Origin of the sequence: Pantoea sp. GM01 (genome assembly GCF_000282675.1) — a bacterium.
In the GTDB taxonomy this organism is placed as follows: Bacteria; Pseudomonadota; Gammaproteobacteria; order Enterobacterales; family Enterobacteriaceae; genus Pantoea; species Pantoea nemavictus.
This window is the reverse complement of record NZ_AKIU01000084.1, coordinates 57,672-109,263: the sequence shown is the minus strand read 5'-3', so window position 1 is coordinate 109,263 and position 51,592 is coordinate 57,672. Positions and strand designations below refer to the sequence as shown.

50 protein-coding genes, 3 tRNA genes, 1 other RNA gene and 1 pseudogene (1 of these 55 running past the window's edge) are annotated in these 51,592 nt (G+C 53.6%); 31 read left to right on the top strand and 24 right to left on the bottom strand.

Annotated features, from left to right (window positions below; translation table 11 throughout):
* The 6 genes and pseudogenes from PMI17_RS21580 to PMI17_RS21555 all read left to right on the top strand — a co-directional run.
* A pseudogene (locus PMI17_RS21580) lies at positions 1 to 267 on the top strand (electron transport complex subunit RsxC); the annotation flags it as partial.
* Positions 268 to 1,326, top strand: a complete 1,059-nt coding sequence (gene rsxD / locus PMI17_RS21575) for an electron transport complex subunit RsxD (protein ID WP_007892807.1) — start codon at positions 268 to 270, stop codon at positions 1,324 to 1,326.
* Positions 1,327 to 1,328: 2 nt separating this feature from the next.
* Positions 1,329 to 1,964: an electron transport complex subunit RsxG gene (gene rsxG / locus PMI17_RS21570; protein WP_007892806.1), complete on the top strand. Its 636-nt coding sequence runs from the start codon at positions 1,329 to 1,331 to the stop codon at positions 1,962 to 1,964.
* Complete coding sequence (locus tag PMI17_RS21565) at positions 1,957 to 2,658, top strand: electron transport complex subunit E (protein WP_007892805.1); 702 nt, start codon at positions 1,957 to 1,959, stop codon at positions 2,656 to 2,658. The genes rsxG and PMI17_RS21565 overlap by 8 nt, the downstream gene beginning before the upstream one ends.
* Entirely contained in the window at positions 2,655 to 3,290 is a 636-nt protein-coding gene (gene nth / locus PMI17_RS21560; RefSeq protein WP_007892804.1) for an endonuclease III, read from the top strand. Before PMI17_RS21565 ends, nth begins: the two co-directional genes overlap by 4 nt.
* Positions 3,291 to 3,414: 124 nt before the next feature.
* Positions 3,415 to 4,251, top strand: a complete 837-nt coding sequence (locus tag PMI17_RS21555; RefSeq protein ID WP_007892803.1) for a zinc-dependent alcohol dehydrogenase family protein — start codon at positions 3,415 to 3,417, stop codon at positions 4,249 to 4,251.
* A 61-nt stretch (positions 4,252 to 4,312) separates the two neighbouring features.
* Here PMI17_RS21555 and PMI17_RS21550 read toward each other — a convergent pair whose 3' ends face one another.
* Positions 4,313 to 5,002, bottom strand: coding sequence for a CTP synthase (locus PMI17_RS21550; protein ID WP_007892801.1), 690 nt, complete (start codon positions 5,000 to 5,002; stop codon positions 4,313 to 4,315).
* 652 nt (positions 5,003 to 5,654) lie between these two features.
* On the opposite strand from PMI17_RS21550, the gene dtpA reads away from it, so the two are divergent.
* From dtpA to gstA, 3 genes are all read left to right on the top strand, one after another.
* On the top strand, positions 5,655 to 7,160 hold the full coding sequence (gene dtpA, locus PMI17_RS21545; protein ID WP_007892800.1) for a dipeptide/tripeptide permease DtpA: 1,506 nt from the start codon (positions 5,655 to 5,657) through the stop codon (positions 7,158 to 7,160).
* Between the two features lie 149 nt (positions 7,161 to 7,309).
* Entirely contained in the window at positions 7,310 to 8,218 is a 909-nt protein-coding gene (locus PMI17_RS21540) for a LysR family transcriptional regulator (protein ID WP_007892799.1), read from the top strand.
* A gap of 73 nt (positions 8,219 to 8,291) precedes the next feature.
* A complete protein-coding gene (gstA, locus tag PMI17_RS21535) occupies positions 8,292 to 8,897 on the top strand; it encodes a glutathione transferase GstA (protein ID WP_193372791.1) in 606 nt (201 codons plus the stop codon).
* Between the two features lie 38 nt (positions 8,898 to 8,935).
* Here the strand turns inward: gstA and pdxY are convergent, their stop codons facing one another.
* From pdxY to anmK, 5 genes are all read right to left on the bottom strand, one after another.
* Positions 8,936 to 9,796 (bottom strand): pyridoxal kinase PdxY, encoded by an 861-nt coding sequence (gene pdxY / locus PMI17_RS21530; RefSeq protein ID WP_007892795.1) that lies wholly within the window; start codon positions 9,794 to 9,796, stop codon positions 8,936 to 8,938.
* Positions 9,797 to 9,849: 53 nt separating this feature from the next.
* Positions 9,850 to 11,124 (bottom strand): tyrosine--tRNA ligase, encoded by a 1,275-nt coding sequence (gene tyrS, locus PMI17_RS21525; RefSeq protein ID WP_007892793.1) that lies wholly within the window; start codon positions 11,122 to 11,124, stop codon positions 9,850 to 9,852.
* A 139-nt stretch (positions 11,125 to 11,263) separates the two neighbouring features.
* Positions 11,264 to 11,920, bottom strand: coding sequence for a pyridoxamine 5'-phosphate oxidase (gene pdxH / locus PMI17_RS21520; RefSeq protein ID WP_007892792.1), 657 nt, complete (start codon positions 11,918 to 11,920; stop codon positions 11,264 to 11,266).
* Positions 11,921 to 11,942: 22 nt separating this feature from the next.
* Positions 11,943 to 12,272, bottom strand: coding sequence for an MliC family protein (locus PMI17_RS21515; protein WP_007892790.1), 330 nt, complete (start codon positions 12,270 to 12,272; stop codon positions 11,943 to 11,945).
* A gap of 9 nt (positions 12,273 to 12,281) precedes the next feature.
* The gene (gene anmK, locus PMI17_RS21510; RefSeq protein ID WP_007892787.1) at positions 12,282 to 13,403 is read right to left on the bottom strand and encodes an anhydro-N-acetylmuramic acid kinase; all 1,122 of its coding nucleotides are present in this window, start codon (positions 13,401 to 13,403) and stop codon (positions 12,282 to 12,284) included.
* Positions 13,404 to 13,678: 275 nt separating this feature from the next.
* Here anmK and slyB point away from each other — a divergent pair, with 275 nt between their 5' ends.
* Complete coding sequence (gene slyB / locus PMI17_RS21505) at positions 13,679 to 14,146, top strand: outer membrane lipoprotein SlyB (RefSeq protein ID WP_007892784.1); 468 nt, start codon at positions 13,679 to 13,681, stop codon at positions 14,144 to 14,146.
* Between the two features lie 41 nt (positions 14,147 to 14,187).
* On the opposite strand, the gene slyA is transcribed toward slyB, so the two are convergent.
* Positions 14,188 to 14,625 (bottom strand): transcriptional regulator SlyA, encoded by a 438-nt coding sequence (gene slyA / locus PMI17_RS21500; RefSeq protein ID WP_007892783.1) that lies wholly within the window; start codon positions 14,623 to 14,625, stop codon positions 14,188 to 14,190.
* A 151-nt stretch (positions 14,626 to 14,776) separates the two neighbouring features.
* On the opposite strand from slyA, the gene PMI17_RS21495 reads away from it, so the two are divergent.
* The 3 genes from PMI17_RS21495 to PMI17_RS21485 are packed head-to-tail and all read left to right on the top strand — an operon-like array spanning position 14,777 to position 17,885.
* Positions 14,777 to 15,013: a DUF1656 domain-containing protein gene (locus PMI17_RS21495; RefSeq protein WP_007892782.1), complete on the top strand. Its 237-nt coding sequence runs from the start codon at positions 14,777 to 14,779 to the stop codon at positions 15,011 to 15,013.
* A 6-nt stretch (positions 15,014 to 15,019) separates the two neighbouring features.
* Positions 15,020 to 15,877, top strand: a complete 858-nt coding sequence (locus tag PMI17_RS21490; RefSeq protein WP_007892781.1) for an HlyD family secretion protein — start codon at positions 15,020 to 15,022, stop codon at positions 15,875 to 15,877.
* Between the two features lie 7 nt (positions 15,878 to 15,884).
* On the top strand, positions 15,885 to 17,885 hold the full coding sequence (locus tag PMI17_RS21485; RefSeq protein ID WP_007892780.1) for an FUSC family protein: 2,001 nt from the start codon (positions 15,885 to 15,887) through the stop codon (positions 17,883 to 17,885).
* Here PMI17_RS21485 and PMI17_RS21480 read toward each other — a convergent pair whose 3' ends face one another.
* From PMI17_RS21480 to PMI17_RS21465, 4 genes are all read right to left on the bottom strand, one after another.
* Positions 17,886 to 18,353: a hypothetical protein gene (locus PMI17_RS21480; RefSeq protein ID WP_007892778.1), complete on the bottom strand. Its 468-nt coding sequence runs from the start codon at positions 18,351 to 18,353 to the stop codon at positions 17,886 to 17,888. It abuts the gene before it with no gap.
* 133 nt (positions 18,354 to 18,486) lie between these two features.
* On the bottom strand, positions 18,487 to 19,005 hold the full coding sequence (gene sodC / locus PMI17_RS21475; protein ID WP_007892777.1) for a superoxide dismutase family protein: 519 nt from the start codon (positions 19,003 to 19,005) through the stop codon (positions 18,487 to 18,489).
* An 80-nt stretch (positions 19,006 to 19,085) separates the two neighbouring features.
* Positions 19,086 to 19,982, bottom strand: coding sequence for an aldo/keto reductase family oxidoreductase (locus PMI17_RS21470; protein ID WP_007892776.1), 897 nt, complete (start codon positions 19,980 to 19,982; stop codon positions 19,086 to 19,088).
* Between the two features lie 72 nt (positions 19,983 to 20,054).
* Positions 20,055 to 20,294, bottom strand: coding sequence for a DUF1289 domain-containing protein (locus PMI17_RS21465; protein WP_036621998.1), 240 nt, complete (start codon positions 20,292 to 20,294; stop codon positions 20,055 to 20,057).
* Positions 20,295 to 20,523: 229 nt separating this feature from the next.
* Here PMI17_RS21465 and eptA point away from each other — a divergent pair, with 229 nt between their 5' ends.
* The 5 genes from eptA (at position 20,524) to rnt (ending at position 25,231) form a co-directional block, all read left to right on the top strand.
* On the top strand, positions 20,524 to 22,173 hold the full coding sequence (eptA, locus tag PMI17_RS21460) for a phosphoethanolamine transferase EptA (RefSeq protein ID WP_007892775.1): 1,650 nt from the start codon (positions 20,524 to 20,526) through the stop codon (positions 22,171 to 22,173).
* Between the two features lie 27 nt (positions 22,174 to 22,200).
* Complete coding sequence (locus PMI17_RS21455; protein ID WP_007892773.1) at positions 22,201 to 22,797, top strand: TetR/AcrR family transcriptional regulator; 597 nt, start codon at positions 22,201 to 22,203, stop codon at positions 22,795 to 22,797.
* Between the two features lie 50 nt (positions 22,798 to 22,847).
* Positions 22,848 to 23,945, top strand: coding sequence for an alkene reductase (locus PMI17_RS21450; protein WP_007892769.1), 1,098 nt, complete (start codon positions 22,848 to 22,850; stop codon positions 23,943 to 23,945).
* A 101-nt stretch (positions 23,946 to 24,046) separates the two neighbouring features.
* The gene (gloA, locus tag PMI17_RS21445) at positions 24,047 to 24,454 is read left to right on the top strand and encodes a lactoylglutathione lyase (protein WP_007892766.1); all 408 of its coding nucleotides are present in this window, start codon (positions 24,047 to 24,049) and stop codon (positions 24,452 to 24,454) included.
* Between the two features lie 108 nt (positions 24,455 to 24,562).
* Positions 24,563 to 25,231, top strand: a complete 669-nt coding sequence (rnt, locus tag PMI17_RS21440) for a ribonuclease T (RefSeq protein WP_007892764.1) — start codon at positions 24,563 to 24,565, stop codon at positions 25,229 to 25,231.
* 37 nt (positions 25,232 to 25,268) lie between these two features.
* On the opposite strand, the gene PMI17_RS21435 is transcribed toward rnt, so the two are convergent.
* Positions 25,269 to 25,604 (bottom strand): Grx4 family monothiol glutaredoxin, encoded by a 336-nt coding sequence (locus PMI17_RS21435; RefSeq protein ID WP_175501675.1) that lies wholly within the window; start codon positions 25,602 to 25,604, stop codon positions 25,269 to 25,271.
* A gap of 364 nt (positions 25,605 to 25,968) precedes the next feature.
* Between PMI17_RS21435 and PMI17_RS21430 the strand changes: the two genes are divergently transcribed.
* Positions 25,969 to 26,760 (top strand): C40 family peptidase, encoded by a 792-nt coding sequence (locus tag PMI17_RS21430; protein ID WP_007892758.1) that lies wholly within the window; start codon positions 25,969 to 25,971, stop codon positions 26,758 to 26,760.
* A 56-nt stretch (positions 26,761 to 26,816) separates the two neighbouring features.
* Here PMI17_RS21430 and PMI17_RS25435 read toward each other — a convergent pair whose 3' ends face one another.
* A complete protein-coding gene (locus tag PMI17_RS25435; protein ID WP_007892756.1) occupies positions 26,817 to 26,906 on the bottom strand; it encodes a YnhF family membrane protein in 90 nt (29 codons plus the stop codon).
* Positions 26,907 to 27,179: 273 nt separating this feature from the next.
* Between PMI17_RS25435 and purR the strand changes: the two genes are divergently transcribed.
* A complete protein-coding gene (gene purR, locus PMI17_RS21425; RefSeq protein WP_007892755.1) occupies positions 27,180 to 28,205 on the top strand; it encodes an HTH-type transcriptional repressor PurR in 1,026 nt (341 codons plus the stop codon).
* On the opposite strand, the gene punR is transcribed toward purR, so the two are convergent.
* Positions 28,202 to 29,113 carry a DNA-binding transcriptional activator PunR gene (gene punR, locus PMI17_RS21420; RefSeq protein WP_007892754.1) on the bottom strand — a complete coding sequence of 304 codons (912 nt, stop codon included), beginning with the start codon at positions 29,111 to 29,113 and terminating at the stop codon, positions 28,202 to 28,204. The genes purR and punR overlap by 4 nt on opposite strands.
* 110 nt (positions 29,114 to 29,223) lie before the next feature.
* Here punR and punC point away from each other — a divergent pair, with 110 nt between their 5' ends.
* Together punC and cfa are read left to right on the top strand one after the other, a co-directional pair.
* The gene (gene punC, locus PMI17_RS21415) at positions 29,224 to 30,426 is read left to right on the top strand and encodes a purine nucleoside transporter PunC (protein ID WP_007892753.1); all 1,203 of its coding nucleotides are present in this window, start codon (positions 29,224 to 29,226) and stop codon (positions 30,424 to 30,426) included.
* A gap of 302 nt (positions 30,427 to 30,728) precedes the next feature.
* Positions 30,729 to 31,877 carry a cyclopropane fatty acyl phospholipid synthase gene (gene cfa, locus PMI17_RS21410; protein ID WP_007892752.1) on the top strand — a complete coding sequence of 383 codons (1,149 nt, stop codon included), beginning with the start codon at positions 30,729 to 30,731 and terminating at the stop codon, positions 31,875 to 31,877.
* 51 nt (positions 31,878 to 31,928) lie between these two features.
* Here the strand turns inward: cfa and PMI17_RS21405 are convergent, their stop codons facing one another.
* Entirely contained in the window at positions 31,929 to 32,573 is a 645-nt protein-coding gene (locus PMI17_RS21405) for a riboflavin synthase (protein WP_007892747.1), read from the bottom strand.
* Positions 32,574 to 32,770: 197 nt separating this feature from the next.
* Here PMI17_RS21405 and PMI17_RS21400 point away from each other — a divergent pair, with 197 nt between their 5' ends.
* From PMI17_RS21400 to PMI17_RS21375, 6 genes are all read left to right on the top strand, one after another.
* Positions 32,771 to 34,144 (top strand): MATE family efflux transporter, encoded by a 1,374-nt coding sequence (locus PMI17_RS21400; RefSeq protein ID WP_007892739.1) that lies wholly within the window; start codon positions 32,771 to 32,773, stop codon positions 34,142 to 34,144.
* Positions 34,145 to 34,296: 152 nt separating this feature from the next.
* A tRNA-Val gene (locus PMI17_RS21395) sits at positions 34,297 to 34,373 on the top strand.
* 3 nt (positions 34,374 to 34,376) lie between these two features.
* Positions 34,377 to 34,453 (top strand) — tRNA-Val (locus PMI17_RS21390).
* Positions 34,454 to 34,472: 19 nt separating this feature from the next.
* Positions 34,473 to 34,549, top strand: a tRNA-Val gene (locus PMI17_RS21385).
* A gap of 341 nt (positions 34,550 to 34,890) precedes the next feature.
* Positions 34,891 to 36,303 (top strand): pyruvate kinase PykF, encoded by a 1,413-nt coding sequence (pykF, locus tag PMI17_RS21380; protein WP_007892737.1) that lies wholly within the window; start codon positions 34,891 to 34,893, stop codon positions 36,301 to 36,303.
* A gap of 305 nt (positions 36,304 to 36,608) precedes the next feature.
* Positions 36,609 to 36,845: a major outer membrane lipoprotein gene (locus tag PMI17_RS21375; RefSeq protein WP_007892735.1), complete on the top strand. Its 237-nt coding sequence runs from the start codon at positions 36,609 to 36,611 to the stop codon at positions 36,843 to 36,845.
* Positions 36,846 to 36,920: 75 nt separating this feature from the next.
* On the opposite strand, the gene PMI17_RS21370 is transcribed toward PMI17_RS21375, so the two are convergent.
* From PMI17_RS21370 to sufA, 7 genes are all read right to left on the bottom strand, one after another.
* A complete protein-coding gene (locus tag PMI17_RS21370; RefSeq protein WP_007892734.1) occupies positions 36,921 to 37,940 on the bottom strand; it encodes a L,D-transpeptidase family protein in 1,020 nt (339 codons plus the stop codon).
* Between the two features lie 61 nt (positions 37,941 to 38,001).
* Positions 38,002 to 38,418, bottom strand: a complete 417-nt coding sequence (gene sufE / locus PMI17_RS21365; protein ID WP_007892732.1) for a cysteine desulfuration protein SufE — start codon at positions 38,416 to 38,418, stop codon at positions 38,002 to 38,004.
* A gap of 20 nt (positions 38,419 to 38,438) precedes the next feature.
* Positions 38,439 to 39,662 (bottom strand): cysteine desulfurase SufS, encoded by a 1,224-nt coding sequence (gene sufS, locus PMI17_RS21360; protein ID WP_007892727.1) that lies wholly within the window; start codon positions 39,660 to 39,662, stop codon positions 38,439 to 38,441.
* Positions 39,659 to 40,936, bottom strand: coding sequence for a Fe-S cluster assembly protein SufD (gene sufD, locus PMI17_RS21355; RefSeq protein WP_007892724.1), 1,278 nt, complete (start codon positions 40,934 to 40,936; stop codon positions 39,659 to 39,661). The genes sufS and sufD overlap by 4 nt, the downstream gene beginning before the upstream one ends.
* A complete protein-coding gene (gene sufC, locus PMI17_RS21350; RefSeq protein WP_007892722.1) occupies positions 40,911 to 41,657 on the bottom strand; it encodes a Fe-S cluster assembly ATPase SufC in 747 nt (248 codons plus the stop codon). Before sufC ends, sufD begins: the two co-directional genes overlap by 26 nt.
* Before the next feature lie 34 nt (positions 41,658 to 41,691).
* Positions 41,692 to 43,185 carry a Fe-S cluster assembly protein SufB gene (sufB, locus tag PMI17_RS21345; protein WP_007892719.1) on the bottom strand — a complete coding sequence of 498 codons (1,494 nt, stop codon included), beginning with the start codon at positions 43,183 to 43,185 and terminating at the stop codon, positions 41,692 to 41,694.
* A 7-nt stretch (positions 43,186 to 43,192) separates the two neighbouring features.
* On the bottom strand, positions 43,193 to 43,567 hold the full coding sequence (sufA, locus tag PMI17_RS21340) for a Fe-S cluster assembly scaffold SufA (protein WP_007892717.1): 375 nt from the start codon (positions 43,565 to 43,567) through the stop codon (positions 43,193 to 43,195).
* Between the two features lie 389 nt (positions 43,568 to 43,956).
* Between sufA and PMI17_RS21335 the strand changes: the two genes are divergently transcribed.
* A complete protein-coding gene (locus PMI17_RS21335) occupies positions 43,957 to 44,361 on the top strand; it encodes a hypothetical protein (protein WP_007892715.1) in 405 nt (134 codons plus the stop codon).
* Positions 44,362 to 44,391: 30 nt separating this feature from the next.
* Here PMI17_RS21335 and PMI17_RS21330 read toward each other — a convergent pair whose 3' ends face one another.
* Complete coding sequence (locus PMI17_RS21330) at positions 44,392 to 47,445, bottom strand: FAD-binding and (Fe-S)-binding domain-containing protein (RefSeq protein WP_007892713.1); 3,054 nt, start codon at positions 47,443 to 47,445, stop codon at positions 44,392 to 44,394.
* A 205-nt stretch (positions 47,446 to 47,650) separates the two neighbouring features.
* Here PMI17_RS21330 and ydiK point away from each other — a divergent pair, with 205 nt between their 5' ends.
* Both ydiK and rprA read left to right on the top strand, forming a co-directional pair.
* Entirely contained in the window at positions 47,651 to 48,763 is a 1,113-nt protein-coding gene (ydiK, locus tag PMI17_RS21325; protein WP_007892711.1) for an AI-2E family transporter YdiK, read from the top strand.
* A 329-nt stretch (positions 48,764 to 49,092) separates the two neighbouring features.
* Positions 49,093 to 49,200, top strand: an RNA gene (rprA, locus tag PMI17_RS25005) — antisense sRNA RprA.
* A 100-nt stretch (positions 49,201 to 49,300) separates the two neighbouring features.
* Here rprA and ppsA read toward each other — a convergent pair.
* Positions 49,301 to 51,592, bottom strand: the 3' portion of a protein-coding gene (gene ppsA / locus PMI17_RS21320) for a phosphoenolpyruvate synthase (RefSeq protein WP_007892710.1). It continues 96 nt past the right edge of the window; the window shows 2,292 of its 2,388 coding nt (coding positions 97-2,388); the start codon falls outside the window, past its right edge; the stop codon is at positions 49,301 to 49,303.

The following is a 51,592-nucleotide window of genomic DNA, read 5'->3' as shown; positions in this document are numbered from 1 at the left end:
GCTGACACAGCGCCGGCTGAGCCCGAAGCCGCTGCGCCTGCCGCTGAGGTTGATCCGCGTAAAGCCGCCGTTGAAGCAGCGATTGCGCGTGCAAAAGCGAAAAAAGCCGCCGCTGCCGCCGCGCAGCAGACTGAAACATCTTCTCCTGAAGTGGAGGCTGCTGCCTCTCCTGACTCCGCCGACCCACGCAAAGCGGCAATTGCCGCTGCGGTCGCCCGTGCCAAAGCGCGTAAAGCGCAGCAGCAGCCTTCGACGACTGAGGAATAAATGGCTTTTCGTATTGCAAGTTCTCCCTATACCCACAACCGCCGCAGCACCGGCAATATCATGCTGTTGGTGGTGCTGGCGGCGTTGCCGGGCATGGCCGCACAGTGGTATTTCTTTGGCGTCGGCTTTCTGATTCAGGTGTTGCTGGCAACGGCGACCGCATGGGCAACCGAAGGCGCAATACTGCGCCTGCGCAAAACGCCGGTGGTGCCGACGCTGTCTGATAATTCCGCCCTGCTCACCGCGCTGCTGCTCGGCATTAGTCTGCCGCCGCTCGCGCCCTGGTGGTTGGTGGTGTTGGGGACGATTTTCGCCATCGTGATTGCCAAGCAGCTGTACGGCGGTTTGGGGCAAAATCCGTTCAACCCGGCGATGGTGGGCTATGTGGTGCTGCTGATCTCCTTCCCGGTACAAATGACCAGTTGGCTGCCGCCTGATAGCTTGCAGGCGATTAAACCCGGCTTGATGGATTCGCTCAGCATGATCTTCACCCACCACACGCTGGCGGGTGAAACCATGCAGCAGCTGCAGCTTGGCGTAGATGGCGTCAGCCAGGCGACGCCGCTGGATACGTTTAAAACCGGGCTGCGCGCCGGACACAGCGCTGAGCAGCTGTTAGCCGAACCGATTTACACCGGCGTGTTAGCCGGCCTTGGCTGGCAATGGGTTAACCTCGGTTATCTGCTGGGCGGCGTAGTGCTGCTGGCGAAAAATGCCATTCGCTGGCACATCCCGGTCAGTTTCCTCGTCTCGCTGGCATTCTGCGCCACGCTAGGCTGGCTGTTCTCGCCGGAGTCGCTGAATTCACCACTGATTCACCTGTTTTCCGGCGCCACCATGCTCGGTGCGTTCTTTATTGCCACCGATCCGGTAACCGCCTCGACCACCAATCGTGGACGTCTGATTTACGGCGCGCTGATTGGTTTACTGGTATGGCTGATTCGCAGTTTTGGCGGCTATCCGGATGGCGTCGCCTTCGCGGTGCTGCTGGCCAATATTTGCGTACCGCTGATTGATTACTACACTCAGCCGCGCGTTTACGGCCATCGCAAGGATTGAAGATGATCGATGCTATTCGTAAAAATGCGGTAACGCTGGCAGCCTTCGCGGTGATCACCACCGGGGTAACGGCGGTGGTCAACTATGTCACCAAGCCGACGGTGGAGCATCAAACTGCGCTGCAACAGAAAAATCTGTTGGATCAGGTGGTGCCAACCGATCTGTACGACAATCACATTCAGCAGGAGTGTTTTCTGGTAACGGATGCTGCTGCGCTGGGGAATGACCGGCCACATCATCTCTATTTAGCGCGCAAAGGCGATCAGCCCGTCGCTGCAGCGCTTGAGACCACCGCGCCAGACGGCTATTCTGGTGCGATTCAGATGTTAGTCGGGGCCGATTTCCACGGTAAAGTGCTGGGCGTGCGTGTGGTTGAGCATCATGAAACGCCAGGCCTCGGCGATAAAATCGAACTGCGTATTTCAGACTGGATCAACAGCTTTAATGGCAAAGTGATCCATGGCGCTGATGACAAAAATTTTGCGGTGAAAAAAGACGGCGGTGAATTCGACCAATTTACCGGCGCAACCATTACGCCGCGCGCCGTGGTTAATGCCACTAAGCGTACCACGCTGCTAATTGAAACACTGCCCGCGAAGCTCGCTTCGCTGCCTGAATGTGGAGATGCAAATGAGTGAAGCGAAGAATTTACTGGTCGGCGGCCTGTGGAAAAATAACTCCGCGCTGGTCCAGCTGCTTGGCCTGTGTCCGCTGCTGGCGGTCACCTCTACCGCCACTAACGCCCTCGGTTTAGGCCTGGCGACCACGCTGGTGCTCACCATCACCAACAGCTCGATTTCCGCCTCGCGCCGTTGGGTGCCCGCGGAAATCCGTATCCCGATTTACGTGATGATCATCGCCTCAGTGGTGAGCTGTGTGCAAATGCTGATCAACGCCTATGCCTATGGGTTGTACCAGTCACTCGGCATCTTTATTCCGCTGATCGTCACCAACTGCATCGTGGTGGGTCGCGCTGAGGCAGTCGCCTCAAAGAGCAGCATTCCGCTCTCCGCGCTGGATGGTTTTGCCATCGGCATGGGCGCGACCTGCGCGATGGTAACGCTGGGTTCGATTCGCGAACTGATTGGCAGCGGCACGCTGTTCAACGGCGCAGATCAGCTGCTTGGCCCTTGGGCCAAAGCGCTGCGCATTGAAGTGGTGCACTTTGATTCGCCCATGCTGCTGGCGATGTTGCCACCGGGCGCCTTTATTGGTCTCGGCATGCTGCTGGCGGCCAAATACCTGATTGACCAGAAGATGAAACAGCGCGCCGCTACTCGCGCCGCCGCTCCTGAAGCCGAGCCGCAAGGCGCAACCGGGAAAGCGGTGTGAATAAAGAGAAACGCGCGCAGATCCTTACGCGCCTGCGTGATGAAAATCCGCATCCCACTACGGAATTACACTTCAGCTCGCCGTTTGAGTTGCTGATTGCGGTGTTGCTATCGGCTCAGGCGACAGACGTTAGCGTTAATAAAGCCACCGCGAAGCTCTATCCGGTGGCAAACACGCCGGCAACGATACTGGCGCTGGGCGTTGATGGCGTAAAGGAGTACATCAAAACCATCGGCCTGTTTAATAGCAAAGCCGAAAACGTCATCAAGACCTGCCGCATCCTGTTGGAACAGCACGGTGGCGAAGTGCCGGAAGATCGTGCGGCACTGGAAGCGCTGCCTGGCGTGGGCCGCAAAACCGCTAACGTGGTGCTGAACACCGCTTTCGGCTGGCCGACTATCGCCGTCGACACCCATATTTTCCGCGTCAGTAATCGCACCCGTTTTGCGCCAGGTAAAAATGTGGAAGAAGTGGAAGATAAGCTACTGAAAGTGGTGCCCTCGGCGTTCAAGGTCGATTGCCATCACTGGCTGATTCTGCATGGCCGTTACACCTGCGTGGCGCGCAAGCCGCGCTGCGGCTCCTGCCTGATTGAAGATTTGTGTGAGTTCGACGCCAAAACCGAACTCTGACTCACTGCCGATAACCACGGGCAATCTTGCGCTGGTTTATCGGCAGTTTGGCGATCCCGCTCGCGTCCTCACCCTTGAATCCGCCCCTTTATCGCCTCGCGCTGCGGGTCTGCTGCGCGTCGCGATGCAATTTGCTCCCATCAATGCGTCCGACCTGATTCCGGTTACCGGTGCTTATCGCCATCGCGTTATACCGCCGCAGGTCGCCGGGTATGAAGGCGTGGGCACAGTCATTGAGGCGCCCGCCGCTTTCACCTCTTTACTCGGCCAGCGCGTGCTGCCGCTGCGTAGCACCGGCACCTGGCAACGTTATATTGATTGTGACCCACACATGGCCGTGCCGGTACCTTGTGACATCGACAGTGCGCTGGCTGCGCGTGCCTATATCAATCCGCTGGCGGCGCTGTTGATGCTGCAGCAATGGCCGCCTACAGCTAAACGCGTGCTGATCACCGCGGGCGGTTCCGCCTGTGCTTTATTACTTGCGCAGTGGGCCCGCCAATGGGGCGCGGCCGCTATCACCGTGGTCCACCGTGCGCCGCAACATGCTTCGCTTTTGCAGGCGTTAGGTATCACATCACTGCGCGAAACCCAGCGTGAAGCGATCGCCGCCGTCGCACAGCAGTGCGATGTGGTGTTTGATGCAGTAGGTGGCGAGATCGGTCAGTTGATTTGGCACGCCCTGCCCGCCGAGGCACAATTTGTTGCCTACGGCGTGCTGAGCGGCAAGCCGGTGCGGGTGAATGCGCCCCGCCCGGCGCTGCACTGGTTCCACGTGCGGCATACGCTTGAAGGATTAGCGCAGCAGGATTGGCAACAGTTGTTTTGCACGCTTTGGCCACTGTTACGCACCAGTCATTGCGGTGAGGTAGCGATTTTCCCGCTGGTGCAGTGGCGCGAGGCAATCCACAGCTATCACCAATCGGGGCGGGATCGTAAGCCGTTGCTGCAGCTCTTGTAATAACGGTCGCCATGAATGGCGACTCTACGGGTGTTTTCCGCGATTGTCGTCAGGTGCAGGTTTAGCCTGCGGCCGCCTGCAGCCAGGCAACCACCAGCGGTGATAACCGATTTTGCAGCGCCGCGCGCTCAGACTGGAACAGCGTCGCGACAAAGAACGGATGATCGATCAGTTCAATGCCGCGCACGTCGCCCGCCAAATCCCATGAAGTGATGCGCAAATTTTGCGTTGCCAGCGCCTCACTGAATTCGGCATTGACGCCAAAATTACAGTGGTAACCTTCATCACTCTGCAAGGCACCGTAAGCCTGGGCGATACGCGATCCCGGCGCAAAGGTGACGGTTCCGCGCTGTTCTACCAGCGAACAGGCCAGCGGCGCAATCACCCAACGACCGCCAGGATCGGTTTCGGCATGGGTGGCATCTTCCCAGCCCAAGACATTGCGCGCGTATTCAACGATGGCGTACTGAAATCCGCCGCACGAGCCCAAAAACGGCTTAGCGCTTTCACGTGCCCAGCGCAACGCAGCAAACACGCCTTCATCATTCAAATAAGGGCTGCCCGGCACCAGCCAGATCGCCTGGTAATCGGCGAGATTGTGCTGATCGAGCTCAGGCGTGGCAATCCAGTCGGCGCTGACATCAAGGGAGAGGGTTTTTGCAGCGAGTTCTACGGCAGGAGGAATCGCCTGATGCGCTACGGCACTGGCACGATAATCGCCAATCAGGGCGACACGAATCGACTTCGTCATGACTACGTCCTTTCAGGGAAAAAGCGAGGTTACAGCAAAGCGGCCGAGCTGTCTAAGGGCCAAAAATGGCGATTTATGCTGACGGCGTTGCTGACGATTGCACTTGTTACTGCTTTTTTATCTGGCAAAACGCAGCATCAATCGCGCGATTATTCGTCACTTGTCAGCCAGGCAAACGTTTACTTCTTTTACCCTTTTAATTAATTCGCGGTTTTGTGCGCAGGATCAACAAATTAGCGTTCTGGAATCTTTTGACTGCTTATTACGCTCACCAATCAAGCTATTATGCTTACATTGTGAACAGAGATAATAATATTATCTGTATAAATCATAACCTTCAGCGATATATTCTAATAAAGCCTGCCTGAGCAGTTTATATCAGGAAAATGATCTTCCAGATCTGCATTTAGCATCTTTATCCTGATATAATGCCACGCAGCAAGATTTAACACTGATTTACAACTTTGTATAACGGCATTAACCCTACCTATGACAAGTATTTCAGCGTGCAAAAAATGCTTGCCCTGATGGCGTGATTCAGCCAAATTAGTCGCCGTTTTTCCTTTCTAATAACAATGTTGCGCGGGATTACCCAGCCCGACGCAGACTTAATTCCTGTCACAAAACAGGCTATGTTAAAACTGAGGTACAAGTGTCAACTGCAAACAAACACACTGACGGGGCGCCAAGCCTCAACGCTTTTAAGCAACCGAAAGCGTTCTATCTGATCTTCTCCATCGAGCTATGGGAACGTTTTGGTTACTACGGTCTGCAAGCCATCATGGCCGTTTACCTGGTTAAACAGCTGGGAATGTCCGAAGCGGATTCCATTACGCTGTTCACCTCGTTTAGCGCCCTGGTTTATGGTTTAGTCGCTATCGGCGGCTGGCTTGGCGATAAAGTACTGGGTACCAAACGCGTGATTGTCCTTGGGGTGATTGTGCTGGCGCTGGGTTACGCGCTGATTGCCTTCTCTGGCCACGACACTTCAATGGTCTATATCGGCATGGCGACCATCGCCGTCGGTAGCGGCTTATTTAAAGCCAACCCCTCTTCCCTGCTTTCGACCTGCTATGAGAAAGATGACGCGCGCCTCGACGGTGCCTTCACCATGTTCTACATGTCGATCAATATTGGTTCGCTGTTCTCAATGATGCTGACACCGTGGCTGGCTGCGAAATATGGCTGGGGCGCGGCGTTCTCGCTGTCGGTGGTGGGCCTGGTCATCACGCTACTGAACTTCATGTTCTGCCAGCGTCTGGTGAAAAACTACGGCTCCAAGCCGGATTTCGCCCCGCTGCAGGTCGGCAAACTGCTGATGACGCTGGTTGGCGTGGTGGCGCTGGTGGCGCTGGCGGCGTGGTTGCTGCATCACCAAAGCATCGCGCGTATGACGTTGGGTGTGATCGCGGCAGGTATTGTGTTGATCTTTGCTAAAGAAGCCTTCGCATTGAAGGGCGCAGCGCGCCGTAAGATGATTGTTGCCTTCCTGCTGATGGTCGAAGCGATTGTGTTCTTCGTGCTCTACATGCAGATGCCGACGTCACTTAACTTCTTCGCTATTCGTAACGTTGAGCACGCGATTCTGGGCATCACCTTTGAGCCGGAGCAGTTCCAGGCGTTGAACCCGTTCTGGATTATGCTGGCGAGCCCGATTCTGGCCGCGGTGTATAACAAACTCGGCGACAAAATGCCGATGCCGCACAAATTTGCCTTTGGTATGGTGCTGTGTTCTGCAGCCTTCCTGGTGCTGCCGTTTGGTGCCAAATTTGCCAACGAAGCCGGCATCGTTTCGGTTAACTGGCTGATCCTTAGCTATGCGCTGCAGAGTATCGGCGAGCTGATGATCTCTGGTTTGGGTCTGGCGATGGTTGCCCAGCTGGTTCCGCAGCGCTTGATGGGCTTCATCATGGGATCATGGTTCCTGACCACCGCCGGTGCGGCAATGATTGCCGGTAAAGTGGCGAATCTGATGGCCGTACCCAGCGATGTTACCGATCCGCACGCTTCACTGGCAGTGTACAGCCAGGTGTTCCAGCAGATTGGTATCGCAACAGGCGTGATTGCGCTGGTGATGTTGTTCACTGCCCCACTGCTGAACCGCATGACGCAGGATGATACGCAGACTGAACTGAAACGCGCGAACGCGAATCAGTAAATGAATAGCCGGGCGAGTCCCGGCTTTTTCTTGCCCTCGCTATTCCACTCTCTTTGCTCTTTTCTTTACGCTTTTCCGCCTAACACACTTCGCTTTTTGCTCACTTAACTTCATCATGACCCATCACTGTTAATCAGAGTGGAATAATCATGGACAGGTTCGATGAGCTACAGGTGTTTGTTGCGGTGATTCAGCAGGGCAGCCTGGCCGGTGCCGCACGTCTGCTCCAGCGCTCGCCGCCGGTGATCACCCGCACCCTTAACACGCTGGAAGCCCGTCTGGCCACCACGTTGATTGAACGCACTACGCGTCAGCTGGCGCCTACTGAAGCAGGCTGGCAGCTGTTTGAACAGGCGCAACGCCTGCTGAGCGACTATCAGCGCGCGCTGGATAGCGCTCACCATAGTGGCCTGCATGGGCTATTGCGCATCACTGCGCCGGTGCAGTTTGGTCGCCATCATATTATGCCGCTCGTGAGCAGCTTCTTACAGCAGCATGCCGAGATGCAGATTGAAGTGGTGCTAAGTGATAGCTATCAGGACCTGATTGAAAATGGCCTGGATATCGCCTTGCGCATTGGCGAATTGCAGGACTCCTCCATGGTGGCGCGTCAGGTTGGTAGCGTACGCTCAACGCTGGTTGCCAGCCCCGATTATCTAACGCTAGCCGGCATCCCCACCCATCCCGCTGAACTCGCTCAGCATGCATTAGTGGCGAGTTTGCTGCATACGCGCGAATGGCGTTTTGCGCAGGATCTGCGTGTCCGCATTAACCCGCGCCTGCGCGTCAACGACGTAGAGAGCCAGCGGGAAGCGCTGCGTAATGCTCACGGAATCGGACGCCTGTTGTCGTATCAGGTTATCGATGATATCCACCGTGGCACACTCCAGCGTTTACTCCCTGAATGGGAACCGGCCCCGCTTCCCGTACAGTTGGTGACGCAACGTGTAAAGAATATGACACCCAAGGTGAGGCAATTTTGGAATTTTGCGCTCGAAAAACTGCCTTTACTGCCATGCTTTGCTGAACAAAACCTCAAGGGTGACCGCAAATCCTGATCGCTGTCACTGGTAAAAATGACTGGCAGATTTATGCTGCTTCGATCACCACAACACTCAAGGAGAAGCCATGATGAAACTCTATTGCAAGCCCGGCGCCTGTTCACTGTCGCCGCATATTGTCGCGCTTGAATGTGGACTGGATTTCACTCAGGTGAACGTCGATCTGCAGAAGAAGGTTACCGAGCAGGGAGAGGATTACTGGCAAATTAACCCGAAAGGACAAGTTCCGGCGTTGCAGTTTGATGACGGCAGCATCCTGATCGAAGGTGTCGCAATTGTGCAATATCTGGCCGATCTCAAGCCGGATCGTAATCTGCTGGCGCCCACCGGCAGCCTGACGCGCTATCACACGCTGGAATGGCTTAGTTTCGTGAGCAGTGAATTGCACAAAAGCTTTAGCCCGCTGTTTCGTGCGGATACACCGGAAGAGTACAAAGCCATCGTGCGCGCGCAGCTGGAAAAGAAGTATCAGGCGGTGAATGAGGCATTGCAGGATAAGCAGTGGCTGCTGGGATTACGCTTTACCGTCGCCGACGTTTACCTGTTTGTGGTGACCCGCTGGGCTAAAGCCATCAAGCTGGATTTGGCTGGACTGGATGCGCTGGAAGCCTGGTTCAGTCGCGTTGCGGAGCGCCCGGCAGTGCAGGCGGCGTTGCAGGCGGAAGGTTTGGTTTAACCGAGTAAGGCCGGTGTAAAAAACCGGCCTGAAGAGGGCTACAGCTTTTCAGCTGCAAAGTGCTGCGTAGGTTTGGCAATCGCATCCTGCGCTGCTACCAGCTGTAATTCGTACTCGCCCATTTCGTGGGTTTTCAGCATCACTTCATACACCGCTGCGGTGATGTGCTCGAGCGCATCCTGCAGCGATTTACCGTGCAGCAGATCGACCAGCAGCAGGCCGCTGGTGAGATCGCCAACGCCCACCGGCTGACGGACGCCAAAGTCCACCAGCGGACGACTGATGTGCCAGCACTCTTCGGCGGTCACCAGCAGCATCTCAAAACGATCACTGCGACGTCCGGCACGCGCCAAATGCTTCACCAGCACCACTTTAGGCCCTTTGCCGATCAGTTCACGGGCCGCGACTACCGCCTGCTCGACGTTAGCGACTTCATGGCCGCTGAGCATTTCCAGCTCCAGCAGATTCGGTGCGATGATGTCACTGGCGGGAAGCGCCATTTTGCAGTGGAACTCCGCCACGCCCGGCGCCACGATGCAGCCTTTTTCCGGATGGCCCATCACCGGATCGCAGAAGAACCACGCATTCGGGTTGGCTTCTTTAACCAGACGCACGATCTCCAGAATCTGTTCGCCCTGCTCCGCTGAACCTAAATAGCCGCTCAGCACCGCATCACAGGTCTTCAGGCGGTCAACTGCCGCAATACCTTTAACGATGTCAGTTAAATGCGTGGCGGGCATCACGGTGCCGGTCCAGTGACCGTACTGTGTATGATTTGAAAATTGCACGGTATTCAGCGGCCAAACGTTTGCGCCCATGCGGCGCATCGGGAATTCGGCGGCGCTGTTACCCGCGTGTCCGTAAACAACGTGAGATTGAATTGCGAGAATATTTTTCATTTTGCCCTGTACTGCCTTGCCATAAAAAAGGGCCGGATGCCGGCCCTGAACGCTTACTGCCAGTTTATCAGGCAGTAATGTTTTTTACCGCGACGCAACAACGTGAAGCGTCCAAACAGTTTATCGCTTTCGCTAAAACGGTACTCGGCGTCTGACTGCTTTTCACCATTCAGCGCTACCGCATTAGAGCCGATCATGGTGCGTGCCTGGCCGCGCGATGGCACCAGTTCAGCAGCGACCAGCGCCTGCTGCAGATCGTCTGCTGCCGTCAGCGTAATGGTTGGCATACCATCCTGCGCCAGCTGCTCGAAGTCAGCTTCGGTCATGGCACTCAGGCTGCCGGAGAACAGACTTTCGGTGATGCGTTTTGCTGCGGTCAAGCCGCTCTCGCCGTGCACCAGACGCGTCACCTGCTCCGCCAGCACGTACTGCGCGCGTGGCGCTTTGCCGCTGTTTTTGTCCTCTTCTTCCAGCGCATTGATCTCTTCAATGCTCATGAAGGTAAAGAATTTCAGGAAGCGATACACGTCCGCATCCGCCGTATTGATCCAGAACTGGTAGAACTTATACGGACTGGTTTTCTTCGCATCGAGCCATACCGCGCCACCTTCGGTTTTGCCGAATTTGGTGCCGTCTGATTTGGTAATCAACGGTACGGTTAATCCCCACGCCTGCTGCTGATGCAGACGACGCGTCAGGTCGATACCTGAGGTGATGTTGCCCCACTGATCGGAACCGCCAATCTGCAGCACCACATCGTGACGCTTATTCAGCTCGGCAAAGTCATAACCCTGCAGCAGGTTGTAGGAGAACTCAGTGTATGAGATGCCCTGATCTTCACGGTTCAGACGCTGTTTCACCGCTTCGCGGTTGATCATCTGATTTACCGAGAAGTGCTTACCGATGTCGCGCAGGAAAGTCAGCACATTCATGCCGCCAAACCAGTCATAGTTATTGGCAGCAATGGCGCTGTTATCGCCACAGTCAAAGCTGAGGAATGGCGCGACTTGGTTGCGGATCTTGTCGACCCATTCGCCCACGGTTTCAGCGGTGTTAAGTTTACGTTCTGCTGCTTTAAAGCTGGGATCGCCAATCAGACCAGTGGCACCACCCACCAGCGCGACCGGCTTGTGTCCGGCATCCTGAAAACGTTTCAGGCAGAGCAGCGGCACCAGATGGCCCAAATGCAAGCTATCAGCGGTAGGATCGAAGCCGCAATAGAGTGCAATTGGCCCTTGCGCCAGTCGCTCTGCTAACGCTTCTTCATCCGTTACCTGGGCGACTAAGCCCCTTTCTTGCAATTGTTGTATCAGGTTACTGCTGGTCATCACTGACTCCAAATTGATCAGACTGCACCTAGGCTGGTACACAGCTTTCCGCTGACGTGCGGAGACGAAAAAAAAGAGGGCTATAGCATAAAGCGCTGGCGCCAACTGCGCCAGCGTTGAAAGGGGATAAAACGCAGTTTTACGGGGCTAAACGGTCAATCGTCCAGCCATTGTCCGCGCGCTGGTAGAGGAAGCGATCGTGCAGGCGATGTTCACCACCCTGCCAGAACTCCACGCTGTGGAATTTAACACGGTAACCGCCCCAGAAACTGGGCAGCGGCACCTCACCCTGCTGGAACTTCTGCTTTAGCTCGAGGAACTTACCTTCCAGCACACCGCGTGCAGAAATACGACTTGACTGCTTTGAAACCCAGGCTCCAATCTGGCTGTCGCGCGGGCGGCTGCTAAAGTACTTCAGCACTTCGAGCGGGGATAGCTTCTCCACTTCACCCAGCACCATTACCTGACGCTCGAGAAAATGCCACGGGAAGTGCAGTGAAATGCGCGGATTATCGGCCAGTTGCAGGGCTTTACGGCTGCCAAGATTGGTGTAAAACACCATGCCCTGCTCGTCGTAATGCTTGAGCAACACGATGCGCTGATACGGCTGTCCGCTACTATCAACGGTGGCTACCGTCATTGCCGTGGGATCGGGCAACTGTGCGGTGCAGGCCTGCTGCAACCACTGTTCAAACAGCGCCAGAGGATTATCTGGCAGATCTTTACGCCGCAGCCCGCCGCGGGTGTATTCACGACGCAAATGGGCAATGTTTTGCAAGCTGTCACTGTCGCTCATGCTGTTTCTTGTTCCCTAACGTTTACTTAACGGAGGTATCCGCGCTCTGCAGTTCACAATCATTAATCACGATTTTGTTATTACGTTCAACAAAAGCGCCATTGCCTTTTGACCAGAAGACGTAATTACCATCGCTATAGCGCGCGCCAGATGCCGAAACGGTTTGCGTCAGCGTCAGCGGTTTGCCATCCAGAATAAAACTCACCTGCTGCTTCGCATTATCCTGCGTAACCGTTAACGGTAAGGTGCCGCACTGATAGTGCAGCTGCTGCGGTGTTTGTTCCTGTTTATGCAGCATGCCGCAACCGCTTAATAGCGCGACGCTACTCAACAGAATAACGATTTTCTTCATGTTTACCTCTTAACGAAGGGGCCGTGGATTGGCGGGATAAATGGCGCCCAGGACACTCATTTCTCGCGCACCGGTTACTGCAGGCAAGTTGCCTGCTAAACCGTTCAAGGTGCGAAATGCCAGCCAGGCAAAGGCCAGTGCTTCCATATCATCACCACTGATGCCGGCTGCGTCGGTGGTGCCGACTTCGGTACCCGGCAGATGGGTCGCCAGGCGCGCCATCAGTAGCGGATTGCGGCTGCCCCCGCCGCACACCAGCAGTCGATCGCAACCGTCGTTGAGCTGTACCTGCTGCGCTATCGTCAAGGCCGTCAGCTCGCTGAGCGTGGCCTGAACGTCTTGCGGTGCCAGCGCAGGGAAACGCTGCAGCTGTTGTTCTACCCAACTCAGATTGAAGTATTCACGCCCGGTACTTTTCGGTGGCGGCAGCGCAAACCAGGGATCGTTGAGCATCAACTCCAGCAGCGCCGGCACCACGTTGCCACTGCGTGCCCAGGCGGCATCTTTATCGTAAGGCAACGCTTTATTACGCCAAATCCAGGCATCAATCAGCATATTGCCGGGGCCGGTGTCAAAGCCGCGCACGGGCTGGCCCGGTATCAGCAGTGACAAATTGGCGATGCCACCGATGTTGAGCACCATGCGACGTTCCACGCTGTCCATCAGCAGCGCCTGATGGAAGGCGGGGACCAGCGGCGCACCCTGACCGCCCAGCGCCATATCGCGGCGGCGAAAATCGCCGATAACGGTGACGCCCGTTGCGGCGGCAATCTGATTGTTATCACCAATTTGTAGCGTATTGGGCGCATCACTTTGTGGCTCGTGCCACACCGTTTGCCCGTGACAGCCAATCGCCATGATATCGCTGGCCTCCAGCGATTGCTGGTGCATTAAGGTTAATACCGCTTCAGCAAACAGCTTGCCCAGCCGCGTATCCAGCTGACCGAGCTGCGACAACGTTAGCGTTTGTCCCTGACAGATCGCCAGTACCTGCTGACGTAGTTCCTGCGGGATCGGGTGGCAATAGCTGGCCTGCTGCGCCACCATCTGTCCATCAATCGCCGCCAGCACTACATCTACACCGTCAAGGCTGGTGCCGGACATCACGCCTATATAGCGCCCTGATTTCATCGCGATTCACTCCCTTAATATCATCTGGCTTAAGCCTGGCAAATTACCGGGGCTAATTCTATGATAAAATTCCGCTTTTCAGCGCTGCTGCGCAGTGCATTCCAGCTCAGAAATATTTTCGTCACGTAATTGAATTTTTGTTGAGGCGGAATGGTCTATGCTTCGCCCCAGCCGCGTTTTATACGGACTTAGAGTCAATTGCCAGTTTTCTGTCTTATACTGTTTGCAGTACAGGATGAGATATATGGCGTTTTTATGCATTAAGGAGCGTTCTGATGATTAAGCGTTTTGTAGCCGTGGCGTTGACCGGCTTAACTCTGGCAGGTTGTGCCAACGACAGCACCCTTTCCGGTGACGTTTATAGCGCCAACGAAGCTAAACAAGTACAAAGTGTTTCTTACGGTACGCTGGTATCGGTTCGTCCGGTTAAAATCCAGGGCGGTGATGAAAACAACGTGATTGGCGCGATTGGTGGTGCAGTACTGGGTGGTTTCCTCGGTAACACCATTGGCGGCGGCAGCGGACGTAGCCTGGCCACTGCTGGCGGTGCCGTGCTCGGTGGCGTAGCCGGTCAGGGCGTGCAGGGTGCGGTTAATAAGTCTGATGGTGTAGAGCTGGAAATCCGTAAGGATGATGGCAACACGATTATGGTGGTGCAGAAACAAGCTGCCACCCGTTACTCGGTTGGCCAGCGCGTCGTCATGGCGTCAAACGGCAGCCAGGTGACCGTTTCACCGCGTTAAGCATGCTGATAAAAAAAAACCGACGCCGGGCGTCGGTTTTTTTATTTCTCGCGGTTGTGAAACTCAAGAATGTTTTTTTCCAGTCGCGCAATCAGCGTCACCATCTGATTGATCTCTTCCAGGCTGATGCCGGATAGAATGTCATCGCGCGTAGCATCAATCACATTTTCAACCTGCTCAATAATAGGCTCGGCCTGCTTGGTCAGCTTAATGCGCTTAGCACGACGATCGTTAGCGCAGGTAGCGCGGGTGATTAAGCCCTTCTCTTCCAGCTGATCCAGCGTGCGCACCAATGAAGGCTGCTCAATGCCAATCGCCTTTGCCAGCTGAATCTGTGACTGCTCTGGCGGGAGTTGATGAATGTTATGTAGCGTCACCCAGTGTGTTTGTGTCAGCTCAAGCGGTTTCAAACGTTGATCAATTAAAGCGCGCCAAATGCGCACCAAGCGAGACAGATCGGTTCCCAAGGGCGTATCCATTGCATCTCCTTATAATTAGCTTGCTAGCTATTAAGCCAGATTTTACACTATTCTGCGAGTTTACCTGGCAAATTACAAATATCAGGCCAGCGCATACGCTTGCTGTCTAGACTCTATTTAGATGAATCCCGGTCAAAAAGGATGATGACACGTGTCCCTAACCGCTTTTTCCCCCAGCGCACCGCTTACCGATCTGGTATTCGGCGCCTCGCTGTTTTTTCCACCGTTGTTTAAAGCGGTGCTGCTCGGTTTCTTCTTTTGGCTACTCATCCACCCGCTGCTGCGCGGCTGGATCTACTCCGGCGATGTCTGGCATCCCACGTTAATGGATCTTTCCCTGTTTGTACTTTGCGTCGCTGGCGCATTGTGGTTACTGAGCCTCGGATAAATCACTATGAAATTCAACCCTTTTAAGTATTTTTCAACCGTAGTGATCTTTGCTCTGGCCCTACTCGCGGGATGGTGGATGTGGAATTACTATATGCAATCGCCCTGGACGCGTGACGGCAAAGTGCGCGCCGAACTGGTCGATATTACGCCGGAAGTGTCAGGACGCATCATTGCGCTGAACGTCAGCGACAATCAGTTTGTGCATAAAGGTGACACCTTGCTCAAGCTTGATCCGGTGCCCTGGCAAATTGCTGTCGCCAACGCTGAAGCGCAATTAGCCAAAGCGCAGGCCGATCTCGCCAAAGCCCAGCATGAAGCCAATCGCCGTGCCAGCCTGCCGCGTAATGTCATTTCTGCCGAAGATATGGATGCTGCACGTTTAACCGCTAATGCCGCCACGGCGACCGCAAAAGCGGCCCAGGCCAGCCTCGATCAGGCGCGCTGGAATCTCGATCAAACCAGCGTGACCGCCCCGACCGATGGATGGATCAGCAACCTGACGCTGCGCACCGGCAACTATGCAACCGCCGGCACGCCACTGTTTGCACTGGTGGATAGCCACTCTTATTACGTGATGGGGTATTTCGAAGAGACCAAGCTGCGCCATATTCAGCCCGGCGCGGTCGCGCACATTGTGTTGTACAGCAACGGCGCCAGATTGCAGGGCAAAGTGGAGAGCATCGGGCGTGCCATTTACGACCAAAGCGTGACCAGCGATGGCGGACTGGTGCCAGATATTAAACCCAACGTTCCCTGGGTACGCCTGGCGCAGCGCGTACCGGTGCGCATTCGTTTAGATGCGCTGCCGGATGGCGTGCCGCTGGTAGCGGGCACCACCTGCACCATCTCTATCGTCCACTGAGGCCTCCATGAATTTTCAGTGGCTGGCATGGCAAAATTTGCCGTGGATAAAAGCAACCGGTGGCGAATGGCGCTATGCGCTACGCAATGGCATCGCGATGTGTCTGGCATTAATCCTCGCTTATGCGCTGCAACTCGACGAACCTTATTGGGCGATGACGTCGGCGGCGGTGATCAGTTTTCCCACCGTGGGTGGCGCAATCAGTAAAAGTCTGGGGCGTATTGTGGGTAGCTTACTCGGTGCCAGCGCTGCGCTGCTGATTGCCGGACATACGCTGAATGAGCCCTGGCTGTTCGCCTTTTTTATGGCCGGTTGGCTGGCGTTCTGCACTGGAATCGCCAATCACTATCAAAACAACGTGGCTTACGCATTCTCGCTGGCGGGTTACACCGCCGCCATTATTGCGTTTAGCAGCGTAAACATCACCGACGTCACTCAGTTATGGGATATCGCTCAGGCGCGCGTCTGCGAGGTGATCTCCGGCATTCTGTGCGCCGGATTAATGATGATGATTCTTCCCAGCACCTCCGATGGCAATGCATTGATGAGCTCGCTTCGTCAGATGCACGCACGCTTGCTGGATCATGCGGTGCTACTACTGCAGCAGGGCAGTACCGATAACGTGCGCACCGCACATGAGAATGTCATCAGCCAGATTCTCACCATGAACCTGCTGCGCATTCAGGCATTCTGGAGCCACTATCGCTTCCGCCGCCAGAACAACGTGTTGAACTATGTGCTGCATCAGCAGCTGCGCCTTACCAGCGTGCTCTCCAGCCTGCGCCGCATGCTGCTTAACTGGCCGGATGCACCGCCTGAACTCTACAACGCCATCACTCAACTGCTGCACGAGCTGGCACAACCACAATGTGACAAATATCGGCTAGCCCTGATTCTGCGCGGAATCACGCCTTCCGCGAGCGGTGATTTTCGCCAACGCGCGTTTGTTCAGCGCCTGCGCTATTTCTGCTGGGTGTACCTCAATGTTAATCGCTGGATTCGTCTGATTGAGCGCGCCGACGCAGACACGCGTTTTCAGCCACCCTACGCGCCTTCACTGGCGCGTGAAAGCGACAGCGCCGAAGCGGGCTGGAGCGCGCTGCGCACCTTTAGCGTTATCATGTTGGGCTGCGCATTTTGGATCACCACGCAATGGGATTCCGGCGCCGCCGCCCTGACGCTAACCGCCATCGCCTGCGTACTTTACTCTTCCGCACCTTCACCCAGCGGCAGCGTATCGCTGCTGCTGAAAACCTTACTGTGGCTGTCGGTGTTTAGTTTTGTGCTGCAGTTCGGCTTGATGGTGCAAATCAGCGCGCTCTGGCAGTTTTTACTGGTGCTGTTCCCGCTGCTTATCACCCTGCAGCTATTTAAACTGCAGCAGAAGAAGCGCGCGGGTATGTGGGGGCAATTCATTGTCTTTATGGGATCGTTTATTGCCGTCACCAATCCCCCGGACTGGGATTATCAAAGCTTTCTCAATGACAATATAGCGAAGGTATGTGGCGTGCTGCTGGCCTGGGTGGCGTTTCAGGTATTGCGCCCCAGTTCTGATGCCCGCCGCAGCCGTCGCCATATTCGTGCCTTGCGACATGCGTTTCTCGATCAGCTACGTCGCCATCCGCGCCTGCGTGAGAGCCATTTTGAATCGCAGATTTATCATCACATTAGCCAGTTGAGTAACAGCCGTGATGAAAAGGCGCGCGTTTGGCTGCTGCGCTGGGGCGTGGTGCTGCTCAACTGTTCGCATATTGTCTGGCAACTGCGCGAATGGCAGCCGACATCGCACACCCTGGCGCACATGCGCGACAGCAGCCTGCAAGATTTACAACGTATTATGAGCCTGCGTGGTGTCCATCACACCGCGCTACAGGCCACGTTAGATGAACTGGACACCATGATTGATCAACTGCAGCAGCAGCCGGAAAACGAAGCAAATACCTTAGCCGGCATTTTGTGGCGATTACGCTGTTCGCTGGGCCAGTTGGCGCAGGCTGTACCTGATTAATTACTGGCAATATTGCGTGGTTTGGCGCTCAAAATCTTCCTGCAGTTGTTGCAGTGATTTTTGCCCTTCAAACCGGGTTTTATCCTGATCGAACTTCGGTTCCAGCACCAACGCCTTCTCTTCTGAAGAGTAGATAAAACGACGATTTAACAGCGTGCCAGTAAAACTCTTGCCGCTGATACCACCGCATACCACTGTTATGCCGTGACGATAAATGGCGGTATTGATGAAATTGGTCTCGCTGGCACTGCGCAATACATTCTGACACCCTTTGGCTTCCAGACGCTGAAGTGTGCGATGCGTTAACCATTCACGACCACGGGCAATATCTTCACAGCTGGCCCGAAGTGGATTGGTGTCTACCGTCCACTGTAATTGCCGACCGGCCTCCAGACGCAGCTGTGTGTCATTTGGTTGATCACATCCCACCAACAATAAACATAACAGTATCATCCCACGCGTTTTCATTCCTGCCCCTGAGCGTTTTATTCCTGAATCAATATCATAGGACGGAAAAAACGCGGAGTGTAGCGGGAAAATGGGTCAACTTTTTACAAACGGAACAATCAGGGCGACAACATATCCATTGCCGCCCGTGAGGTTAGATGACGCCGCAGGCAAAACGTGCGCCACCGCCACCAAGCGGCTGTGGATGGTCGGCATGATTATCACCGCCCACGTGCACCATTAAGGCTTTACCTTTGATTTCGCTGAGGGATTTAATACGCGGAGCAACGACAGGATAATCCGCTTTGCCATCCTCCGTTACGAAGAGCGCGGGTAAGTCGCCCAGATGACCATCGGCATAGGGCCCGAGATGCTTGCCGGTGTTTTGCGGATCGAGATGACCACCAGCCGCACCGGCCGCCACCGTTTTGCCATCGGATTCGCCCGGCTCACAGCTGCCTTTAGCATGGACATGGAAGCCATGAATCCCCGGTTTGAGGCCGGTTAACGCCGGAGTAAATTGCAGGCCATACGGTGTTTCGCTAATGGTGACTTTGCCAATCGCTGCGCCAATACCTTGCGCCGTGGTTTCATGCAGCGTGACGTCTTCTGAAGCAGCCTGCGCGCCAGCGGTGCAGGCCAGGGTCAGCATAACAATGAGGGTTTTCTTCATAACGTCTCCTTACGGTTAGATGCTCTGTAAGCCTGGACTGCTTTCAGCCAGGCTGCCGTAATTTGACGCAGCTTTACGCTTTAGGGCACATCATAACCGATCGCGGCTTTACGAATGCGGAACCACTGCTGACGATCAAGCGTGAGCTGGCACGCCGCAACCGCTTCGCTGACGCGTTCACATTTGCCTGAACCAATAATCGGTAACGGACGGCTTGGCAATTTCATCACCCACGCGTACACCACCTGCTCGATATTACTGGCGCCAATTTCCTGCTTCACCTGCTCCAGCTCATCGCGCAGCGGCTGATAATGGGGATCGTTAAACAGTCGACCGCCGCCGAGGCAAGACCACGCCATCGGTCGGATGCGATTCTGCTGACACTGATCGAGCGAACCGTCCAGCAGCGGCGTTTGTTCCAGCGGTGAAATCTCCAGCTGGTTGGTGACCAGACTGAACGGTAAACGCGATTGCAGTAGCGTGAACTGCGAAGCAGTGAAGTTGGACACGCCGAAATGGCGCACTTTGCCACTCTGATGCAGGGCGATAAAGGCTTCTGCAACTTCATCGGCATCCATCAGCGGGTCCGGACGGTGAATCAGTAATAAATCGAGATAATCCGTATTGAAATGGCGCAGCGAATTTTCCGCGCTGTGCAAAATATGGCTGGTATCCGTATTGTAATGACCGATGTGATGTTCTGGCTTAGCGCGCGTCGCGATGCCGCATTTGGTGACAATTTGCAGCTTCTCGCGTAATCCCGGTGCAAGACGCAGCGCGGCCCCGAAGGCGGCTTCGCATTGGTAATCACCGTAAATGTCGGCGTGATCAACGGTGGTGATGCCCAGTGCAAGGTGATGCTCAATAAATTGCACCAGCTGCTGTGACGTCATGCCCCACTCCATCAAGCGCCAGTATCCCGCAATTAGCGGTGAAAAGGACGGTCCCTGCGGTGCAATAGCTTGCGGTTTCAACATGGTTAAACTCCCTCAAATACGAATCCAGATGACGAAGGCGGGAGTATAACGGAAAGGAAAAATATCGGTTTCTTAAAACAGCTCTGGTTGTTGCGGATCATGATCTTCATCCACTTTCTGCTGACGCTGCAGTCGTAACCAGCGTTGTCGGCATAGCCGCAGCACATCGCGTTTTTGTGCGTCGCTGAACTTCATCCAGTTAAAGCGCTCTTCCCGGCTGCGCAAACAGCCACGACAATAGCCACGCGCGTCACTTTGGCAAACGCCACGACACGGGCTGGGAACGGGGAAGAACTCTAATTGCTCAGCCACATCAACTCCGGGGTTAACAACTTGCAGCACAGTGATAACAGCTTAATGACATAGTACAAAGAGTAAACGCTAATTGCGCATAATCAATACGCCAGCCGCAGCCGGTAACCGCTGTTTACCAAATAGCCAACCGACGAAAGGTCTAAAATAAGTCTGTTTAGCTGTGGTTAAGGTTTTCCTCATAATGTCTTCATACGATTGTCACATTACAACTTACCGTTGAGTTTTCATGAAATTCAGGAACATATTCCAGTGCAGCACCAGCGGATTTAATCTTATTGCTGCGCTGTTCTTCGCCTTAGTTTTGAACGCCCTGTTTCTGCTCCACGCCTGGGAGATGATCGTCTACGATCGCCCGCACGCGTATCTGTTCGCCGCCAGTATCCCGCTGGTGCTGATTGCGGCTTTTTATATGATTTTCTCCCTCGTTGCCTGGCCTTATATCCGCAAGCCGTTATTGATTGTGCTGGTGATCATCAGCGCTGCCGCCAACTACTTTATGCACAGTTTTGGCACGGTGATTGACACCAATATGATGCAAAACGTGTTTGAGTCCGATCGGCAGGAGGCTGGGGCGTTAATCAGCGTTCACTATTTAGTATGGATGTTGGTCATGGGCCTGGTTCCGGCAGCATTGCTGTGTATCGTGCGGATTAGTAAGGGACAACGTTGGTGGTGGAATCTGGTGCAGCGCCTGGTCGGTGCATTGGGCGCAATCTTGTTGATCCTGCTGATGGCGGTGCTGTTTTATAAAGATTACGCCTCCTTGATTCGCAACAATAAAGGCCTGATAAAAATGGTCACGCCCGCCAATATCCTCAGTGGCGGCGGTCACTATGTCGATCAGCGCTATCTACTGGGTAATCAGGCGTTGGTGAAAATAGGTCAGGATGCGCGTAAGGGCCCGCTCATTAGCGCCGCCCAAAAGAAAACGCTGGTAGTGCTGGTGGTGGGTGAAACCGCGCGCGCAGAGAATTTCTCCCTTGGCGGTTACACGCGCGAAACTAACCCGGAGCTGAAAAAACAGCAGGTCATCTATTATCCCAATGCCACCTCGTGCGGCACAGAAACCGCTATTTCAGTGCCCTGCATGTTCTCGAATATGCCGCGCGTACACTATGACGCCAATCTGGCGCATCATCAGGAAGGCGTGCTCGACATCCTTGCCCATGCTGGCGTGAGCGTACTGTGGCGCGAGAACGATGGTGGCTGCAAAGGTGCCTGTGACCGGGTGCCGCACAGCGATATGACACAGTGGAATCTGCCGCAATATTGCCACGATGGTTTCTGTCAGGATGATGTGCTGCTGCATCGTTTGGATAACTACGTTGCGAGTCTGCATAACGACGGCATTATCGTGCTGCATCAGATGGGCAGCCACGGTCCCGCTTACTATCAGCGCTATCCGGCTGAATTCCGCCGCTTTACGCCAACGTGTGATAGCAATCAGATCCAGGATTGTGATCATCAGGCGCTGGTAAATACCTATGATAATTCGCTGTTGTATACCGACGATATGCTGAGCCGTACCATTGATAAACTGGAAGGTCTGAGCGATCGCTTTAACGTGGCGCTGGTTTATCTCTCCGACCATGGCGAATCGCTTGGTGAGCGCGGTATGTATCTGCACGGGGCGCCCTATCTGTTTGCCCCCTCGCAACAAACGCATATTCCACTGCTGATGTGGATGTCGCCGGGTTACGCCGCAGCTAATCACATCAATGAAAACTGTTTACGCCAGCAAGCTGCCGATAATAAGGTCTCGCAAGACAATCTTTTCCATACCGTTTTGGGCATGTTCAATATCCAGACGCAAGCATACCAGCCGCAGTTGGACATGATCAGATCGTGCCAAAACTCCGCTGAAGGGTTGCGTTAGACTGACTGGTCTAATAACCTGCGACCCATGACTAAGACGCTGCAACGCAATGATACTCGTGAACATCTGCTCGCCATTGGTGAGCAGGTTTGTTTGCAGCGTGGTTTTACCGGCATGGGCCTAAATGAGATGCTAACGCTGGCGGAAGTCACCAAAGGCTCTTTCTATCACTACTTCGGTTCGAAAGAGGCGTTTGGCGTTGCGCTGATTGAGCGCTACTTTGCCAATTACCTGCAGCAGATCGAGCAGCAGCTTAATCAACCCGGACTGACGCCAGGAGAACGCCTGTTACAGCATTTTCGCTATGGCGAAACGCTGTTTATCGAGCAAGGTCATATTGTTGGCTGCCTTGGCGTCAAGCTGTCGGCTGAAGTGTGCGATCTGTCCGAGCCCATGCGCGAAGCTTTGCAGCACAGCGCCAATGCCATCATCGCAGCCTATACGCGCTGCTTGAGCGAGGCCGCGGCTGAACAGCCGTTGCCGTTCAATCAAACGCCGCATCAGCTGGCGCAGCGCTGTTATTTGCTGTGGTTAGGCGCCAGTTTGCAGAGCAAGATTTCCCGAGAGCCTGGCCCAATCAGTCTGGCGCTTGAAACCATCGAACAGTGGCTTGTAAATCACTGATTTTTTTAAACCGCAGTCGCTAGACGACCGGTCTTCCTGGAGCAACTTACATGGCGAGCAAACAGTTATTCTCTCCCCTTAAAGTGGGCGCGATTACCGTACCTAACCGCATTTTCATGGCCCCGTTGACGCGCCTGCGCAGCATTGAGCCGGGTGATATCCCTACTCCGCTGATGGCTGAGTATTATCAGCAGCGTGCCAGCGCCGGTTTGATCATCACCGAAGCCACCCAAATCTCTTTCCAGGCGAAAGGTTATGCCGGTGCGCCGGGTCTGCACACTCAGCAGCAAATTGCCGCCTGGAAAGTGATTAACGAAGGCATTCATGCCGCAAACGGTCATAGCGCCGTGCAGCTGTGGCATACCGGCCGTATTTCACATAACAGCGTACAGCCCGAAGGCAAAGCCCCGGTGGCGCCAACTGCGCTGGCCGCCGGCACGCGTACGTCTCTGCGTGCGGCAGACGGTAGCGTCTATCGTGAAGACACCTCGCTGCCTCGCGAGCTGTCAGTGGCCGAAATCCAGCAGATTGTGAAAGATTTCGGTCAGGCGGCTTTCAATGCGCGTGAAGCGGACTTTGACCTGCTTGAGCTGCACTCCGCCCACGGTTATCTGATGCATCAATTCCTCGCGCCAGGATCAAACCAGCGTAGCGATGAGTACGGCGGTTCGATTGAGAAGCGCGGCCGTTTCGCGCTCGAAGTGGTGGATGCGGCGATTGCCAACTGGTCTGCCGATCGTATTGGTATCCGCATTTCGCCAATCGGGGCCTTCCAGAATCTGGAAAATGGCCCGGAAGAAGAGAAAGCCGCGCTGTGGTATATCGCCGAACTGGGCAAACGTGGCCTGGCGTATCTGCACTTGTCGGAGCCTGACTGGGCGGGTGGACAGCCTTATAGCGATGCCTTCCGTGAGAAAGTGCGCGCGCTGTTCCCTGGCGTGATCGTTGGCGCCGGCGCTTATACCGTCGAAAAGGCCGACGATCTGATTGCGCGCGGCCTGATTGATGCCGTGGCGTTTGGTCGCGACTTTATCGCTAACCCGGATCTGGTGGCACGTCTGCAACAAGATGCGCCACTTAATCCGCAGCGTCCGGAAAGCTTCTATGGTGGCGGCGCGGAAGGGTATACCGATTATCCAACCCTGTAAGACCGAGACTGCCGGGCAGAATGTCCGGCAGTGTTTTTTCATCAGGGTATATACTAAGTGGTCTCGTCATTCCCTGATGACGTTTTAAAAAAGAGGATGTTATGCGTTTACTTCACACCATGTTACGCGTTGGCGATTTGCAACGTTCCATCGATTTTTACACCCGTGTGCTGGGCATGCGCGTGCTGCGTCAGAGCGAAAACACCGAATACAAATACACCCTGGCTTTCGTGGGCTACACCGAAGAGAGTGAAGGCGCGGTGATTGAGCTGACCTACAACTGGGGCGTGGACAAATACGATCTTGGCAATGCTTACGGTCATATCGCGCTGGGCGTGGACAATGTAGCGGACACCTGCGAGCGCATCCGCAGCGCGGGCGGCAACGTCACGCGTGAAGCGGGCCCGGTGAAAGGGGGTTCCACTATTATTGCTTTTGTTGAAGATCCAGACGGCTACAAAATTGAGCTGATCGAAAACAAACATGCCGGTCACGGCCTCGGCAACTAATGCCGATTGTCAGCCTGCTTATTTGCGGGCTGATTTCCCTCTCCTGCTGCACCCTCCTGCAATTTTTGCCATAATGCGCGCTGCCCTATTTATTGCCATGAGATCCTGATGTCTGAATCGAACGCTTTAAACGCTCTCCACCAACGCTTCCGTGGTTTTTATCCTGTCGTGATCGACGTCGAAACAGCCGGTTTTAACGCGCAAACCGATGCCTTGCTAGAGATTGCCGCCACAACGCTAAAAATGGACGAAGACGGCTGGTTACATCGTGATGAAACGCTGCATTTCCACGTAGAACCGTTTGAAGGTGCCATTCTTAATCCTGCGGCACTGGCGTTTACTGGGATCGATCCGACCAATCCGCTGCGCGGCGCGGTCAGCGAATATGAAGCCCTGCATGCCATTTTTAAAATGGTGCGCAAAGGCACTAAAGATAGCGGCTGCAATCGCGCGATTATCGTGGCGCACAATGCCACCTTCGATCTCAACTTCGTCATGGCGGCTGCTGAACGTGCCAGCCTGAAGCGCAATCCGTTCCACCCTTTTGCCACTTTTGATACCGCGGCATTAAGCGGCTTAGTGCTGGGACAAACGGTGTTGGCTAAGGCGTGTAAAGCGGCGGGGATGGATTTTGACAGTACGCAAGCGCATTCGGCGCTGTATGACACCGAACAGACGGCCACGCTGTTCTGTGAGCTGGTAAATCGCTGGAAGCGTCTCGGCGGCTGGCCCCTGGCCTTCAATGAGGAGTCTGCAGACGACGCGTCTGCTGAATAGTCAAAGAAAAGGCCGACAACGTTGTCGGCCTTCTGCATTATTCCGCTTCTTTATACTTCTCTGCGGTCTCTTTCAGCAGCGGCTGAAGTTCGCCGCGCTGGAACATCTCAACGATGATGTCGCAGCCGCCAACCAGTTCACCGTCAACCCACAACTGCGGGAAGGTCGGCCAGTTAGCGTACTTTGGCATTTCAGCGCGGATATCGGGGTTTTGCAGGATGTCCACGTACGCGAAACGCTCGCCACAGGCTGACAGCGCCTGCACCGCTTGCGCCGAGAAGCCGCAGCTTGGCAGCTTTGGAGAACCTTTCATGTACAGCAAGATCGGGTTTTCTGCGATCTGACGCTGAATTTTTTCAACAGTACTCATTATTGCCTTCCTTAATCCTTCACTTCGTGTTTGTTTATTGTAGCGATTTCGCTCCCGTACTGAAAACGGGATTTTGTGTTTGCGCGGGTTAATCGCCATGTTTGTTAAGTTCATGCATAACAAATAACATTTTCATATCATTAATTGGCATTAATAAATTAATAATTAGCAATAGTTTCGCTGCGTTAAGCAGCTGAAATAGCTCATTTTTGCTACAGAATCAATCTGGTAACATATTAATGGAAAAAGGCCTTACCTTTTGCAAAAAAAGTGGATTAGAATTGCCTCGGCGCTGGTCACTTGATCAGATTTCTCTCACTTTGCCGCAGTCTGTTTTCATTCAGCCTGCTTAACCTGTAACCGGATTATGCGTCTACTGATTACGCTTTTCATACTGGCTTTAGCCCAACTGTTCTTTAATGTGGCCGCTGCATCTCCGCATGCGCCCGTTAACGCCAGTACGTTAAAAGCAGAGAAAAAGAGCGCACGTGAAGACGAGCGCCGCAAACGACGTCCGGTGAAAACCACAACTAAAAAATCGCGCCTGACTGCCGTCCAAAAATTCAAACTCAAAAAACAGACACCGACAGAAACCGCGCTGCACAAAACCACCAGCAAAAAATCCTCGCTGAAACTCTCCGGTAAGAAATACGGTCATCAACGCCTGGCGAAAAAGTCATCTGCGATTGACGTTGATGATGAAGCCATAGCGCTTACCGGCATCAAAATGAGCAAAGCACATCGTCAGCGCTATCAAAAAGCGCGTGAGACGGCGATGACCAAATTAATGGGCCAGCTTGGCAAACCCTATCAGTGGGGCGGTACCTCACCTCACACCGGCTTCGATTGCAGCGGCCTGGTGTGGTACGCCTATAAAGACCTGGTAAAGTTCAAATTCCCGCGCACCGCCAATGAAATGTATCACCTGCGCGATGCGGCACCGATAAAGCGTGAAATGCTCGAGAAAGGGGATCTGGTGTTCTTCCGCATCAACAATCGCGGCACCGCCGATCATGTCGGTGTTTATCTCGGCAATGGCAAATTCATTCAGTCACCGCGCACGGGCAAAGATATTCAGATTAGTGCATTAGGTGAGGATTACTGGCAGAAACACTATGTAGGCGCGCGTCGTATGATGACGCCAAAAACCATTCGCTAGCGGTTGCGCAACGCCAATAAAAAAGCCGGATGCTGTTAACAGCTCCGGCTTTTTTATTAATGCATGATCGCGGTAAAGCTGAATGCGATAATCATTAACAGTGCGCCAACCGTCGTCATTAGCGCCAGCTTCAAATCAGTATTCATCACGCCTCCTTAGTCACACAATCTTTAGGGTTAAAGCGATTTTCGCACAGCAGTGGGCAAAAATCTCGTGTTATCCGCGCTAGCTTGCTAGAATCGCCGCCTTTCGTTGCGCAACAGATTTCGCGCCTGCTGTATTTACAGCATGATGAAGTGATTTCGCCTGCTAAACACCCCCATTTCGCCCGCTTTTTGGGCTGTAAAAGCATTAGCAGACGCAAACGTTTAACAATATACTTATCAGTAAGTTGCGATAATCCCAGGAGTACCATTTTCATGGCAACAATTAAAGATGTCGCGAAGCGCGCCGGTGTTTCAACCACCACGGTTTCGCATGTCATCAACAAAACGCGTTTCGTTGCGGAAGAGACGCGTAACGCCGTATGGGAAGCGATCAAAGAATTGCATTACTCGCCAAGTGCCGTGGCGCGTAGTCTGAAAGTGAATCACACCAAAACTCTGGGCCTATTGGCAACGTCGAGCGAAGCGCCCTACTTTGCCGAAATTATTGAAGCGGTAGAAAATCACTGCTTCGATCGCGGCTATACGCTGATTCTCGGCAACGCGCACAACGATTTGCAAAAACAGCGCGCTTATCTGTCAATGATGGCGCAAAAACGCGTCGATGGTTTGCTGGTGATGTGTTCTGAGTATCCGGACGATCTGCTGCAAATGCTGGAAGAGAACCGCAATATCCCGATGGTGGTGATGGATTGGGGCGCTTCACGCGGTGATTTTACCGATACCGTGCAGGACAACGCGTTTCAGGGTGGCTATCTCGCGGGGCGTTATCTGATTGAACGCGGTCATCGCGACATTGGCGCGATTCCCGGCCAGATGGAGCGCAACACCGGCGGCGGACGTCACGCGGGTTTCCTGCAGGCGATGAACGAGGCGGGCATTGCGGTACGTCCAGAATGGGTGGTTCAGGGCGATTTTGAACCTGAATCAGGATACCAGGCGATGCAGCAGATTTTAAACCAGAAACAGCGGCCAACCGCCGTATTCTGCGGAGGCGACATCATGGCCATGGGCGCGATTTGTGCCGCCGATGAGATGGGCTTACGCGTACCACAGGATATCTCGGTAATTGGTTACGACAACGTGCGCAACGCGCGCTATTTCACTCCAGCCCTGACAACCGTGCACCAGCCGAAAGCCGAACTGGGTGAAAAAGCGCTGGAAATGCTATTGGATCGCATCACCAGCAAACGCGAAGATCCGCAAACCATTGAGGTGCAGCCAACGCTGATTGAGCGTCGCTCAGTGGCGGATGGCCCGTTCCGCGACTATCGCCGCTAAACCGAGACTTCGCTGAGCCATTCGTGGTTCAGCGTTTCAGCATCCCCGAGATATACCAGTAACCATTCCAGTGCCGGTGACGCACGTTGTTCAGCCCAGCTGACGCAACACGGACTATCCGGAAAGGCTTGCGGCAACGGCAATTCTACCAACCGGTGATTATTCAGCAGCGGCCGCGCCAGATGACCCGGCACCATTCCCACGCACAATCCCGCCTGCAGGCACTCCAGCCCGGTTTCCCAATCCGGCACCACCAGCCGCCGCTGATTATCCAGCGTCCATGTCATACGACGCGGCAGCGCACGCGAGGTGTCTTCCAGCACCAGTGATGGCCACGCACGCAGCGTTTCATCATCCAGCAGTTCACTGTTGACCAAAGGATGATCGGGGCTCACCACGCAGCGCCAGTTAAGCGCGCCCATATCCTGAAAAGCAAAGCGCCCGCCGACCGGGATCGCCTGAGTGGCACCAATCGCCACATCAACACGTCCGTCAGCCAGGGCATCCCACACGCCATTGAACACCTCAAAGCTGATGATCAACTCCATATCTGGAAAATGACGATAGAAATCCTTTACCAGTTGTCGCGTGCGCTGCGGTTTTACAATGCAGTCAACGGCTATGCTTAACTCACCGCGCCAGCCATTGGCGAGCTGCTGGCACTGCCTGCGCGTTGCCAGCATTTTTTTGATAACAGACCGCCCCTCCCGCACAAAATGTTCACCGGCCGGCGTCATTACCACCTCGCGATGTTGACGTTCGAACAGCGGCACCGCCAGCCAGGTTTCAAGCTGACGCACCGTATAGCTGACGGCAGAGGGCACGCGATGGAGCTCCTGCGCCGCTGCGCTAAAACTACCGGTGCGCGCCACGGCATCGACCACTTCAAGTGCATATTCTGACCACATAATTTTGCCTTCAAAAATTTTAACAGCACTGTGCAAATATTAGCGTTTCACAAAGCGTGCTGCATCCTTTTACACTCCCCGCCGTTCAACCTGCCCAAAAGAGAATCAACATGTTGTCGTCTAAAGCATTTATGCCTTACCTTGCCGTGCTCAGTATGCTCGGCTTTCTTGCCACGGATATGTATTTACCTGCTTTTGGCGATATGCAGCGTGATTTTGCTAGCGCGCCGGGCACCATCAGCGCCAGCCTGAGCCTGTTTCTCGGCGGCTTTGCTTGCGCGCAGGTTTTTTGGGGGCCGTTGTCGGATCGTTACGGTCGCAAGCCCATTCTTCTTGCCGGCCTGGCCATTTTCGCGCTCGGTTGTTTGGGGATGCTATGGGTTACTGACGTACGCCTGATGCTGGCGCTGCGCTTTGTACAGGCGATTGGCGTTTGCGCCGCAGCCGTGAGCTGGCAAGCGCTGGTGGTGGACCACTATCCTAAAGCGAAAGCGAACAAAGTCTTTGCCACCATTATGCCGCTGGTTGCGCTCTCCCCAGCGCTGGCACCGCTGTTAGGTGCGTGGCTAATCAGCCACTTCCACTGGCGCAGTATTTTCATCGCGCTTACGCTGATCGCGCTGCTATTACTGATTGGTACGCTGCAGTTAACGACAGTGAAACGCGAAAAAGTCACCAGTGGCCAACAACCTGGCTGGTTAACCTTGCTGGGCACCCGCGTTTACAGCGGCAATGTATTAATTTACTCCGCTTGTTCAGCGAGTTTCTTTGCCTGGTTGACAGGTTCGCCCTTTATTCTCGCCGCTGCGGGTTTAACGCCGGGCGATATTGGCCTGAGTTACATCCCTCAAACCATTGCTTTCCTTATCGGTGGCTTTGGCTGCCGGGCGATGTTAAATCGTTATCAGGGGGCACAACTACTGCCGTGGTTGCTGGTGGTGTATAGCCTGAGCATCCTGAGCCTGTTTGTGATTGCCCTGATGCCATCAGCCCCGCTGTTTGTGTTGTTAATGCCCTTCTGCGGTATGGCATTGGCCAATGGCGCCATCTACCCAATTGTTGTCGCCAGCGCATTAGCGCCCTTCCCGCATGCCACCGGCAAAGCCGCGGGTTTGCAGAATCTTTTCCAGTTAGGTTTATGCTTCGCCGCCAGCCTGTTGGTATCAGCCGGGCTGGAGAAGGCGCTGTTCAACACCACATTAGTGATGGTGGCAACGGTCGTTTTGGCATGGGTCGGCTTCATCTGCCAACGCGCAATAAGCGCACAAAGTGATATTGCCCACACTTCCCGTCCCTGCGAAGATAATCAGTAAGGCAACGATTATCGTTAGCAAACTAACGATAACCCGTTGAATATTGACCCACGTGAGCATATACTCTGTGGGTCCGTATTTCTGCTATAAATCAATAATATAAATGTAATACCTTTAGCGACTCTGTCGCGGGATGGCGTCTGCACGATACTCCAGTGTTGCGTCAACGTTTTCTCATCAAATTCATACCTCTGTAAAACGTCGGATTTCTGGCGCACGGATTTTCCGTGAGTTCTCTCACAGGTCTTGGGAAATTGGCTATTCTTTTTCTCAGGTTCAGATCGGAAGGTGATGGAGAAGCTATGAGTTCATCTGTTATAGAAGAAGTGAGCCTTGAAGAAAACCACTGGTTTCGGATCGTCAATGAACTGCTAGAGCGCGCTGATATTGCAGTTAATGGCACTCGTCCCTGGGATATTCAGGTAAAGCATCCAGATTTTTTTAAACGCGTACTTGAGGAAGGATCGCTCGGTTTAGGTGAAAGTTACATGGATGGTTGGTGGGAGTGCGAACAACTCGACATGTTCTTCCACCGCGTATTAAAACACCATCTGGATAAACAATTACCACGGCATTTTAAAGATACGTTGCGTATTGCAGCAGCGCGTCTCACTAATTTGCAGTCAAAGAAACGAGCCTGGATTGTCGGTAAAGAACATTATGATCTCGGTAATGATCTCTTCACATTGATGCTTGATCCCTACATGCAATATTCATGTGGCTACTGGAAAGAGGCTGACACCCTGGAAAACGCGCAGCAGGCAAAACTGGATATGATTTGTCGCAAGTTGCAACTTGAACCAGGCATGACATTGTTGGATATCGGCTGTGGTTGGGGTGGTCTGGCAGAATATGCGGCACGCCATTATGGGGTAACCGTGCAGGGTGTCACTATATCCGCCGAGCAGCAAAAACTGGCACAACAACGCTGCGAAGGGTTAGATGTCACTATCTTGTTGCAGGATTATCGCGACCTCAATAATCAATATGATCGTATTGTTTCCGTCGGGATGTTTGAACACGTCGGGCCGAAAAACTATGCCACTTATTTTGATGTTGCCGATCGCAATCTCAAGCCAGACGGCATATTTTTGCTGCACACCATTGGTGCCCTCACCACGGATATGAACGTCGATCCATGGATTGATAAATATATATTCCCGAATGGTTGCCTGCCGTCGGTGCGGCAAATTGCCGATGCCAGTGAACCACATTTTGTTCTGGAAGATTGGCATAATTTTGGCGCGGATTACGATACAACGTTAATGGCCTGGTATGAACGTTTTCAGACAGCATGGCCGCAGTTAGCCGAGAACTATGGCGAACGTTTCAAACGGATGTTCGACTATTATCTCAATGCCTGCGCGGGTGCGTTTCGCGCGCGGGATATACAGCTGTGGCAGGTAGTCTTTAGTCGTGGCAAGGATGGCGGATTACGCGTTGCGCGTTAATAAAGATTATTAAGTCAATCAAGGCGCCGCTCGGCGCCTTTTTTATCACCGCTATTCTGCGTTATCAGCCTGCGCCAGAGCCGCCACTTCACGCTGTGCCAGCACACGCTCAACCGTTTCCACAATTGCCTGAGTATGAGGATCAATTTCAATATTGACCTTCTGCCCGAACTTCTTCGCACCCAGAGTGGTACGCTCCAGCGTTTCCGGAATCAGATGGACACAGAATTTGCTTTTAGTGACGTCGCCCACCGTCAGACTTATTCCATCGATGCCGACAAAGCCTTTATGCAGAATATATTTGATCTGCGTGGCGTCCTGTAATTTAAACCAGATTTCGCGATTATTTTCTGACTGGATAATTTTGCAGATTTCCGCCGTGGTCATAATATGACCAGACATTAAATGACCGCCAATTTCATCACTAAACTTTGCCGCACGTTCAATATTCACTACGTCACCAACCTTTAATTCACCCAGGTTGGTAATGCGCAACGTTTCTTTGATCAGATCGAAACTCACACGATCGCCATCAATCGCCGTCACCGTCAGGCAGCAGCCGTTGTGCGCCACCGATGCGCCCAACGCCAGGCCGGGTAACAGTTCTTCCGGCAAACGTACAATATGCGTACGAAACAGATCTTTTTCTTCAATGCCGACAATTTCAGCCGTGCCTTGCACAATTCCAGTAAACATAATCTCAGCCTCTGCAAAGTTTGCGTCAGTTTATCACAGCTTACCGGCCACAGCTTAATTTGGCGGAGTTCAAACTTTACACAAATTGCTAAACAAAATGCGATCAACGTTTGGCGGATGCCAACGCTGCCGCTACACTATGCCGCGCATTCTATGGGGATTTCTCCCACTCTCTTCTTTAATTAAGCAGGTGTTACGTGCAGAAGTATTTTACAGAAGCGCGTCAATTGCTGGCCCTCGCGATCCCGGTCATCCTTGCTCAGGTGGCACAGACCGCGATGGGTTTCGTAGATACTGTTATGGCCGGTGCGGTAAGCGCCACGGATATGGCCGCCGTTGCTGTCGGCACCTCTATCTGGCTTCCCGCCATTCTGTTTGGTCACGGTCTTCTACTGGCTTTGACGCCTACCGTTGCGCAACTCAACGGATCGGGACGACGCGAGCGTATCGCGGAACAAGTGCGCCAGGGATACTGGATGGCAATGGGTGTCGCGCTATTAATCATGGTGGTGCTGTGGAACGCCGGTTATCTGATTAACACCATGCATGATATCGATCCTGAATTGGCCGCCAAAGCTGAAGGATATCTGCATGCGTTGCTGTGGGGCGCGCCGGGTTACCTGCTGTTCCAGGTGATGCGCAACCAGTGTGAAGGGCTGTCGAAAACTAAACCGGCGATGCTGTTGGGTTTCCTCGGCCTGATGGTGAACATTCCGCTCAACTATGTGTTCATTTACGGCCATTTTGGTATGCCGGCTTTAGGCGGCGTGGGCTGCGGTGTGGCAACGGCTTCAGTCTATTGGGTGATGTTCCTTGTGATGCGCTTCTGGGTGAAACGCATGGCAAGCATGCGCGATATTCGCATGAAAACTCGCTGGTCCCCACCCTCTCGCGCCATTTTATCCCGGCTGTTCACGCTGGGATTGCCGGTGGCTTTAGCGCTGTTCTTTGAGGTTACGCTGTTTGCTGTGGTAGCACTGCTGGTATCACCGCTCGGCATTGTGAAGGTGGCTGGACACCAGATTGCGCTCAACTTTAGCTCTTTGATGTTTGTGTTGCCGCTGTCGCTTGGCGTGGCGACCACCATTCGCGTTGGCTATCGACTCGGCCAGGGTTCGGCCGAACAGGCGCGCGTCGCCGCGTGGACCGGACAAGGGGTTGGCATCAGTATGGCGGCGATCACCGCGCTGTTTACCGTGATTTTCCGTCATGATATCGCCGGACTCTATACCGCTAATCCGGAAGTGATAACTCTGGCCGCGCAACTGATGCTGCTGGCCGCGATCTATCAGTTCTCGGATTCGATTCAGGTGATTGGCAGCGGTATTTTACGTGGCTATAAAGATACGCGATCAATCTTCTTCATCACCTTTATTGCCTACTGGGTATTGGGTTTGCCGGTGGGCTATGTGCTGGCGATGACCGATTGGGTGCTGCCAAAACTCGGTCCAGCTGGTTTCTGGTGCGGCTTTATTATCGGCCTGACCTCGGCGGCCGTAATGATGATTTGGCGTATCCGACGTTTGCAGCGCTTACCCGCTCAGGTGATCCTGGCGCGCGCCGCGCGCTAACTGACTGAACGCACATTAATTGGCAGGCAACGGCTAAAAAAACGACGCATAGCACAGTTGCTGGTCAGTCGTAGGGGAAAAACACTTTTTCCCCTTGCCAGCTTCACGGCCTGCCGTTAATATTCGTCCCCGCTGTCGCCTGACAGCATGTTGCGCTCTTAGCTCAGTTGGTTAGAGCACCACCTTGACATGGTGGGGGTCGATGGTTCGAGTCCATTAGAGCGCACCAAGTGCGTCCGTAGCTCAGTTGGTTAGAGCACCACCTTGACATGGTGGGGGTCGGTGGTTCGAGTCCACTCGGACGCACCAATTATTGAATTTCCTGAATGCGCTCTTAGCTCAGTTGGTTAGAGCACCACCTTGACATGGTGGGGGTCGATGGTTCGAGTCCATTAGAGCGCACCACTCTGTTTTATCTCCTTGCGCAACATCCTTTTCTTGATCTGCATCGTCTTTCTTACGCCGCTTTTATATTGGTTTTCGCATACTTAGCGACTATACTATGCCGCGTTGTTCCACCTGAAAGGTTTCAGCGCTAACGTGCCTATGCAAACAACTCCAATGATTTGCGCAACACTGCTCGGTCAGTTCCCTCGCGTACTGCATAACTTCTCTGCACGCTTTGCTTTCGTCTCCTATTCTTATTTCTGTGAAATCCGTTCCAACACCATAAATATTCTCACTTCGGTGCCCAGTGCATCGAATCCCGACCTTTATCATCCATCACAACTTATAGAAAACCTGACATGAAAAAGACCAAAATCGTTTGTACTATCGGTCCAAAAACCGAATCTGAAGAGATGCTGACCCAACTGCTGGAAGCAGGCATGAACGTAATGCGCCTGAACTTCTCTCACGGGGATTATGCTGAACATGGTCAACGCATCACGAATATGCGTGCCGTTATGGAAAAAACCGGTCGTCAGGCCGCTATTCTGCTGGACACTAAAGGTCCGGAAATTCGCACCATGAAACTGGAAGGCGGCAACGATGTTTCGTTGAAAGCCGGACAAACCTTCACGTTCACCACCGACCAATCCGTGATTGGTAACAGCGAACGCGTTGCCGTGACCTACGCCGGTTTCACTGAAGATTTGAAAATTGGTAACACCGTACTGGTCGACGATGGTTTGATTGGTATGCAGGTCACTGAAGTGACTGAAAACACCGTAGTGTGTAACGTGCTGAACAACGGCGACCTGGGCGAGAACAAAGGCGTTAACCTGCCAGGCGTCTCCATTCAGCTGCCTGCTCTGGCAGAAAAAGACAAGCGTGACCTGATCTTTGGTTGCGAGCAAAATGTTGATTTCGTTGCGGCCTCCTTTATCCGTAAGCGTTCTGACGTGCTGGAAATTCGTGAGCATCTGAAGGCAAACGGCGGCGAGCACATCCAGATCATCTCAAAAATCGAAAATCAGGAAGGCCTGAACAACTTCGACGAAATTCTCGAAGCATCTGACGGCATCATGGTTGCTCGTGGTGACCTTGGCGTTGAGATCCCGGTAGAAGAAGTGATCTTCGCGCAGAAGATGATGATCAAGAAGTGTAATAAAGCACGCAAAGTAGTTATCACCGCTACGCAGATGCTGGATTCCATGATCAAGAACCCACGCCCTACCCGCGCAGAAGCCGGCGACGTAGCCAACGCCATCCTTGATGGCACCGATGCGGTGATGTTGTCTGGTGAGAGTGCAAAAGGCCGTTATCCGCTGGAGTCGGTCACCATCATGGCGACCATCTGTGAGCGTACCGATCGCGTGATGAAATCTCGCATCGATTCACTGCAGGATTCCCGTAAACTGCGCATCACTGAAGCTGTATGCCGCGGTGCGGTTGAGACTGCAGAAAAACTGGAAGCACCACTGATTGTTGTAGCCACTGAAGGCGGTAAATCAGCTAAAGCCATCCGTAAATATTTCCCGGATGCCACCATTTTGGCACTGACTACCAACGAAACCACTGCGCGCCAGCTGATTCTGAGCAAAGGTATCGAAACCCATCTGGTGAAAGAAATTGCTTCAACTGATGATTTCTACCGCATTGGTAAAGAAATGGCGCTGGAAAGCGGATATGCGCAGAAAGGCGATGTTGTGGTAATGGTTTCAGGTGCATTAGTACCAAGCGGAACGACAAATACCGCTTCCGTACATGTCATCTGATTAGCAACTGAATTTTTATTTAAAAAGCGCCTTTTCCAGGCGCTTTTTTTATTGATCGGGTAATACAAATATCGGAAATTTCCAATCGAAATTAACTATTCAAAATCTCGTATGATTAAGGTTAGTCCGATTAAATCTCTCTGTTTTAGCTAATTATTTTCATCATCTTCTGCGAAATGCTGTTTCTTTGAGCGAACGATCAAATTTAAGCATGTTCTCATCAAAAATTTATTCTCAACTCAAAAAGCTTTGTGTAATACTTGTAACGCTACATGGAGATTAACTCAATCTAGAGGGTATAAAGAATGAATCGTACTAAACTGGTACTGGGCGCGGTAATCCTGGCTTCAACTATGCTGGCTGGTTGCTCAAGCAACGCTAAAATTGACCAACTGTCTTCAGACGTTCAGACTCTGAACGCTAAAGTTGATCAGCTGAGCAACGACGTGAACGCAATCCGTTCTGACGTTCAGGCTGCTAAAGATGACGCAGCTCGTGCTAACCAGCGTCTGGACAACCAGGCTCACTCTTACCGTAAGTAAGAGTTCTGGTTTGAAAAATGGTGCCCTTGTGGCACCATTTTTTTTGCCCTGATTCTGCGTTGCACTGGTCCGAATTCAGGGTTGAGCTTTCGCACTTTTCACTTCATCAATGCTGGCTTGCTCAGCACGCTTCCCCTGCTCCGCTGGCAATGTGCTCTCATCCGTTACCGGTTCTCCGCTGCTCACTAACACCGGCATGCCTGAACGTCGTACTATCGCCTCCTTAATCAACGCCGTATCGCTCTTAGCGCTGTGAGTGAAAGCTTTAAGCTGCGCAGACTGCGCTATGGGCATGGTTTGCGGATCGTCCTTGTCATTACGTGACAATGGCTGATGCACTTCAACGTAACGCTTTCCGTCCGGCTCAATCGCGTATTTGACTGGCTGATTGATCACCTGCACGCGAGTACCTTTCGGCACGCTGTTAAACAGGGCTTCAATGTCATCAGGACGCAGGCGAATGCAGCCGGAACTCACGCGCATGCCGATACCAAAATCGGCGTTGGTGCCATGAATCAAATACTGGCCCGTTCCGCGTGCCAGACGCATGGCGAACAGCCCCATTGGGTTATCTGGCCCTGCCGGTACTACGCCCGGCAACGTAATACCCTCTTTGGCATAACGCTTGCGGATATTGGTGGTTGGCGTCCAGGTAGGATTAGGGATTTTCTGGCTGATGCTGGTCACCATGGTGGGTGTCATTGCACCTAGCTGGCCAATTCCTATCGGATACACAACGACACGATCTTCATCTTTTGGATAGTAGTAGAGACGCAGTTCAGCAAGGTTAATCACGATGCCTTCACGGGGCGCATCGGGTAGCAGCATCTGCAGCGGTACGGTTAATTGCGTACCTGCTTTCGGTAGCCACGGGTCAACACCGGGATTCGCTTCCAGCATGCCAAGCATGCCAATCTTATAACGCGCTGCAATGCTTTCTAGCGGCCGTTTGTCATCCGGCACAAGGGTCAGGGTATTTTCACCAATTAAACGGCTATTATCGGCTGGCAGGGGATATTCTGTGGCAAATGCAGGTGCAGAGAGTCCGCAACAGGACAACAGCAATGCACCGGCTAAACGTAAGGCAGGTTTCATGCAATTTTCTCTTTGTCGGATAGAACAGACCCCGGTCAAGCCGGGGTCTGCAGAGTGTAACTTAGCTGAGGGTCTGAGCGTTATGCCGGATCGCGCGGATCATTGCTTCAAGCCCCTGCGAACGCGAGGGAGTGAGGTGTGAGGTCAGCGCTAATTCGCCGAACCAGTGACGCACATCGAGATCGAGAATCTCTGGCGCCTTAAGCCCTTGATACAGACTAAATACCACTGCAATCAACCCCTTAACGATGGCGGCATCGCTGTCACCTTCTAAGGCGATGGTGCCATCAGCCTGCGGGGTCATGCGTATCCACACCTGGCTTTGACAACCTGAAATCACGTGTTCAGGCTGCTGTAAGCTTTCGGAGGATTCTGGTAATTTCCCACCGAGCTCAATGATGTAGAGGTACTTCTCTTCCCAGTTAGCGCAACGGTTAAAGTTACGTACCAGTCTCTCTTTATCTGGCAAATTCGCCATGGATCACTCCTGAAATCTGCTCAACCGCCCAGCAGACGATGAATACGGGTCAAACCTGCGGCCAGGCGATCGGCTTCTTCTTCGGTGTTGTAGAGCGCGAAGGAGGCACGACACATGGCTGGCACCGCGTAATGACGCATCAGCGGCATCGCGCAATGATGGCCGGTGCGGATCGCAATACCGTATTGATCAAGGAAACTGCCGACATCAAACGCATGATGCTTGCCGAGATTAAAGGCCACCACACCACTGCGACTTTCCGGACCATAAATCACCAGATCCGGGACTGACGCCAGTTTATCCAGCGCATAACGCATCAGCATTGACTCGCGCTGATGAATCGCATCCAAACCTAACTCAGTAATCCACGTCAGCGCCGCGCCAAGACCAATAATGCCGCCAGTGTTTGGCGTACCCGCTTCAAAGCGCCACGGCGTGGTGTTCCAGGTTGTGCCCGTTGGCAACACAACCTCAGAAATCATCGAACCGCCGCCTTCCCACGGTGGCATGATCTCCTGCAGCGCTTTACGCGCGTACAGCACACCAATACCGGTCGGACCGTAGATTTTATGGCCGGAGAACGCGTAGAAGTCGCAGTCGATATCCTGCACATCCACCGCGTGATGCATCACCGCCTGCGCGCCGTCCACCAGCGTAACCACGCCAGCCGCTTTGGCCTGCGCAACGATCGCTTTCACCGGATTGACCGTGCCGAGCACGTTAGAAACGTGGGTCACCGCCAGCAAACGGGTACGACTGTCGATTAAGCCGCTGAGTTGCTCCAGCGCCAGTTCACCCTGCGCGTTAAGCGGCAGTACGCGAATCTCTGCGCCAGTACGCTGTGCCACCATCTGCCACGGCACGATGTTAGCGTGATGCTCCATCTCGGTGACGATGATGTTATCGCCCGGCTGCAACTGACTGCCACCCCAGCTGTTCGCCACCAGATTGATGGCTTCAGTGGTGCCTTTGACGAAGATGATCTCTTCAGGCGTTGATGCATTAAGAAAACGCGCCGCTTGATGACGCACGTTCTCCATGTCGGTGGTCGCCTGGGCGCTCAACGAATGGATACCGCGGTGCACGGCTGCATAGCCGTGCTGATAGAAATAACTTTCCGCATTGATGACCGCGAGCGGGCGCTGTGCGCTGGCCGCGCTATCAAGGTAGGCCAGCGGATGTCCGTTGACCTCACGTTTCAGAATCGGAAATTCCGCTCTGATGCGTTCGAGATCGAAACTCATGACTCAACTCCCGGGATACGCGCGGCAATGCGCTGCAGCACCACCTGACGCAGTACCGGATTCTCCAGCGTTTCGGTGAGTTCAGCGGCAAATGCATGGATGATCATACGCTGTGCGGCGGTCTCATCGATGCCGCGCGAGCGCAGATAGAACATCTGCTCTTCATCAATACGACCAATGGTCGCACCGTGGCTGCACTTCACGTCATCAGCATAGATCTCCAGCTGCGGCTTGGTGTCCACTTCCGCCAAACGGCCCAGCAACAGGTTGTTGTTGGTCATTTGGCCGTCGGTTTTCAGCGCGTGAGGTGCCACTTTGATCATACCGTTAAACACCGCACGGCCTTTGTCGCGCGCGATGACTTTGTGCATCTGACGGCTAATGCAGTGGCCTTTATTGTGCTCAAGATAGCTGCGGGTATCGCAGACTTCCTGATTCACCGGTAAAGACAGGCTGTTGATCGCCAGATTGGTATTTTCGCCATTCAGCTGTGCACTGGTATTGTGACGCGATAAGCCAGCACCCAACAGGAAGCTGGTGGTGCTCACATTTGCGTCACGGCCCATCACCACATCATTGTGCGCAAAGTGATATGACTTTTCGCTCTCAAATGACAGTTTGATGTGCTGAAGTTTGGCATTATCCGCTACGTCGAACGTGAAGCGTGCGCCAGTAAAGTGCGCCACATCATTCAATGTTACGTAGTGCTCAATCACTTCCGCTTCTGCGCTGGCTTCCAGCTGCAGATGGTGACGATGATGCACGGTATTGGTGCCTGCATCCTGCCCGCTGGTAATGTGCAGCAGGTAAAGTGGCTTAGCGGCTGATTTACCACGCGCCAGACGAATGGTTGTGGCTTCTTCCGCCAAACTTTCGGTCAGATGCAGGAACACTTCCGGCTGAATCGGTGCCGGCAGCGGACGACGCTCAGAAGCTTGCGCATGTTGAATGTCAAACAGGCCAGTATCACGGCTGCTTAACTCGGCCTGGAAACGACCATCAACGAACACCAGGCGCACTGCATCAATCGGCAATGCCAGCGCATCAACCTGCTCAGTGCTCACTTCCTGCGGCTGCGGCAGAACAAACTGCTGCGCCAGCAGACCATCAAGCGGCGTGTATTTCCAGTTCTCGTGCTTACGCGTCGGCAAGCCGACACGCATCAGTTGCTGCCAGTGCTGCTGCGCCTGTAACGAACGCACGTCACCGCGCGATTCAAACAGGTGGTGCCACTGCTGCAGGGCGTTATCACTCTTGGTCGGTAAGCCAGCCATAGCCTTGCTCCTCCAACTGTTTCACCAGTGAGAAATCGCCAGACTTAACGATCTTGCCCTGATACAGCACGTGCACGTGGTCTGGCTTGATGTAATCCAGAATGCGCTGGTAATGCGTAACAATAATGAATGAACGCTTACCGTCGCGCAGGCTGTTAACGCCTTCTGCCACGATTTTCAGCGCATCGATATCCAGACCGGAGTCAGTTTCGTCGAGGATACACAGCTCAGGTTCCAGCGCCGCCATCTGCAGGATGTCATTACGCTTTTTCTCACCGCCAGAGAAACCGACGTTAACTGAACGGGTCAGCAGATCTTCCGGCATCTTCAGCAGCTGGATTTTATCTTCGATAAAGTCCTGGAAGTCGAAACGATCCAGCGGATCCTGCTCACGGTATTTACGTACTGCGTTGACTGAAGTCTGCAGGAAGAACTGGTTGCTGACGCCCGGAATCTCTACCGGATACTGGAACGCCATGAAGATGCCTTCACCGGCACGCTCTTCAGGCTCAAGTTCCAGCAGGTCTTTACCTTTAAACATGACCGAACCGCCAGTGACTTCGTAATCTTCACGACCCGCCAGCGTTGCAGACAGGGTACTTTTACCTGAACCGTTCGGTCCCATGATGGCGTGGACTTCGCCCGGCTTCACTTCAAGGTTCAGACCGCGCAAAATCTCTTTGTCTTCAACGCTAACCTGCAAATCTTTAATGCTTAACATACTCTTTCCTTCACATTGCTTCCGGCAACGGGCATCAGCCCACACTGTGCTCAAGGCTGATAGCTAACAATTTTTGCGCTTCCACAGCGAATTCCAGTGGCAGCTCGGAGAAAACGTCTTTGCAGAAGCCGTTAACGATCATTGAAATCGCATCTTCTTCGCTGATGCCACGCTGCAGGCAGTAGAACATCTGATCTTCACCGATGCGCGAAGTGGTAGCTTCGTGCTCCAGATGCGCCGTGTTGTTACGCGTTTCCACATACGGGAAGGTGTGCGCACCGCACTCGGCACCGATCAGCATCGAATCACACTGGGTGAAATTACGCGCGTTGGTGGCGGTTGGCATGATTTTCACCAGACCGCGATAGGTGTTCTGGCTCTTACCCGCAGAGATACCTTTCGAGATGATGGTCGACTTGGTGTTTTTACCAATGTGAATCATCTTGGTGCCGGTATCGGCCTGCTGACGGCCTGCGGTCAACGCCACAGAGTAGAACTCACCAATCGAGTAATCGCCACGCAGAATGCAGCTTGGGTATTTCCAGGTGATCGCAGAGCCGGTCTCGGACTGCGTCCAGGACATCTTGCTGTGATCGCCTTCGCACAGCGCACGCTTGGTGACGAAGTTGAGGATACCGCCCTCGCCTTCACCGCCCGGGAACCAGTTCTGCACGGTGGAATATTTTACTTCCGCGTTTTTGTGGATGATCACTTCTACCACGGCTGCGTGCAGCTGATAGGTGTCACGCACGGGCGCGGAGCAACCTTCGATGTAGCTAACGTAACTGTCTTCGTCGGCGATCAAAATGGTGCGCTCGAATTGACCGGTTTTAGCCGCATTGATACGGAAATAGGTCGACAGCTCCATCGGGCAACGTACGCCTTTCGGGATGTAAACGAAGGTACCGTCGGAAGCCACTGCCGAGTTCAGCGCGGCAAAGAAGTTATCGTTTGGCGGCACCACAGTGCCGAGATACTTCTGCACCAGCTCGGGATGATCGTGAATCGCTTCGCCGAAGGAGCAGAAAATGATGCCCTGCTTGGCCAGCTTGTCGCGATAGGTGGTCGAAACGGAGACGGAGTCGAAAATCGCATCCACCGCGACTTCACGACCTTCACGCACCGGAACACCTAACTGATTAAACGCCTCTTCCACTTCCTGCGTCAGGTAATCGCTTGACGCGACGCTGCCTGAGGTTTGGGTAGCGCCGGGTTCAGAAGCACAGCTGTCATCGCAGTTGCCGCAGGACGGCGCGGAGTAGTAGCTGTAATCCTGATAATCCAGTTTTTCGTAGTGCGCTTTCAGCCAGTGCGGCTCTTCCATCTGTTCCCAGGCGCGGAACGCCTTCAGACGGAATTCAAGCATCCATTCAGGTTCGTTACGCTTAGCCGAAATCGCGCGCACCACATCTTCATTGATGCCGTGGGCAAATTCGTCGGTTTGTAACTGGGTAAAGAAGCCCTCTTTATAATTGAGCTTACCTTCCCACATTTGTACATCGTCAGATGCTTCGCTGTGTCGTGACATATTTCACTTACTCGACGCCAAAGCTTTCACCACACCCACAGGCGTGTTGAGCTTTAGGGTTGTTGAATTTAAAAATCTGGTTCAGACCTTCGCGGACGTAATCCAGCTCGGTACCGTCAACAAACGGCATCGCCTGAAGTGGCACAAACAGTTTTGCGCCGAATTGCTCAAACTGCAGGTCGTCATCGGCAGGATCTTTCACCAGGTCCATAACGTACCCAAAACCGGCACAGCCGGACGTTTTCACACCCAGTTTCAATCCCTTGACTTCAGGGTCTTGTTCTACCAGGTTAAGAATCTGTTTTGCTGCCGATTCGGTCAGCGTGAGCCCTTTCCAGACGAAATCTTCGGGTGAAAAAGAGTCGGCATTTACTGATGACATTGTGCTACCTCGTATGTCTGGGCCTTTTCAGGCTATCCCCCTATGGTAGTGATATCAGATATCACTTCAACCTCTTGTTTTGCAGGGATAATCATCTCGTGCTATTTTTTACTGCTGCTTTATTAAGCATAGTCGCTTCCGGGCAGATTGACGGTGGCCTTCCCGTGCACACCCTGTATACGTAACCCGTTAAATTGGCGTAAAATTTCCAAAATCAATTTTACGTTTCATTCCTGATTGATAGGTTACGCCTTTCTACTATGTAAATAAATTGTTATTGCCGATTTTACTAACAGGCAGAAGGAATCAATAAAATTTCACAGCGGGAATTGCATTCCTGACGCGGTTGAATATGATAATGATTATCATTAACCAATTAAGGTGGCGATATGACGCTTACCGTCTCAGCCTGGTTACAACATAAAATCGACGAATATAAGTTCTCGGTACGCGATATCACCGTTGACTTCTACATGGCTCAGGCAAAGCTCAACCGCACCGATTGCACCCTCGAACAACTGCGTCGCTTTAACGACACCTGTCTCGATATGGCAGAAATCTGCGAACTGAATGGCGACGATCACAGTTTTCTGCATGCCATGGGCAAGCTGCATCACCGCTTAGTGCAGGAGATGGGCAACGCCGATCGTGACCGTTTGTTTCGCATCCAGGCTTATCAACTGGCGCGCCTATCGTTAACACGTCTGTGTCATCAACTGGCGCTCAGCGGCGAGTGGGATCAAGCCACCCGCCTGCAGAGTGATTTCGTCCGCCACGCAGGCTGGATATTCTAATCCAGCTTTGTGACGTCTCCTACAATTTGTTTACATCATTTCCAATAGTGCTTGCAGCGGATGGCGCATGCCATTGCCTTCGGCGCGTTTAACCTGGCTGCGACAGGAAAAACCGGTTGCCAGGCAGCGCTGACGCGGCAGCTTTTGCAGCTGCGGATGCCATGACAGTTCGTAAATCCCCAATGAATTCTCCAGATTTTTACTTTCATGGCCGTAAGTGCCCGCCATGCCGCAACAGCCCACGTTGACATTCTCCAGCTTCGCGCCAAAGCGCGCAAAGATACCCTGCCACTGATTTGGCGTGGACGGCAGTGCCGTCACTTCGGTGCAGTGCGCAAACAGATACCAGGCTTCACCGCTGGCGGTTTGTACCGCGCGCTCCGCCAGCGCACTGTGCAGCCACTCGTGTACCAGCTGAACGTTAAACTCTCCGCGCTGCTCACCAAGCACCTGCTGGTACTCATCGCGATAACAGAGCACGGTTGCCGGATCAACGCCAACCATCGGCATGCCGAGCTTCGCCACACGATTCAGGAGGTCTGCGGTTTTGCTGGCAGTGCGCGCAAAGCGTTGCAGGAAACCTTTCACATGCTGCGCTTTGCCATTCGGCGAAAACGGCAGCAGCACCGGGCGATATCCGAGCTTCTCAATCAGTTTGACGAAATCAGTAACCAGTTGCGCTTCGTAATAGCTGGTGAAGGGATCCTGCACCACCAGCACACAGTTTTCACGTTGCGTACTGTCGAGCGCCTCCAACTGTTCTAACGTCAGGTTCATCGCCGGATGACCGCTCAGCTGCTGCTTCAGGCTCGGTGACGACAACAGCGGCAGATCGACCATGCCGATGTGAGTTTGACTGAGTTCACGCATCCACGGCTGCTTCAGGAAGAAGTTAAACACGTTGGGCGCCTTGGCCATTAACGGTGCATAACTCTCAACGCTGGCCACCAGATGATCGCTCATCGGGCGCAGATAGCGGGTGTGATACAGCTGCAGGAAGCGCGAACGGAAATTCGGCACATCAATCTTAATCGGGCATTGTGTCGAACAGGCTTTACACGCCAGACAGCCCGACATGGCCTCTTTCACTTCGTGCGAAAAATCATATTCGCCCTGCTTCGCGTGCCAGGTGTTACGCGTGCGCTGAATTAAGCTGCGCAGGCTAGCGCCCTGATGAGGAAGCGCCTTTTCCAGCTGGTTGGGATCCACACCCTGTTCGGAGAGCAAGCGCAGCCATTCACGCGTTAAGGTAGCGCGCCCTTTCGGCGAGTGAATGCGATTACGGGTGATTTTCATCGATGGGCACATCGGGCTGCGCGCGTCGAAATTGAAGCATAAACCATTACCGTTACACTCCATCGCACCGCGCCACTCATTACGCACTGTGACGGGAATCTGTCGATCGTAAGTGCCGCGCTTCACGGCATCGACCTGCATCATCGCTTCGTTACTGCCTAATGGTGTACAGATCTTGCCTGGATTCAGGCGATTATCGGGGTCGAAGGCGGCTTTAATACGCCGCAGTTCATTGAACAGCGTTTCGCCAAAGAATTCAGGACTGTATTGCGCACGGAAGCCTTTACCGTGTTCACCCCACAGCAGACCGCCATAACGCGCAGTCAGCGCCACTACTTCATCAGAGATCTGCTTCATCAGCAGCTCCTGCTGCGGATCGCACATATCCAGCGCGGGACGTACGTGCAGCACGCCAGCATCGACGTGGCCAAACATGCCATAGCTCAGGCCGTGGCTGTCCAGCAGTGCGCGAAACTCGACGATGTAATCGGCGAGATGTTCAGGTGGCACCGCGGTATCCTCGACAAACGGAATCGGTTTGGCACGTCCTTTGGCGTTTCCCAACAGGCCCACCGCTTTTTTGCGCATATTATAGATGCGCTCAATGCCGCTCAAATCGTCACACAGCTGGTAGCCGATGACGCCGCCGGATTGCTGCCGCATCAGCTCATCCAGCCGCCGACACAGCATAGCGATCTGCTGTTCAATCAGCTCGCCATCGTCTCCGGCAAATTCGACGATATTCAGGCCCAGCATCTCTTTATCGGGTACATCGGTAATCAATTCGTTAACCGAGTGCCAGACAATATCTTCACGTGCCAGGTTGAGTACTTTGGAATCGACGGTTTCTACCGACAGCGCTTTTGCTTCCACCATAAAAGGCGCATTACGCAGCGCTGAGTCGAACGAATCGTACTTGATGTTTACCAGACGACGCACTTTGGGAATGGGCGTGATATCGAGGCGCGCCTCGGTGATAAACGCCAACGTGCCCTCCGCACCGCACAGCAGACGCGTCAGATCGAAGGTCTGCAAATCGTCGCTGAACACGTGGCGCAGGTCGTAACCGGTCAGGAAACGATTGAGCTTGGGGAATTTTTCCAGAATCAGATCGCGCTGTTCGCGGCAGCGGGTTAACACCTGCTGATAGATGCGGCCTTCAGCGGTAGGCGTGCTCGCCAGCTGTTCCGCCAGTTCGGTGGGCATGGCGCGCGTATCAAGGATATCGCCGCCCAGCAGCACCGCGCGCAGACCTTCGACGTGATCGGAGGTTTTGCCATACACCAATGATCCCTGTCCGGAAGCATCGGTATTGATCATGCCGCCTAAGGTGGCGCGATTACTGGTAGAGAGTTCCGGTGAGAAGAAAAAGCCATACGGCTTCAGCCACGCATTGAGTTGATCCTTCACCACGCCCGCTTCAACACGCACCCAACCTTGTTCGGTATTGATCTCCAGGATGCGGTTCATGTAGCGCGACATGTCCACCACGATGCCCTGATTCAGCGACTGCCCGTTGGTGCCGGTACCGCCGCCGCGCGGCGTAAACACCAGGCTAGTGAAGCGGTCTTCACCGGCCAGACGCGCAATCAGCGCCACATCGGCCGTGGAGCGTGGAAACAGCGCCGCATCAGGCAGCAGTTGATAAATGCTGTTATCGGTGGAGAGCGAGAGGCGATCGGCATAGCTGGTGGCGGTATCGCCGGTAAAACCTTGCTCTTTTAGGGACTGCAGGAATGTCAGCACCAGTTGAACGAGGCCCGGTGCCTGAGAAATCTGTGGGATCATTATTGAGTGACCGAGATGTTGTAAACGTTTGCGTCGTCATTTTTTTCAGCCCTTGGTTTTATCATATTTTTTTGCTGGCTGCTGTTTTTTCAGGAATGCGTGCCGCTTCCGCTGCTTTTCCTGTTTAATTTTCGGGAAATAGATCATCATTAATCAGGGCTGTTCAGCCCCACTCTGAAGGATTCAATCGAGGTTAACCGTTGTGATGAAAAGCCTGCAACGCGGTATGGACTTACCGCAAATGCTGTTTTCGCTGATGTTCATTCTGATCATGATCATCGCCTGTCTGTGGGTAGTGCAGCCGTTTATTCTGGGCTTCGCCTGGGCCAGCATGGTGGTGATTGCTACCTGGCCATTGATGATTCGTCTGCAACATCTGCTGTGGGGACGACGCTCGCTGGCGGTGATCGCCATGACTATTTTGCTATTACTGCTGTTTATTATTCCTATTGCTCTGCTGGTCAGCAGCCTGATTGATAACAGTGCGCCGGTAATTACCTGGGCGACGCAGCGCCATCTGGTGATGCCTGATTTCGCCTGGCTACGCGAGATTCCTTATGCGGGCAGAAAACTCTACTCCAGCTATCACAAGTTAGTCGATGGCGGTGGCTCGGCGATACTGAGCCAGGTGCAGCCTTATATTGGTCGGACGACAGGCTTCTTCGTCGCGCAGGCCGGGCACTTTGGTCGTTTTATGATGCATCTCATCGTGATGCTGCTGTTCAGCGTGCTGCTCTACTGGCGCGGCGAACAGGTTGGGCACGGCATTCGTCATTTTGCTTATCGCATGAGCGGACGCCGCGGCGATGCCGCAGTGCTGTTAGCGGGTCAAGCCATTCGGGCCGTGGCGCTGGGTGTGGTGGTCACCGCGCTGGTGCAAGGCGTGCTAGGCGGCATTGGGCTGGCGATTTCCGGCATTCCTTATGCCACGTTGCTGACCGTGCTGATGATTCTGACCTGCCTGGTGCAGCTCGGTCCGCTGGTGGTGCTGGTTCCGGCCATTATCTGGCTTTACTGGAGCGGCGATACCACCTGGGGCACGGTGCTGCTGGTGTGGAGTTGTGTGGTAGGTACGCTGGATAGCGTGTTGCGCCCGGTACTGATTCGCATGGGTGCAGATTTGCCGATGATCCTGATTCTCTCCGGCGTCATTGGCGGTTTAATTGCCTTTGGTATGATCGGTCTGTTTATCGGTCCGGTGGTACTGGCCGTCTCTTATCGACTGGTTTCGGTGTGGATGCATGAAGCGCCCGAACCGGATGATGATATGCAAACCGCCATTGAAGCCCTCGCCGAGCACGAAGAAGAGCATCCTTAAGGTGACAGTGTTGCTGAGATGAATTTTGTCAGGTGCGCCCCCGTGCGCACCAAACTTTCCGCTGCCAATACTCCGTTTTACACTGGCCTTACTTTAACCCGCCTAATGCCCCCGTTCATTTCAGTGAAACAATAATTTTTTTCCATAAGCGATTTTTAAGATAAAACGCAGTTTTCGCTGCTTTAGGCGGGATTCGTTAATCGAATGATTATTTTTCAAACTGAATCAGGCGCGAAAACCTCAGAAAATCTCCATGAAAGGTTATCAGCTTTAAACTAATAAGAGGATTCTTAAAGACGCCAGCGAGCCTGATCAATAACATGTTTCCTATGTTTGGAATCAAGCTACTGATTTTTAAACAACCTTATTCCCCTGAGTAAAGTGAAGAATTGCTGTGTGTAGTCTTTGCCCATCCCCTGTGATGGGCTTTTTTTTGTCTGTTATTAATGCAAAAAAATAAGGCCAGCAGTGCCGACCTTAATGATTTTAACCTCAACGCATCAGATTCATGCCCGATACGTCAAAATTACCGTTTGGTTAATGTTTCGCGGCGTTCAGCTCAGCTAAACCTAACCAGGTTTCCACTACGGTATCCGGATTGAGCGACAGGCTATCAATGCCCTGCTCCATCAGCCATGCGGCAAAGTCCTGATGATCGGACGGTCCTTGCCCACAAATACCGACGTATTTACCCTGTTTTTTCGCTGCCTTGATGGCCATCGACAGTAGCGCTTTCACCGCATCATTGCGCTCATCAAACAGAGCCGACACCACGCCGGAATCGCGATCGAGCCCCAGCGCCAGCTGCGTCATATCGTTAGAACCGATAGAGAAGCCATCAAAGTGCTCAAGGAACTGTTCCGCCAGCAAGGCATTTGACGGAATCTCACACATCATGATCACCTTGAGGCCATTCTCGCCGCGCTTCAGGCCATTTTTTGCTAATTCCGCCACCACCGCTTCGGCTTGATCGACGGTGCGCACAAACGGGATCATGATCTCGACGTTGGTCAGCCCCATCTCGTTACGAACGCGTTTCACTGCTTCACACTCCAGCTTGAAGCAGTCGCGGAAATTGTCGGCCACGTAACGACCGGCACCGCGGAAGCCGAGCATCGGGTTCTCTTCCTCCGGCTCATAACGCTCGCCGCCTACCAGGTTGGCGTATTCGTTAGTTTTGAAATCAGAGAGACGGACGATCACGCGCTTCGGTGTAAACGCCGCGCCCAGCGTAGCAATCCCTTCGGTCAGACGGCCGATGTAGAACTCAATGGGGTCGTCAAAACCTTTCATCATCTGACGAATCTGCTGTTGCAGCTCCGGCGTTTGCTGATCAAACTCCAGCAGCGCTTTCGGATGCACGCCAATCATACGGTTAATGATGAATTCGAGACGCGCCAGGCCCACCCCTTCGTTTGGCAAGCAGGCGAAGTCAAAGGCCCGATCCGGGTTACCGATGTTCATCATAATTTTCAGCGGCAGATCCGGCATGGTGTCGACCTGCGAGCTGGTCACTTCAAAGTCCAGTAGCTCGCCATACACATAACCGGTATCGCCTTCGGCGCAGGAAACCGTGACTTTATGACCATCTTTGAGGTGATCGGTAGCATCACCACAGCCCACCACCGCGGGAATACCCAGTTCACGCGCGATGATCGCCGCGTGGCAGGTACGACCGCCGCGATTGGTGACAATGGCCGACGCTTTCTTCATGATCGGTTCCCAATCGGGATCGGTCATATCGGTTACCAGCACATCGCCTTTTTCAATGCGGTGCATCTCGCTAATATCGTGAATGACCTTCACTTCGCCAGCGCCAATGCGATGACCAATGGCGCGGCCTTCAACCACCACCTTGCCTTTACCCTGCAGCGTATAGCGCTCCATGACCTGGCCATTAGAGCGTACCGTTTCCGGACGCGCCTGCACGATAAACAGTTTGCCAGTGTGGCCATCTTTCGCCCACTCAATGTCCATCGGACGCTTATAGTGCTGCTCAATCAGCACCGCCTGATGCGCCAGCGCCTGCACTTCGTCATCGGTTAAACTGAAGCGATCGCGCTGCTCCTGCTCAACATCTTCAATGCGCACCTGCTCGCCATGCTCCTGCGAATCGGCATACACCATGCGCAGCTTTTTCGAGCCCATGGTGCGGCGCACAATCGCCGGGCGATTGGCTGCCAGCGTCGGTTTGTGGACGTAGAACTCATCGGGGTTAACCGCGCCCTGCACCACCATTTCACCCAAACCGTACGCCGAGGTGATAAACACCACCTGATCAAAGCCCGATTCGGTATCAATGGTGAACATTACGCCAGACGAAGCGAGGTCCGATCGCACCATGCGCTGAATACCGGCTGACAGCGCGACGCCGCGATGGTCGTAGCCCTGGTGCACACGATAAGAGATGGCACGATCGTTAAATAAGGAAGCGTAAACGTGTTTGACTGCGATAATCACCGCGTCATAGCCCTGCACGTTGAGGAACGTTTCTTGCTGGCCAGCAAACGAGGCATCGGGCATATCCTCGGCGGTCGCTGATGAGCGCACCGCGAAGGAGGCCTCAGCATCATCCGCAGAGAGTTGTTCGTAGGCGCTGCGAATCGCCGCCTCCAGCTCAGGCTGGAATGGCGTATCGACCACCCATTGACGAATTTGTTTACCCGCTTGCGCGAGTTCAGCAACATCATCAACATCCGTTTTATCCAGCAAATCATAAATACGCTGGTTCAGTCCGCTTTGATCGAGAAACAGATTAAACGCGTAAGATGTGGTCGCGTAGCCATTTGGCACGGAAACGCCCAGCGACGACAAATTAGTAATCATTTC

Bases quoted from the DNA above. Each gene is read 5' to 3' on its own strand.
- PMI17_RS21490 (WP_007892781.1), top strand. From the start codon at position 15,020: ATGAAATTCAACCCTTTTAAGTATTTTTCAACCGTAGTGATCTTTGCT.
- PMI17_RS21370 (WP_007892734.1), bottom strand. From the start codon at position 37,940: ATGAAACCTGCCTTACGTTTAGCCGGTGCATTGCTGTTGTCCTGTTGC.
- PMI17_RS21565 (WP_007892805.1), top strand. From the start codon at position 1,957: ATGAGTGAAGCGAAGAATTTACTGGTCGGCGGCCTGTGGAAAAATAAC.
- purR (WP_007892755.1), top strand. From the start codon at position 27,180: ATGGCAACAATTAAAGATGTCGCGAAGCGCGCCGGTGTTTCAACCACC.
- sufE (WP_007892732.1), bottom strand. From the start codon at position 38,418: ATGGCGAATTTGCCAGATAAAGAGAGACTGGTACGTAACTTTAACCGT.
- sodC (WP_007892777.1), bottom strand. From the start codon at position 19,005: ATGAAGAAAACCCTCATTGTTATGCTGACCCTGGCCTGCACCGCTGGC.
- sufS (WP_007892727.1), bottom strand. From the start codon at position 39,662: ATGAGTTTCGATCTCGAACGCATCAGAGCGGAATTTCCGATTCTGAAA.
- PMI17_RS21470 (WP_007892776.1), bottom strand. From the start codon at position 19,982: ATGTTGAAACCGCAAGCTATTGCACCGCAGGGACCGTCCTTTTCACCG.
- PMI17_RS21450 (WP_007892769.1), top strand. From the start codon at position 22,848: ATGGCGAGCAAACAGTTATTCTCTCCCCTTAAAGTGGGCGCGATTACC.
- rsxD (WP_007892807.1), top strand. From the start codon at position 268: ATGGCTTTTCGTATTGCAAGTTCTCCCTATACCCACAACCGCCGCAGC.
- sufB (WP_007892719.1), bottom strand. From the start codon at position 43,185: ATGTCACGACACAGCGAAGCATCTGACGATGTACAAATGTGGGAAGGT.
- gloA (WP_007892766.1), top strand. From the start codon at position 24,047: ATGCGTTTACTTCACACCATGTTACGCGTTGGCGATTTGCAACGTTCC.
- PMI17_RS21555 (WP_007892803.1), top strand. From the start codon at position 3,415: ATGCAATTTGCTCCCATCAATGCGTCCGACCTGATTCCGGTTACCGGT.
- punC (WP_007892753.1), top strand. From the start codon at position 29,224: ATGTTGTCGTCTAAAGCATTTATGCCTTACCTTGCCGTGCTCAGTATG.
- slyB (WP_007892784.1), top strand. From the start codon at position 13,679: ATGATTAAGCGTTTTGTAGCCGTGGCGTTGACCGGCTTAACTCTGGCA.
- pdxH (WP_007892792.1), bottom strand. From the start codon at position 11,920: ATGAGCGACAGTGACAGCTTGCAAAACATTGCCCATTTGCGTCGTGAA.
- PMI17_RS25435 (WP_007892756.1), bottom strand. From the start codon at position 26,906: ATGAATACTGATTTGAAGCTGGCGCTAATGACGACGGTTGGCGCACTG.
- tyrS (WP_007892793.1), bottom strand. From the start codon at position 11,124: ATGACCAGCAGTAACCTGATACAACAATTGCAAGAAAGGGGCTTAGTC.
- PMI17_RS21455 (WP_007892773.1), top strand. From the start codon at position 22,201: ATGACTAAGACGCTGCAACGCAATGATACTCGTGAACATCTGCTCGCC.
- rsxG (WP_007892806.1), top strand. From the start codon at position 1,329: ATGATCGATGCTATTCGTAAAAATGCGGTAACGCTGGCAGCCTTCGCG.
- PMI17_RS21540 (WP_007892799.1), top strand. From the start codon at position 7,310: ATGGACAGGTTCGATGAGCTACAGGTGTTTGTTGCGGTGATTCAGCAG.
- eptA (WP_007892775.1), top strand. From the start codon at position 20,524: ATGAAATTCAGGAACATATTCCAGTGCAGCACCAGCGGATTTAATCTT.
- punR (WP_007892754.1), bottom strand. From the start codon at position 29,113: ATGTGGTCAGAATATGCACTTGAAGTGGTCGATGCCGTGGCGCGCACC.
- pykF (WP_007892737.1), top strand. From the start codon at position 34,891: ATGAAAAAGACCAAAATCGTTTGTACTATCGGTCCAAAAACCGAATCT.
- sufD (WP_007892724.1), bottom strand. From the start codon at position 40,936: ATGGCTGGCTTACCGACCAAGAGTGATAACGCCCTGCAGCAGTGGCAC.
- rnt (WP_007892764.1), top strand. From the start codon at position 24,563: ATGTCTGAATCGAACGCTTTAAACGCTCTCCACCAACGCTTCCGTGGT.
- anmK (WP_007892787.1), bottom strand. From the start codon at position 13,403: ATGAAATCAGGGCGCTATATAGGCGTGATGTCCGGCACCAGCCTTGAC.
- slyA (WP_007892783.1), bottom strand. From the start codon at position 14,625: ATGGATACGCCCTTGGGAACCGATCTGTCTCGCTTGGTGCGCATTTGG.
- ydiK (WP_007892711.1), top strand. From the start codon at position 47,651: ATGAAAAGCCTGCAACGCGGTATGGACTTACCGCAAATGCTGTTTTCG.
- cfa (WP_007892752.1), top strand. From the start codon at position 30,729: ATGAGTTCATCTGTTATAGAAGAAGTGAGCCTTGAAGAAAACCACTGG.
- PMI17_RS21480 (WP_007892778.1), bottom strand. From the start codon at position 18,353: ATGAAAACGCGTGGGATGATACTGTTATGTTTATTGTTGGTGGGATGT.
- PMI17_RS21375 (WP_007892735.1), top strand. From the start codon at position 36,609: ATGAATCGTACTAAACTGGTACTGGGCGCGGTAATCCTGGCTTCAACT.
- sufC (WP_007892722.1), bottom strand. From the start codon at position 41,657: ATGTTAAGCATTAAAGATTTGCAGGTTAGCGTTGAAGACAAAGAGATT.
- PMI17_RS21550 (WP_007892801.1), bottom strand. From the start codon at position 5,002: ATGACGAAGTCGATTCGTGTCGCCCTGATTGGCGATTATCGTGCCAGT.
- sufA (WP_007892717.1), bottom strand. From the start codon at position 43,567: ATGTCATCAGTAAATGCCGACTCTTTTTCACCCGAAGATTTCGTCTGG.
- PMI17_RS21405 (WP_007892747.1), bottom strand. From the start codon at position 32,573: ATGTTTACTGGAATTGTGCAAGGCACGGCTGAAATTGTCGGCATTGAA.
- PMI17_RS21330 (WP_007892713.1), bottom strand. From the start codon at position 47,445: ATGATCCCACAGATTTCTCAGGCACCGGGCCTCGTTCAACTGGTGCTG.
- PMI17_RS21430 (WP_007892758.1), top strand. From the start codon at position 25,969: ATGCGTCTACTGATTACGCTTTTCATACTGGCTTTAGCCCAACTGTTC.
- PMI17_RS21335 (WP_007892715.1), top strand. From the start codon at position 43,957: ATGACGCTTACCGTCTCAGCCTGGTTACAACATAAAATCGACGAATAT.
- PMI17_RS21515 (WP_007892790.1), bottom strand. From the start codon at position 12,272: ATGAAGAAAATCGTTATTCTGTTGAGTAGCGTCGCGCTATTAAGCGGT.
- pdxY (WP_007892795.1), bottom strand. From the start codon at position 9,796: ATGAAAAATATTCTCGCAATTCAATCTCACGTTGTTTACGGACACGCG.
- PMI17_RS21485 (WP_007892780.1), top strand. From the start codon at position 15,885: ATGAATTTTCAGTGGCTGGCATGGCAAAATTTGCCGTGGATAAAAGCA.
- gstA (WP_193372791.1), top strand. From the start codon at position 8,292: ATGAAACTCTATTGCAAGCCCGGCGCCTGTTCACTGTCGCCGCATATT.